At 71.0% G+C, this 56,167-nt stretch carries 55 protein-coding genes and 1 pseudogene (1 of these 56 cut by a window edge); 29 read left to right on the top strand and 27 right to left on the bottom strand.

The features are described from left to right. Positions 1-843: the 5' portion of an acyl-CoA dehydrogenase family protein gene (locus tag ABZ297_RS15725; RefSeq protein ID WP_355345525.1), read on the bottom strand. The gene continues 366 nt to the left of window position 1, outside the view; only the first 843 of its 1,209 coding nucleotides appear in the window; the start codon lies at positions 841-843; its stop codon lies beyond the left edge, outside the window. A gap of 123 nt (positions 844-966) precedes the next feature. Then, positions 967-1,947, bottom strand: coding sequence for an MFS transporter (locus ABZ297_RS15720; protein WP_355345522.1), 981 nt, complete (start codon positions 1,945-1,947; stop codon positions 967-969). Between the two features lie 425 nt (positions 1,948-2,372). Between ABZ297_RS15720 and ABZ297_RS15715 the strand changes: the two genes are divergently transcribed. After that, on the top strand, positions 2,373-2,954 hold the full coding sequence (locus ABZ297_RS15715; RefSeq protein WP_355345519.1) for a TetR family transcriptional regulator: 582 nt from the start codon (positions 2,373-2,375) through the stop codon (positions 2,952-2,954). A gap of 110 nt (positions 2,955-3,064) precedes the next feature. Here the strand turns inward: ABZ297_RS15715 and ABZ297_RS15710 are convergent, their stop codons facing one another. Further along, a complete protein-coding gene (locus tag ABZ297_RS15710) occupies positions 3,065-4,504 on the bottom strand; it encodes a helix-turn-helix domain-containing protein (protein ID WP_355345585.1) in 1,440 nt (479 codons plus the stop codon). Between the two features lie 401 nt (positions 4,505-4,905). Between ABZ297_RS15710 and aceA the strand changes: the two genes are divergently transcribed. Next, positions 4,906-6,198, top strand: coding sequence for an isocitrate lyase (aceA, locus tag ABZ297_RS15705; RefSeq protein WP_355345516.1), 1,293 nt, complete (start codon positions 4,906-4,908; stop codon positions 6,196-6,198). Positions 6,199-6,384: 186 nt separating this feature from the next. Here aceA and ABZ297_RS15700 read toward each other — a convergent pair whose 3' ends face one another. Both ABZ297_RS15700 and ABZ297_RS15695 read right to left on the bottom strand, forming a co-directional pair. Then, complete coding sequence (locus ABZ297_RS15700) at positions 6,385-7,218, bottom strand: siderophore-interacting protein (RefSeq protein WP_355345513.1); 834 nt, start codon at positions 7,216-7,218, stop codon at positions 6,385-6,387. Positions 7,219-7,330: 112 nt separating this feature from the next. Continuing rightward, a complete protein-coding gene (locus tag ABZ297_RS15695) occupies positions 7,331-8,314 on the bottom strand; it encodes an alpha/beta hydrolase (RefSeq protein WP_355345510.1) in 984 nt (327 codons plus the stop codon). A 453-nt stretch (positions 8,315-8,767) separates the two neighbouring features. On the opposite strand from ABZ297_RS15695, the gene ABZ297_RS15690 reads away from it, so the two are divergent. Genes ABZ297_RS15690 through ABZ297_RS15680 form a run of 3 tightly spaced genes read left to right on the top strand, consistent with a single transcriptional unit; the run spans position 8,768 to position 10,954 of the window. Continuing rightward, complete coding sequence (locus ABZ297_RS15690; RefSeq protein WP_355345507.1) at positions 8,768-9,427, top strand: ABC-2 family transporter protein; 660 nt, start codon at positions 8,768-8,770, stop codon at positions 9,425-9,427. Next, a complete protein-coding gene (locus ABZ297_RS15685; RefSeq protein WP_355345504.1) occupies positions 9,420-10,208 on the top strand; it encodes an ABC-2 family transporter protein in 789 nt (262 codons plus the stop codon). Before ABZ297_RS15690 ends, ABZ297_RS15685 begins: the two co-directional genes overlap by 8 nt. Before the next feature lie 2 nt (positions 10,209-10,210). Continuing rightward, positions 10,211-10,954, top strand: coding sequence for an ATP-binding cassette domain-containing protein (locus ABZ297_RS15680; RefSeq protein ID WP_355345501.1), 744 nt, complete (start codon positions 10,211-10,213; stop codon positions 10,952-10,954). A 61-nt stretch (positions 10,955-11,015) separates the two neighbouring features. On the opposite strand, the gene ABZ297_RS15675 is transcribed toward ABZ297_RS15680, so the two are convergent. Further along, complete coding sequence (locus tag ABZ297_RS15675) at positions 11,016-11,543, bottom strand: hypothetical protein (protein WP_355345498.1); 528 nt, start codon at positions 11,541-11,543, stop codon at positions 11,016-11,018. Positions 11,544-11,619: 76 nt separating this feature from the next. Between ABZ297_RS15675 and ABZ297_RS15670 the strand changes: the two genes are divergently transcribed. Both ABZ297_RS15670 and ABZ297_RS15665 read left to right on the top strand, forming a co-directional pair. Further along, positions 11,620-12,165: an MFS transporter gene (locus ABZ297_RS15670; RefSeq protein ID WP_355345495.1), complete on the top strand. Its 546-nt coding sequence runs from the start codon at positions 11,620-11,622 to the stop codon at positions 12,163-12,165. Between the two features lie 45 nt (positions 12,166-12,210). After that, positions 12,211-12,936 (top strand): YcnI family protein, encoded by a 726-nt coding sequence (locus ABZ297_RS15665; RefSeq protein WP_355345492.1) that lies wholly within the window; start codon positions 12,211-12,213, stop codon positions 12,934-12,936. Here the strand turns inward: ABZ297_RS15665 and ABZ297_RS15660 are convergent. Then, entirely contained in the window at positions 12,887-13,783 is an 897-nt protein-coding gene (locus ABZ297_RS15660; RefSeq protein WP_355345485.1) for a hypothetical protein, read from the bottom strand. The genes ABZ297_RS15665 and ABZ297_RS15660 overlap by 50 nt on opposite strands. Before the next feature lie 29 nt (positions 13,784-13,812). Here ABZ297_RS15660 and ABZ297_RS15655 point away from each other — a divergent pair, with 29 nt between their 5' ends. From ABZ297_RS15655 to ABZ297_RS15645, 3 genes are all read left to right on the top strand, one after another. Next, complete coding sequence (locus ABZ297_RS15655; protein WP_355345483.1) at positions 13,813-14,259, top strand: DUF1801 domain-containing protein; 447 nt, start codon at positions 13,813-13,815, stop codon at positions 14,257-14,259. A gap of 448 nt (positions 14,260-14,707) precedes the next feature. After that, positions 14,708-15,514 (top strand): LLM class flavin-dependent oxidoreductase, encoded by an 807-nt coding sequence (locus ABZ297_RS15650; protein WP_355345480.1) that lies wholly within the window; start codon positions 14,708-14,710, stop codon positions 15,512-15,514. A 216-nt stretch (positions 15,515-15,730) separates the two neighbouring features. Continuing rightward, positions 15,731-16,039, top strand: coding sequence for a hypothetical protein (locus tag ABZ297_RS15645; RefSeq protein WP_355345477.1), 309 nt, complete (start codon positions 15,731-15,733; stop codon positions 16,037-16,039). Here the strand turns inward: ABZ297_RS15645 and ABZ297_RS15640 are convergent. Genes ABZ297_RS15640 through ABZ297_RS15630 form a run of 3 tightly spaced genes read right to left on the bottom strand, consistent with a single transcriptional unit; the run spans position 15,976 to position 19,164 of the window. Then, a complete protein-coding gene (locus ABZ297_RS15640) occupies positions 15,976-16,989 on the bottom strand; it encodes an ABC transporter permease (protein ID WP_355345474.1) in 1,014 nt (337 codons plus the stop codon). The two genes, ABZ297_RS15645 and ABZ297_RS15640, sit on opposite strands and share 64 nt — an antisense overlap. Beyond that, a complete protein-coding gene (locus ABZ297_RS15635; protein WP_355345471.1) occupies positions 16,976-18,007 on the bottom strand; it encodes an ABC transporter ATP-binding protein in 1,032 nt (343 codons plus the stop codon). The genes ABZ297_RS15640 and ABZ297_RS15635 overlap by 14 nt, the downstream gene beginning before the upstream one ends. Continuing rightward, a complete protein-coding gene (locus tag ABZ297_RS15630) occupies positions 18,004-19,164 on the bottom strand; it encodes a DUF2092 domain-containing protein (protein WP_355345468.1) in 1,161 nt (386 codons plus the stop codon). Before ABZ297_RS15630 ends, ABZ297_RS15635 begins: the two co-directional genes overlap by 4 nt. A 411-nt stretch (positions 19,165-19,575) precedes the next feature. Between ABZ297_RS15630 and ABZ297_RS15625 the strand changes: the two genes are divergently transcribed. Continuing rightward, on the top strand, positions 19,576-20,124 hold the full coding sequence (locus ABZ297_RS15625; protein ID WP_355345465.1) for a hypothetical protein: 549 nt from the start codon (positions 19,576-19,578) through the stop codon (positions 20,122-20,124). Here the strand turns inward: ABZ297_RS15625 and ABZ297_RS15620 are convergent. Beyond that, positions 20,103-20,270 (bottom strand): hypothetical protein, encoded by a 168-nt coding sequence (locus tag ABZ297_RS15620; RefSeq protein ID WP_355345462.1) that lies wholly within the window; start codon positions 20,268-20,270, stop codon positions 20,103-20,105. The genes ABZ297_RS15625 and ABZ297_RS15620 overlap by 22 nt on opposite strands. Before the next feature lie 47 nt (positions 20,271-20,317). Here ABZ297_RS15620 and ABZ297_RS15615 point away from each other — a divergent pair, with 47 nt between their 5' ends. Next, entirely contained in the window at positions 20,318-20,674 is a 357-nt protein-coding gene (locus ABZ297_RS15615) for a transposase (RefSeq protein ID WP_355345459.1), read from the top strand. 265 nt (positions 20,675-20,939) lie between these two features. Here the strand turns inward: ABZ297_RS15615 and ABZ297_RS15610 are convergent, their stop codons facing one another. Both ABZ297_RS15610 and ABZ297_RS15605 read right to left on the bottom strand, forming a co-directional pair. Further along, complete coding sequence (locus tag ABZ297_RS15610; protein ID WP_355345456.1) at positions 20,940-21,200, bottom strand: hypothetical protein; 261 nt, start codon at positions 21,198-21,200, stop codon at positions 20,940-20,942. A gap of 113 nt (positions 21,201-21,313) precedes the next feature. After that, positions 21,314-21,709, bottom strand: a complete 396-nt coding sequence (locus ABZ297_RS15605; protein ID WP_355345454.1) for a hypothetical protein — start codon at positions 21,707-21,709, stop codon at positions 21,314-21,316. A 777-nt stretch (positions 21,710-22,486) separates the two neighbouring features. Here ABZ297_RS15605 and ABZ297_RS15600 point away from each other — a divergent pair. Together ABZ297_RS15600 and ABZ297_RS15595 are read left to right on the top strand one after the other, a co-directional pair. Further along, complete coding sequence (locus tag ABZ297_RS15600; RefSeq protein ID WP_355345451.1) at positions 22,487-23,161, top strand: response regulator transcription factor; 675 nt, start codon at positions 22,487-22,489, stop codon at positions 23,159-23,161. Next, positions 23,154-24,500 carry an ATP-binding protein gene (locus ABZ297_RS15595; protein WP_355345448.1) on the top strand — a complete coding sequence of 449 codons (1,347 nt, stop codon included), beginning with the start codon at positions 23,154-23,156 and terminating at the stop codon, positions 24,498-24,500. Before ABZ297_RS15600 ends, ABZ297_RS15595 begins: the two co-directional genes overlap by 8 nt. Positions 24,501-24,718: 218 nt before the next feature. On the opposite strand, the gene ABZ297_RS15590 is transcribed toward ABZ297_RS15595, so the two are convergent. Then, positions 24,719-25,588, bottom strand: coding sequence for a LysR family transcriptional regulator (locus tag ABZ297_RS15590; protein WP_355345445.1), 870 nt, complete (start codon positions 25,586-25,588; stop codon positions 24,719-24,721). Between the two features lie 201 nt (positions 25,589-25,789). On the opposite strand from ABZ297_RS15590, the gene ABZ297_RS15585 reads away from it, so the two are divergent. Both ABZ297_RS15585 and ABZ297_RS15580 read left to right on the top strand, forming a co-directional pair. After that, positions 25,790-27,139, top strand: a complete 1,350-nt coding sequence (locus tag ABZ297_RS15585; protein WP_355345442.1) for a neutral zinc metallopeptidase — start codon at positions 25,790-25,792, stop codon at positions 27,137-27,139. A gap of 137 nt (positions 27,140-27,276) precedes the next feature. Continuing rightward, complete coding sequence (locus ABZ297_RS15580; RefSeq protein ID WP_355345439.1) at positions 27,277-28,995, top strand: LCP family protein; 1,719 nt, start codon at positions 27,277-27,279, stop codon at positions 28,993-28,995. A gap of 24 nt (positions 28,996-29,019) precedes the next feature. Here the strand turns inward: ABZ297_RS15580 and ABZ297_RS15575 are convergent, their stop codons facing one another. Next, a complete protein-coding gene (locus tag ABZ297_RS15575) occupies positions 29,020-31,008 on the bottom strand; it encodes a family 10 glycosylhydrolase (RefSeq protein WP_355345436.1) in 1,989 nt (662 codons plus the stop codon). A 192-nt stretch (positions 31,009-31,200) separates the two neighbouring features. Between ABZ297_RS15575 and ABZ297_RS15570 the strand changes: the two genes are divergently transcribed. Continuing rightward, positions 31,201-32,703, top strand: a complete 1,503-nt coding sequence (locus tag ABZ297_RS15570; RefSeq protein ID WP_355345433.1) for an N-acetylmuramoyl-L-alanine amidase — start codon at positions 31,201-31,203, stop codon at positions 32,701-32,703. Positions 32,704-32,872: 169 nt separating this feature from the next. Here ABZ297_RS15570 and ABZ297_RS15565 read toward each other — a convergent pair whose 3' ends face one another. Further along, entirely contained in the window at positions 32,873-33,298 is a 426-nt protein-coding gene (locus ABZ297_RS15565) for an ATP-binding protein (protein ID WP_355345430.1), read from the bottom strand. Between the two features lie 148 nt (positions 33,299-33,446). Further along, positions 33,447-35,495, bottom strand: coding sequence for a spermidine synthase (locus ABZ297_RS15560; protein WP_355345427.1), 2,049 nt, complete (start codon positions 35,493-35,495; stop codon positions 33,447-33,449). A gap of 183 nt (positions 35,496-35,678) precedes the next feature. On the opposite strand from ABZ297_RS15560, the gene ABZ297_RS15555 reads away from it, so the two are divergent. Continuing rightward, on the top strand, positions 35,679-37,037 hold the full coding sequence (locus tag ABZ297_RS15555) for a S8 family serine peptidase (protein WP_355345424.1): 1,359 nt from the start codon (positions 35,679-35,681) through the stop codon (positions 37,035-37,037). A 38-nt stretch (positions 37,038-37,075) separates the two neighbouring features. Further along, positions 37,076-37,300: a hypothetical protein gene (locus ABZ297_RS15550; protein ID WP_355345421.1), complete on the top strand. Its 225-nt coding sequence runs from the start codon at positions 37,076-37,078 to the stop codon at positions 37,298-37,300. A gap of 152 nt (positions 37,301-37,452) precedes the next feature. Here ABZ297_RS15550 and ABZ297_RS15545 read toward each other — a convergent pair whose 3' ends face one another. The 5 genes and pseudogenes from ABZ297_RS15545 to ABZ297_RS15525 all read right to left on the bottom strand — a co-directional run bounded on the left by ABZ297_RS15545 (position 37,453) and on the right by ABZ297_RS15525 (position 41,855). Continuing rightward, positions 37,453-39,132, bottom strand: a complete 1,680-nt coding sequence (locus tag ABZ297_RS15545; protein ID WP_355345418.1) for an ABC-F family ATP-binding cassette domain-containing protein — start codon at positions 39,130-39,132, stop codon at positions 37,453-37,455. A gap of 168 nt (positions 39,133-39,300) precedes the next feature. Then, entirely contained in the window at positions 39,301-39,519 is a 219-nt protein-coding gene (locus tag ABZ297_RS15540) for an alpha/beta hydrolase (RefSeq protein WP_355345582.1), read from the bottom strand. 283 nt (positions 39,520-39,802) lie between these two features. Next, positions 39,803-40,207 (bottom strand): annotated as a pseudogene (locus ABZ297_RS15535) (alpha/beta fold hydrolase); the annotation flags it as partial. A gap of 185 nt (positions 40,208-40,392) precedes the next feature. Continuing rightward, positions 40,393-41,118, bottom strand: coding sequence for an ABC transporter permease (locus ABZ297_RS15530; RefSeq protein ID WP_355345415.1), 726 nt, complete (start codon positions 41,116-41,118; stop codon positions 40,393-40,395). Further along, positions 41,115-41,855 carry an ATP-binding cassette domain-containing protein gene (locus tag ABZ297_RS15525; protein WP_355345412.1) on the bottom strand — a complete coding sequence of 247 codons (741 nt, stop codon included), beginning with the start codon at positions 41,853-41,855 and terminating at the stop codon, positions 41,115-41,117. Before ABZ297_RS15525 ends, ABZ297_RS15530 begins: the two co-directional genes overlap by 4 nt. Positions 41,856-41,922: 67 nt before the next feature. Between ABZ297_RS15525 and ABZ297_RS15520 the strand changes: the two genes are divergently transcribed. Next, positions 41,923-42,642, top strand: coding sequence for a TetR/AcrR family transcriptional regulator (locus ABZ297_RS15520; RefSeq protein WP_355345409.1), 720 nt, complete (start codon positions 41,923-41,925; stop codon positions 42,640-42,642). On the opposite strand, the gene ABZ297_RS15515 is transcribed toward ABZ297_RS15520, so the two are convergent. Continuing rightward, a complete protein-coding gene (locus ABZ297_RS15515) occupies positions 42,556-42,876 on the bottom strand; it encodes a DUF4190 domain-containing protein (protein ID WP_355345407.1) in 321 nt (106 codons plus the stop codon). The two genes, ABZ297_RS15520 and ABZ297_RS15515, sit on opposite strands and share 87 nt — an antisense overlap. A gap of 87 nt (positions 42,877-42,963) precedes the next feature. On the opposite strand from ABZ297_RS15515, the gene ABZ297_RS15510 reads away from it, so the two are divergent. After that, a complete protein-coding gene (locus ABZ297_RS15510; protein WP_355345404.1) occupies positions 42,964-43,431 on the top strand; it encodes a nitroreductase family deazaflavin-dependent oxidoreductase in 468 nt (155 codons plus the stop codon). A 54-nt stretch (positions 43,432-43,485) separates the two neighbouring features. Continuing rightward, positions 43,486-44,268 carry an ion transporter gene (locus ABZ297_RS15505; RefSeq protein WP_355345401.1) on the top strand — a complete coding sequence of 261 codons (783 nt, stop codon included), beginning with the start codon at positions 43,486-43,488 and terminating at the stop codon, positions 44,266-44,268. Here ABZ297_RS15505 and ABZ297_RS15500 read toward each other — a convergent pair. Next, on the bottom strand, positions 44,258-44,755 hold the full coding sequence (locus ABZ297_RS15500) for a low temperature requirement protein A (protein WP_355345398.1): 498 nt from the start codon (positions 44,753-44,755) through the stop codon (positions 44,258-44,260). The two genes, ABZ297_RS15505 and ABZ297_RS15500, sit on opposite strands and share 11 nt — an antisense overlap. A 31-nt stretch (positions 44,756-44,786) precedes the next feature. Beyond that, positions 44,787-45,401, bottom strand: coding sequence for a 30S ribosomal protein S4 (gene rpsD / locus ABZ297_RS15495; protein ID WP_355345395.1), 615 nt, complete (start codon positions 45,399-45,401; stop codon positions 44,787-44,789). A 77-nt stretch (positions 45,402-45,478) separates the two neighbouring features. On the opposite strand from rpsD, the gene ABZ297_RS15490 reads away from it, so the two are divergent. Together ABZ297_RS15490 and ABZ297_RS15485 are read left to right on the top strand one after the other, a co-directional pair. After that, positions 45,479-46,180 (top strand): DUF2470 domain-containing protein, encoded by a 702-nt coding sequence (locus tag ABZ297_RS15490; protein WP_355345392.1) that lies wholly within the window; start codon positions 45,479-45,481, stop codon positions 46,178-46,180. Positions 46,181-46,341: 161 nt separating this feature from the next. Further along, positions 46,342-46,860 carry a hypothetical protein gene (locus tag ABZ297_RS15485; protein ID WP_355345389.1) on the top strand — a complete coding sequence of 173 codons (519 nt, stop codon included), beginning with the start codon at positions 46,342-46,344 and terminating at the stop codon, positions 46,858-46,860. Here ABZ297_RS15485 and ABZ297_RS15480 read toward each other — a convergent pair. Together ABZ297_RS15480 and ABZ297_RS15475 are read right to left on the bottom strand one after the other, a co-directional pair. Further along, entirely contained in the window at positions 46,853-48,424 is a 1,572-nt protein-coding gene (locus tag ABZ297_RS15480; RefSeq protein WP_355345386.1) for an OmpA family protein, read from the bottom strand. The genes ABZ297_RS15485 and ABZ297_RS15480 overlap by 8 nt on opposite strands. Positions 48,425-48,457: 33 nt before the next feature. Then, the gene (locus ABZ297_RS15475) at positions 48,458-49,642 is read right to left on the bottom strand and encodes an ROK family transcriptional regulator (protein ID WP_355345383.1); all 1,185 of its coding nucleotides are present in this window, start codon (positions 49,640-49,642) and stop codon (positions 48,458-48,460) included. A gap of 112 nt (positions 49,643-49,754) precedes the next feature. Between ABZ297_RS15475 and zwf the strand changes: the two genes are divergently transcribed. The 5 genes from zwf (at position 49,755) to ABZ297_RS15450 (ending at position 55,960) form a co-directional block, all read left to right on the top strand. Continuing rightward, positions 49,755-51,293 (top strand): glucose-6-phosphate dehydrogenase, encoded by a 1,539-nt coding sequence (zwf, locus tag ABZ297_RS15470; RefSeq protein ID WP_355345579.1) that lies wholly within the window; start codon positions 49,755-49,757, stop codon positions 51,291-51,293. A gap of 58 nt (positions 51,294-51,351) precedes the next feature. After that, entirely contained in the window at positions 51,352-53,298 is a 1,947-nt protein-coding gene (gene edd / locus ABZ297_RS15465) for a phosphogluconate dehydratase (protein ID WP_355345380.1), read from the top strand. A gap of 7 nt (positions 53,299-53,305) precedes the next feature. Then, positions 53,306-54,298 (top strand): glucokinase, encoded by a 993-nt coding sequence (gene glk, locus ABZ297_RS15460; RefSeq protein ID WP_355345377.1) that lies wholly within the window; start codon positions 53,306-53,308, stop codon positions 54,296-54,298. A gap of 153 nt (positions 54,299-54,451) precedes the next feature. Beyond that, positions 54,452-55,063 (top strand): bifunctional 4-hydroxy-2-oxoglutarate aldolase/2-dehydro-3-deoxy-phosphogluconate aldolase, encoded by a 612-nt coding sequence (eda, locus tag ABZ297_RS15455; protein WP_355345374.1) that lies wholly within the window; start codon positions 54,452-54,454, stop codon positions 55,061-55,063. 96 nt (positions 55,064-55,159) lie between these two features. Continuing rightward, a complete protein-coding gene (locus tag ABZ297_RS15450; RefSeq protein WP_355345371.1) occupies positions 55,160-55,960 on the top strand; it encodes an IclR family transcriptional regulator in 801 nt (266 codons plus the stop codon). Positions 55,961-56,167 lie beyond the last annotated feature (207 nt).

The following is a 56,167-nucleotide window of genomic DNA, read 5'->3' as shown; positions in this document are numbered from 1 at the left end:
GTCTCTGGCGTACTCGAACGCCGCTCTGGCGATGCCCACCGCCATCGCCGCCACCGAGGGACGGGTGGTCTCGAAGGTGCGCATGGCCGCCTGCCCGCCTGCTCGTTCGCCGTTGCGGACCTTGGCCAGGCGGGCGTCGAGCTTGTCCTCGCCTCCCAGCAGGCAGGAGCCGGGGACGCGGACGCCGTCCAGGACGACCTCGGCGGTGTGCGAGGCCCTGATGCCGTGCTTTCTGAACTTCTGGCCCATCGACAGGCCGGGGGTGTTCGGCGGGACGACGAAGGACGCCTGGCCGCGGGCGCCGAGAGCCGGGTCCACTGACGCCACCACCACGTGGACGTCGGCGATGCCGCCGTTCGTCGCCCAGGTCTTGACGCCGTCGAGGACCCAGTCGCCCCGGTCGTAGACGGCTCGGGTGCGGATGGAGCCGATATCGGAGCCCGCGTCCGGCTCCGAGGCGCAGAAGGCGCCCAGCTTGACGTCGTTCTCCGTGCCGAACATCTGCGGAAGCCACTCCCCCAGCTGTTCCTGGGTGCCGTTCGAGGCCAAGGCGGCGGCGGCCAGGCCGGTGCCGACGATCGACAGGCCGATGCCCGCGTCGCCCCAGAAGATCTCCTCGAACGCCACCGGGAGCGCCAGGCCGCTCTGCTCGAACCACTGGGTGGCGAAGAAGTCCAGCGAGTAGAGGCCGGCCTTGGCGGCTTCCTGGATGACAGGCCAGGGGGTTTGCTCGCGTTCGTCCCACTCGGCGCCCGCGGGGCGGATCACGTCCCGGGCGAAGGCGTGCACCCAGTCGCGCACTTCGACCACGTCGTCACTGAGCTCCGGGCAAAAGCCGCTCATACGCTCGCTCCCTGAAATGTCCGGTGGTGGGCGGCCGCGCACGTGACCCGGCCGCCCAGGCGTTACCGCCGGTAACACGCTACCGGCCCACCGTTGCCCGCAGGAAGGCCAAGCGGGACTACTTCAGCCGCGCGGACCCCAGCACAGCCAGCGCCCCCGCGGCCATCGCGACCGCGAGCCCGAACATGAGCGGGACAACCCGCCGAACGCGGCCGCCACCTGCGGCCCGACGCTGCCGCCGACGGCGAGGGCGAAGGAGAACAGCGCCAGCGCCGTGCCCCTGGCCTGGCCCGCCCTGGACGAGACCGACTCGTTCAGGCTGGGCAGGCCGCCCGTGATCGCCGCGACGTAGACGGCCAGCAGGAGCGCCAGGCCGAGCGCGGTGGCGTCCGCGAAACCGATGACGGCGAGGGCGAGCGCGCCGAGCGAGAGGAGGGAGACGACCCTGGTGGTCGCGGGGATCCGGCCAAGCCAGGGCATGAGCAGCGGGATGAGCACGATCGTGGCGGCGTACCGGAGCAGGAGCACCCGGTCGAACAGCAGTGCGGGCACGGACCGGTAGGCCGACAGGAGCGACCCCGTGGCCGCGCGCGGCAGGTCTGGCAGCATGACGGCGCGCAGTCCGAGTGCGGCCAGGGCGAAGCCCGCCGCCGACAGCAGGAACAGGCCCCGCCAGCCGATCGCGTCCACCAGCAGCTGGGACGCGACCTGGAGCAGCACCGCCGAGGCCAGGAACGCGCCGGTCACCGCGGCGATCGCGACGACCCGGCGGCGGGGCTCCAGCCGCTCCGCGAGGTAGGCCATGCCGGCGGGCGGGAACGTCGCCACGGCCAAGCCCTGCAGGGCCCGCAGCGCGAACGCCACCTCCGGACCGGGGCTCGCGGCCACCAGCGCCGTCGTGACGGCGGCCAGGGGGAGACCGAGCATGAGCAGACGTCTGCGTCCCAGGCGGTCCGACAACGGGCCGAAGACCAGGAAACCGATGCCGTAGCCGATGCCGAAGGCGGTCACGAGCCAGGTCAGGCCGCCCGCCGACGTGCCCCAGCCTGTCGCCATGTCGTGCAGCAGCGGGATCACCACGTAGAGCTGACCGCTGACGAGCACGGCGGTCAGGGTGAAAGCGGCCAGCGTCCGCCCGAAGGGGGCGACGGCGCTCCGAGCGGCCGAACGGCCTGGGAGCGCATCGGGTGGCGTCGCGTGGCGAACGGGTGTGTCGTCTCGCAGGCGCACGTTGTGGCGCAGACGGGCGTCGGCGCGGCCCGGAGATACGCGGCCGTTGCCGCACGGAGATGCGCCGGCGCGGCTCGAAGACGCGTCCCCCCGGTACACAGGCGCGTCGCTGTGACGTGGAGGTACGTCGTTTGGTGAAGGCATGGCGTCGCGGAGGGGGCTGCCGGGTCGGGCGCGGCGGCGGGCGGTCAAACGAGGAAAGGAGATAGCCATGGGCTGGACCGTAGCCAACCAACTAGTTGGACGTCAACTGTTTGGTTGGTTTGCAACCAACCGGTTGGTAGTGGCAGGATGGCGCCATGGCAAGCAAGGTCTCAACCGCCGCGACGCGGGCCGCCCTGCTGGAGGCCGCACGCGAGGAGTTCGCCGCGTACGGCGTCGCGGGCGCGCGCGTCGACCGGATCGCCGAGCGCGCGGGAGTCAACAAGGAGCGCATCTACGGCCATTTCGGGAGCAAGGAGAAGCTCTTCGACGCAGTCATCACCGAGGCGCTCGACGACCTCACGGCGCAGATCGCGCTGCCCGGCGCCGACCCGGTCGACTACGTGGCCAAGCTGACCGACTACTACCGGGCCCATCCCGAGCTGGTGCGGCTGTTGATGTGGGAGGCGCTGAACTACCGCGGCCAGGAGCTGCTGCCAGGCCAGGAGGCGCGGGTCGAGCGCTGCGCCCGCAAGAGCGCCTCTCTCGCCGAAGGGCGCGGCGAGGAGCCGTCGCCGGCCACGGCGCGCACGCTGTTCCTACTGACGGGGCTGGCGCTGTTCCAGTCGATGATGCCGCAGCTGGCCCGCATCATGCTGGGCGACGAGGCCGACTCCCCCGAGGGCAAGCGCCACCTACGCGACCAGGCCGCCGCCTTCGTCGCCGCCGCGCTGAAGTGACCCCGCCGCGTGCGCGCCGCCCATTCGGGGCGCACGTGTTCGCGTAGTGGGCAAATGGCCGCATAAGGCGCCGCGGCCGTTTCGGCTCGCCTTCGGCCGGTGCGGTCGGCTCAGGTCGTGGCCGCGTGCCGTTCCAGGAAGGTGTAGACGTCCGCCTCGTCCACCCCCGGGAACGACCCGGGCGGCAGGGCGGCCAGGACGTGGGAGTTGGCGCGCGCCGAGGGCCAGGCGTAGCCCTCCCAGCGTTCGGCGAGTTCGGCCGGTGGGCGGCGGCAGCAGTCGCCCGTCGGGCAGTTCGACCTGGTGCGGTTGGTCGTCTCGCGCCCCCGGAACCAGCGGGACTCCTTGAACGGGACCCCGAGCGTGATCGCGAAGTCGCGCTCGCGGGACGGGTCCACGTGCGCGACGCAGAAGTACGTCCCGGTGGGCGAGTCGGAGTACTGGTAGAAGACGGAGAACCGGTCCGGCGAGGAGAACACCTGGCGGCCGGACCACTGCAGGCACATCCGCTGCCCCTCGATGGCGCCCTGCTCGTCGGCGGGGAAGACGATGCCGTCGTTCTCGTACGCCTTGTAGATGATGCCGCCGGCGTCGTTGCGGACGAAGTGGCACACCAGCCCGAGGTGGTGGGTGGCCAGGTTGGTGAAGCGGTGCGCGGCCATCTCGTACGAGACCGCGAACACGTCCCGCAGGTCCTCCACCGACAGCGCCCGGTCGGCCTTGGCTTCCTGCAGGAAGAGCGCGGCGGTCCGCTCCGGCACCAGGACCGCGGCGGCGAAGTAGTTGGCCTCGGTGCGCTGGCGCAGGAAGTCGGCGAAGTCGCGGGGCTTGCCGTGCCCGAGGGCGAGGTGGCCGAGGGTCTGGAGCAGGATCGTGCGCGGGGTGTGCATCCCGAGCTGCTCGTGTTTGACGTAGATGCGGCGGTTGCGGAGGTCGGTGATGGAACGGACCGATCTGGGCAGGTCCTGGGCGGTGTGGACGGTGTAGCCGAAGTGGGTGACGAGGCTCTGGACGGTGCTCTGCGACAGGGCGCCGGTGCGGTAGCCAACGGCGGTCAGGGCCTCAGCGGCGGCCTTCTCGATCTCGGGGAAGTAGTTGCCCAGTTCGCGCTGCCTGCGCCGGAGCTCGGCGTTGGCGGCCCTGGCCTCCTCGGGCGTGGCCGTCCCTCTCGCCTGCCTCGCCCGCAGCTCCCCGTACAGTCCGAGCAGGTGCTCCAGGACGTCGTTCGGGACCCGCGCCGACACCTTCAGCCTCGGCAGCCCAAGGCCCGCGTAGATGGGGTCGCGCTGGGCCTCCTCCAGGGCGATCTCCAGTTGGGCGCGGCGGTTGGGCGGCTGGCGGCGCAGCAACTCCTCCACCGGGACGCTCAGCGCCGTCGCCAGCGACTTCAGCAGCGACAGCTTCGGCTCTCGCTTGCCGTTCTCCAGCAGTGACAGCTGGCTGGGCGCCCGGCTGACCCGCGTCCCCAGGTCGGAGAGGGTGAGTCCGCGTTGTTTGCGCAGGTGGCGCAGCCGCTGCCCAAAGGCGATGAGATCGAGCTCCTGCGTCAAAGACAGCGGTTCTTCGCCCAGCAAGGAGGCCATGCGGGAATCTTAGACAGAAATTCCGCCCATTTTCTACCCCCGTGTAGTGCGTCCGGCGACGAAGGCCTGCCCCACCGGGCACCCCGTCCGCAAGCGGTGTTGCGGGATGCGGCGGCAGCCCGGTCATCGTCTCGCGATGGGCGGCCTCGCCGGGGCGCCATGTGACCGGTGGGAGCCCCGCGACGTGAGTGCTCTCGGCATTGGTCTAGTCCAACAGGAAAAGTTGCGATTTCTTCTCTGTCGAATACTGACAAGTATTTAGCTGACAGGAAATTTCATCGTTCTTCTGAAGAGGTGAGCCTTTGGTGTGACCGCTTGAGGGCAGAGACTCAGCACAAGCACCCAGGGGACGACAAAGGAGCAGAGCGATGAACGATCGCCTCAAGGGAGCTGCCGAGCAGCTGCGCGACGAATGGGAGAACGACCCTCGCTGGGAGGGCATCGAGCGCACCTACAGCGCAGAAGACGTGATCAGGCTGCGGGGCAGTGTCCAGGAGGAGCACACGCTGGCACGGCTGGGCGCCGAGCGGCTGTGGAGCCTGCTGCACAGCGAGGACTACGTCCACGCCCTGGGTGCGCTGACCGGCAACCAGGCGGTGCAGCAGGTGAAGGCGGGCCTCCAGGCGATCTACCTGTCGGGCTGGCAGGTGGCCGCCGACGCCAACCTGGGCGGGCAGACCTACCCGGACCAGAGCCTCTACCCGGCGAACTCGGTGCCGGCGGTCGTGCGCCGTATCAACAACGCGCTGCTGCGCGCCGACCAGATCACCTGGTCGGAGGGCGTCACCGACGGCCCGCACTGGCTCGCGCCGATCGTGGCCGACGCCGAGGCCGGGTTCGGCGGCGTGCTGAACGCCTTCGAGCTGATGAAGGGCATGATCGCCGCGGGCGCGGCGGGCGTGCACTGGGAGGACCAGCTCGCGTCCGAGAAGAAGTGCGGCCACCTGGGCGGCAAGGTGCTGATCCCGACCGGCCAGCACATCAAGACCCTCAACGCCGCCCGGCTCGCCGCCGACGTGGCGGGAGTGCCGTCCCTGATCATCGCGCGGACCGACGCCCAGGCCGCGACGCTCCTGACCAGCGACGTGGACCCCCGCGACCAGCGCTTCACCACCGGCGAGCGCACGCCCGAGGGGTTCTACCGGGTCCGCAACGGGGTCGAGGCGTGCATCGCGCGCGGCCTTGCCTACGCACCGCACTCCGAGCTGCTCTGGATGGAGACCGGCACGCCCGACCTGGACGTCGCCCGCGAGTTCGCCGAGGCCATCAAGGCCGAGTACCCCGACCAGATGCTCGCCTACAACTGCTCCCCGTCGTTCAACTGGAAGAAGCACCTGGACGACTCCACCATCGCCAAGTTCCAGCGAGAGCTGGGGCACATGGGGTACAAGTTCCAGTTCATCACGCTGGCCGGGTTCCACTCGCTGAACTACTCGATGTTCGACCTCGCCCAGGGGTACGCGGCGGACGGCATGACCGCCTACGTCGAGCTGCAGGAGGCCGAGTTCGCCGCCGAGTCGCGCGGCTACACCGCGACGCGGCACCAGCGCGAGGTCGGCACCGGCTACTTCGACCTGATCAGCACCGCCGTGTCGCCGGACTCGTCCACGACCGCCCTGAAGGGGTCCACGGAAGAGGAGCAGTTCGCCACAGCCCACTGATCAGCACGAACGCGCCGGCGACCTCCAGGGCATGGGACGGCTCCCCGGCGGACGAGGGCCGCGCCAGGCTTCCCCCCGGCCTGGCGCGGCCCCTTCACGTTGTCGGCCTTACGAGGATGCGGGCGGGGAGGGCGGCTGCCCGGGCTTGACCCGACGCTCTGAAGTGGCGTCACGGGCCTGGCGGGGTCAGCTCAGGGCGGCGGACTCCTCGGCCTCGACCTGGCGGTTCCAGTCTTTCTTGACCGCTCGCCAGGCCTCGTCGTCGGCGCCGAGCCGCCAGTAGCCGGAGATCGACAGCCGCTCCAGCGGGATTCCGCGCTCCACCCGCAGGTACCTCCGCAACTGCTTCACGAAACCCGCCTCGCCGTGGACGAACGCCTGCACGTCGCCCTCGGGGAAGTCCAGGCCGCGCACCGCCGCCACGAGCGCCTCTCCGACGGGGCCGCCCGCGCGGTGCAGCCAGGTGACGCGGGTGTCGCCGGAGGTGGGCAGCTTCTGCTCCTCCTCCGGCCCCTCCACCTCGATGAACACGTGCGCCGGCGCACCCTCGGGCAGCGCCTCCACGGAGGCGGCGATGGCCGGCAGGGCGCTCTCGTCGCCGACCAGCAGGTGCCAGCCCGCCGACGGCGCCGGAACGTACCCGCCACCGGGCCCGATCATGAACAGCTCGTCGCCGGGGACGGCGCCGGCGGCCCAGGGGCCCGCCAGCCCCTCGTCGCCGTGGTAGACGAAGTCGAGGGTCAGCTCCCGCGTGTCGGAGTCCCAGAACCGTACGGTGTACGTGCGCAGCCGCGGCCAGAGCTCTTTCGGCATGGTCTCGCGGACGTTCCGCACGCTGAACGGCGCCGGGTATTCGACGCCCTCGGGGGGGAACACCAGCTTGACGTAGTGATCGGACATCCCCGAGGTGGCGAAGTCGTCCAGCCCGTCACCGCCGAGCACGACGCGGATCATGTGCGGCGTGATCCACTCGGTGCGCAGGACGACGCCTCGGTGGTGGTCCCTCGGCTTCTCCGACATCCGGCGGCTCCTCGTGCGATTACTTAGGTGTGCCTAACCTACACCCATCGGCGTGTCGGCGTAGCGGGCCTCCCGCCTCCGTCTGGCGGGCAGGCACGTGCGGGGGCGCGGATCACGCCGCGGCCGTGTCCTCCAGGTCGCCCGATCCCGCCGCCGCGACCGCGCTCAGGAAGCGGGCCATGTGGCGGAAGGACAGGCGGGCCTCCGGCAGGACGTCCGCGAGGATGGGGAACACGTGCGGCATGCGCGGCCACTCCTCGTAGGTCACCGGCACCCCCGCCTGCCTGGCCTTGAGCGCCACGCGGTAGCCCTCGTCCCTGAGGACCTCGGTCGAGCCGGTGACGATCATCAGGGGCGGCAGGCCGGTGAAGTCTCCCAGGACGGGCGAGACGAGGGGGTCGTGGGGATCGAGGCCGGAGGTCCAGCGGCGGGCCAGCCAGCGGATCCTGCCCGCCGACAGTATGGGGTCCTGCCAGCTGTTGGCCCGGCGCGGGATGTCGGTGAGGTCGGCCCACGGCGAGAGGCAGATGGCCGCGACGGGCAGGGGCAGTTCGCGGTCGCGCAGGGCCAGGAGGGTCGCCAGGGTCAGGTGGCCGCCGGCCGAGTCGCCGGCGAAGATGACGTCCGCGGGCCGGTAGCCGCGGCCGAGCAGGCAGTCGTAGGCGTCCAGGGCGTCGGCGAGGGAGTCGGCGAGCTTGTGGACGGGGCCCTGGCGGTAGTCGAGGGCGAGCACGGGCCGGCCGGCCACGACCGACAGGCGCCAGGTGATCGAGCGGTGGGTCCTGGGCGAGCAGGAGAAGTAGCCGCCGCCGTGGAAGTAGAGCAGCACCTTGCGCTCGTCGGGGCTCTTCCCGGCCCGCACCCACTCGCCGCCGCACGCGGTGAACTCCGCGGGCACGATGTCGACGTGCTCAGGCTGGTGCGCCGGGACGAGCCTGGTCAGCTCGCCGATTCTGGAGCACGCGTCGAGTGCGAGGGAGTGGCGCATGAGCAAGGTGGAAGCAGGCTTCAGGGTGCCGCGCATCAGGCCGGTCAGCGCGCGGGCCTGCCAGCTCATGGGGTAGTTCGGAGCAACATCCATATCGATCTGCTGCATCACGGGCCCTCCGAAGGATCTCCTCCCCACGCGGAACACCGCTCTACCAGGTAGTAAGTATCTCATCGCTTACATGGATATTTCGCCCATGTATCACGCTGTGAAATATGCCCGGATATTCAGGGACATCGCTGCCACGCAAACTCGGCGTCAAGGCGGGACATCGACGCGACCCGGTCGGTGCTGCGCTTCGTTTATCGCGTTGCGGACCGCTGAGGGCCGACCGGATAATTTCCAGGCTCGGCCGCCGCACGGCCGCGCGTCTGCTCCTGTCCGCACACCGACACGGCTGGTCACCGTGCCGTCACCCTCCGGAGGTGCAAAACCATACCGCTCTACGCCCGGCTCGTCCGGTACGGATTCCGCAAACACGCCACCTACGTCTGGGCCGCTCTCGCCGGCGCCTTCACCAACAGCGTCTTCGGCATCCTGCGCGCCTACATCCTCATCGCGTTGTGGCAGGCCAGGCCCAATCTGGCGGGCTACGACATGGCCGACGCCGTCACCTTCTGCTTCATCACCCAGGCCTTCATCGGCCCGATGCAGCTCTTCGGCGGCGGTCTGAGCATCCCCGAACGCATCCGCAGCGGCGACATCGCCCTCGACCTCGTCCGTCCCGCCCCGCTGCAGCTCTGGTCGCTCGCCGAGGACCTGGGCCGGGCGGCCTACCTGTTCCTGGTCCGCGGCATCCCGCCGACGCTGGTGGGCGCGGCGGTGTTCGGCATCGTCACCCCCGGCGACGCGCGCCAGTGGCTCGCCTTCCTCGCCAGCTTTCTGCTCGCGGTCGTGACCAGCTTCGGCTGGCGCTACCTCGTGGCGCTGTCGGTCTGCTGGCTGATCGACGAGCGGGGCGTGGCCGTCTTCTCCATGGTGCTCACCACCCTGTTCAGCGGGATGATGCTGCCGCTCGCCCTGTTCCCCGGCCGGCTCGGCGAACTCGCCAGAGCGCTGCCGTGGGCCGCGATGGTCCAGGCCCCGTCCGACGTCTACCTCGGCAAGGCCCAGGTCCTCGACTCGCTGGCCCTGCAGGCGTTCTGGGCCGCGACCCTGTTCGCGCTCGGCACGCTCGGCACCCGGGCGATCCGCCACAAGGTGGTGATCCAGGGTGGTTAGGACGTACCTCCTGCTCGCCTGGACGTGGACCCGCGCCGCCACCGCCTACCGCGCGTCCTTCACCCTGATGACCGTCCTGGGCCTGGTCATGGCGGGCACGGACGTCGCCGTCATCCTCATCGTCTTCGCCAACACCACCGAACTGGCGGGCTTCTCCCGCGACGAGGTCCTCTTCCTGTACGGGACGGCGAACCTGGCGTTCTGCACCTGCGACCTGCTCCTCGGCAACCTCGACCGGATCAGCCAGCACATCAAGGCGGGCACGCTCGACACGATGCTGATCCGCCCGGTCAGCCTGTGGGTTCAGATGGCGACCGACCGCTTCGTCCCGACCCGGGTCGGCCGCAGCCTCCAGGCGGCGGCCGTCCTGACCTACTCGCTCGCGGTGCTCGACCTGGACTGGCGGCGGCTGTGGATGGTCCCGGTCATGGTCGTGACGGGGTTCGTCATCTTCGCCTCGCTGTGGACCATGGCCGGGGCGATGCAGTTCGGTCTGACCGACGCGCCCGAGGTGAGCAACGCCTTCACCTACGGCGGCGGACAGCTCACGCAGTACCCGCTCAGCATCTACGGCCGCGACCTGGTGCGCGGCGTGACGTACGCGCTGCCGCTCGCCTTCATCAACTGGCAGCCCGGCCTGTACGTGCTGGGCCGCGAGGATCCGCTCGGCACGCCCGCGTTCATGCGGTTCCTCGGGCCCGTCGCGGCTCTGGCCCTCGCCCTGCTGGCCGGCGCGGTCTGGCGCCAGGGCATCCGGCACTACCGATCCACGGGGAGTTAGGGATGATCGAGCTTGACCGGGCCGGACGCTCGTTCAAGGTGAAGAGAACCGTCGTGCACGCCGTCCATGACCTGTCGTTCACCGTGGCGCCGGGAGAGTTCGTCGGCTACCTCGGCCCGAACGGCGCCGGCAAGTCCACCACCATCAAGATGCTCTGCGGCATCCTCACCCCCACTTCAGGCAGGGTGCGGGTGGCCGGGCTCGACCCGTCGCGCAAGCGCACCACGCTGGCGCGGCGCATCGGCGTGGTGTTCGGGCAGCGCACGACGCTCTGGTGGGACCTGCCGCTGCGGGACAGCTTCGAGCTGATCCGGCTCCTTTACAAAGTAGATCACGCGCTGTTCCGGTCCCGGCTGGACGAGCTGGTCGAGACGCTGGACCTGGCGTCCTTCCTGAAGACGCCGGTGCGCCAGCTCAGCCTGGGCCAGCGGATGCGCGGCGACCTGGCCGCCGCGCTGCTGCACGCACCCGAGGTGCTGGTCCTGGACGAGCCCACGATCGGCCTGGACGTCGTCAGCAAGGCCGGCATCAGGACGTTCCTGCAGCGGCTCAACGCCGAGCAGGGCACGACCGTGCTGCTGACCACGCACGACCTCGGCGACATCGAGCGGCTCTGCCGCCGGGTCATGCTGATCGACCACGGCCGGCTGGCCTTCGACGGCACCCTCGACGACCTGATGGCCACCGCTCCCGAGCAGTCCACCATCGAGGACGTGGTCACGCGCCTCTACACCGGCAGTCCCTAGCCGGACGCCGTCCGCCGGGAGGAGTCGGACGCGTGCCTGCGCACGCCGCCCTCGAGGACGATCAGAAGTAGCTGCCCTCCGGCGTCTGCTCGTAGCCCTCGTCCTCGTCGTCATGCCGTCGTGCCCAGCGCGACGGCATGAGCACCGGGATGAACAGGACGACCCCGAGCAGCGCGTACACGCCGGTGGTCAGCAGCGTCTTGGCGCCCGCTCCGGCGTCCCTGAGGAGCTGGTTCACCGACGGCTCGGCCGGGATGAGGGAGATCGCGCGGGTCACGTCGAGCGCGTAGACGACCGTCCAGGCCAGTAGCACCATCGCCGGCACGAACGTGGCGAGCGGTGAGATCTGCCCCGCCACGACCAGGCCGACGACCAGGCCGATCGCGGCCATGGAGCCGAGCGCGATCCACATCGTCTGGCCGCCCGCGAGGTTGCCCTCGGCGCTCGACACGGCCTGCTGCACCGCCCAGCCCCCGGCTCCCACCAGTGCCGCTGTCACTACAAGCCCGACGAGTAGTCCAGCAAAGTGCCGCAACGCTCTCACCTCAATATCGATCGCGGTCGGCACGACCATAGCGACAAATGTCATATATCGACCAGGTATTGCCCAGCTTGATACTCGAGGTCTCGCCGGAGCCTGCCCCATGAGACCATGTGGCACACCCATGCGCGCCCGACTTCCTCTCAGGCTCACGCGCACGGCCGCCTTCGCCGCCGTGTGCGTGACCCTCGCCGCGCTCGCGCACCTGCTGGGCGGCGGCGCCGCCCCGGGGCCGTGGGCCGCCGGGCTGGGGTTGGGGGCGGCGTCGCTGCTGGGCCTGGCACTGTGCGGCAGGGAGCGCTCGACGGCGACCGTCAACACTGTGCTCGCCGTCGCGCAACTTGGGCTGCACGAGCTGTTCGCCACCGACGGCGCCACCTACGTCGGCGCGTACGTCACGGCGCACGCCCACGGCCAGGGCCTCGGCGTCCAGGGCGGGATGCTGCTCGCGCACCTGACCGCCACTCTGATCACCGGGCTGTGGCTGTCGCGCGGCGAGGCGGCGCTCTGGGCGCTGCTGCGCCGCCTCGGCGTCCGTCTGACGCCGCTGCGCCCCGCCCTCGTTCCCGCGGTGCCGCCCGTCACTCCGGTCGTCCTGGTCAGGGACGTTCCGGTCGATCCGCTCTTCCGGCACTCCGTCGCCAGGCGTGGTCCTCCACTTCCCGCCTGAACAGCTGACACCTTTCATCCCCAGTCATCCAAGTGGAGATTCACCATGTCCTTCGTTCGCCGTGCCGCGACCGTGCTCGCGGCCACCACCGCCGTCACCGTCTGCCTCGCCGTCCCGGCGCTGGCCCACGTCACGATCACCCCTGGCTCGGCCGAGCAGGGCGGCTTCACCAAGGTCGCCTTCCGGGTGCCGAACGAGCGTGACGACGCCGCGACCACCAAGGTCGAGGTCGCCTTCCCCGTCGACCATCCGCTGGCGTTCGTGTCGGTCAAGCCGGTGCCCGGCTGGACCGTCAAGGTCACCGAGGGCAAGTTGCCCAAGCCGGTCAAGACGGAGTACGGCGACCTCACCGAGGCCGTCACCAAGGTCGTCTGGTCGGGCGGGAAGATCAACCCGGGCGAGTTCCAGGAGTTCGAGGTCTCGATGGGCAAGCTGCCCAGCGACACCGACGCGCTGACGTTCCCGACCAAGCAGACCTACTCGGGCGGCGAGGTGGTCGACTGGGCCGACCCCGCCAAGGCCGACGGCTCGGAGCCGGAGCACCCGGCTCCCGTCCTGAAGCTCGCCCCGGCCACCGGTGAGGGCGGCCACCACGACGCGTCGGCGTCTGCGACGGCCAGCCCGATGGTGAGTCAGGTGGCGGCCAAGCCCGTCGCCGCCGCGTCGTCCTCCTCCGACGGCACCGCCCGCCTGCTCGGCGGCGCGGGCCTGGTGGTGGGCGTCATCGGCGTCGTGATCGGCGTCCTCGGCCTGCGCCGCCGCTCCGCCTGACCCCGCAGGGGGACACACTCGCCCCAGCCCGTACGGCGAGGGCCGAAGTCAGGCGATCATGAGTCCTCAGCCAGGTCCCTGGCCGGTCTGAGCTGAGAGCCTGTTTTCTGTGAGGGCCTGGTGGTGGCCGGTATGCCTGGGTGCGGTCGCGGCGGCTGGCACGGCCGGGCGCGGGCCGCTCGGGACCGCGCTCGGCGGCGGCCTGGCGCTCGCGCTCGCCTCGCTCGGCGTGTTCGGCGCGGGCGGTCTGCTCGACCTCGCGTCGGTCGGGTGGCAGGTCGGCGCGGCGTACCAGCTCCTGTTGGACGGCGGTGAGCTCGTGCTGGGCGCAGGCCTGGCCTTGGCGGGCGGTGTGGGCGCGCTGTTGGGCGGTGGTGACGTCGCGGCCGCGGACACCGCGTTGGGCGGCGTCGAAGTCCCGTTCCAGGTCGGCGTGACGGCGGCGGATCAGCGGCCAGACGGCCTCGGGCGGGGGCTGCTCGGCGGCTTGGCGGGCGGCCTCCTCCAACGCCCGCCCGCTCTCGCGGACCGGGGCCAGGCGCTCGCGCAGCTGGGCCTGGCGCTCGCGCAGGGCGGGCAGCTCGGCGTCGAGTTCGCGGCGGCGGGCCCGGTAGTCGTTGCGACGGATGCGGACGTGGTCACCCACGGCCAGGGCCAGGGCGCGGCCGCCGCGCAGCCGGTAGCGCACTTCAGGGCTGGTCAGCTCGCCGGCGGCGCACCGCATCGCGCGGGCGGCGGCGTTGAGCCGGTCGACGTCGGCGTTGGTGCCGGTCAGCACCGCCAGCCCGGCCAGCTCGGCGTGCACGTCGCCCCGGTAGGCGTGGCGGGCGGCGGCCCAGTCAGCCATTTGTCGCACCGGCGTGGGAGCATGACGTCATGGCGACCTCAAAACAGCCGGTGACGGTCCCGACTGACGCCAGCGTGGACGATTTCCTGGCCGCAGTCTCTGACGAACGCCGACGGGCCGACGCGGAGCGCCTCTGCGCGATTCTGTGCGAGGTGACCGGTGAGCCTGCGGTGATGTGGGGCCCCAGCATCGTCGGCTTCGGCAGCTACCGCTACACCTACGCGAGTGGGCGCACGGGTGACTGGCCTTTGGCGGGCTTCTCGCCACGCAAGCAGCATCTCGTGGTCTACCTGGTGGGTGGGTTCGAGGAGCGGCACGCATCAGTGCTCGCCCGGCTCGGTCCGCACGGGACCGGAAGGGGATGCCTCTACCTGAAACGGCTCAACGACGTCGACGAGAGCGCGCTGCGCGAGCTCATCAACCGCACGGTGCGGGTACACAAGGGCGTCGACCGGGCCACCAACCGCAGCCAATAGCGGTAGCTCATGACTCCGGACTGAGCCGTACACCTCGCATCTCAGGTAACTGAGCAGCCTCGGGCACCGCACGCCGGCTCACCGACAAGAAGACCTGGACAACTTCACTCGACGCCGTCCGAAGGAAGTTGCCGTGCAACAGGTCAATGTGGCCCCCTTCTGGCAACTTTCATCCGGAAGGGACATTAAGTACGGAAGAGATGCCTTGGTGTGAAGGCCTGCTGAGCGGTTGATCGATAGGTGCCTTGGGGGCGCGAACTGGAGGCGTGAGGCCGGTCCAGGAGTGCGAGCGAGCGCTCTGTGTGGGGCCGCGGGCCCGGTGGGCGGCGGCCGGAGGTGCCGTCGTCATCCTCATCGTGGTCCGGGTCGTCGGCGATGACCACCCTCTTCACCGGACCGTCGGTACCGCAGCGATCTAACTGTCGGTGCCGGGTGCTTGGGTGGGGGCATGCGTTACGGCATCGACGTCGCGATCCTCGGTGACCTCGCGGAGCCGGCACACCTGGTCACCCTCGCCCGGGAGGCCGAGGCCGCCGGGTGGGACGCCGTGCTGGTGTGGGACCACTTGGCCTTCACCTGGGGCATGCCATCGGCCGACCCGTGGGTGACGCTGGCCGCGGCGGCGCAGGCGACCTCGCACATCAGGCTGGGCACGGCGGTGACGGCCGTGGCCCGGCACCGCCCGGAAAGGCTGGCCCAGACGGTGGCGACGCTCGACAGGCTGAGCGGCGGCCGCGCGATCCTGGGCGCCGGGCTGGGCGGCGTGAGGCAGGAGTTCACCGCCTTCGGCTCAACGCGTCCCGGCGGGGTCGTGCTCGACGAGGCACTCGACGTGATGGTCTCGCTCTGGTCCGGCGAGGAGGTGCACCACCGGGACGCTCATTACACCGTCGACGGGGTGCGGCTCGCGCCGCTGCCCCTCCAGCGGCCCCGGGTGCCTGTGTGGGTCGGCGGCACGGCTCCGGGTGCCCTTCGGCGTGCCGCCCGCTGGGACGGCTGGATCGTCACCGGCGACGACCGGGAGGGCCGCATGACGCTTTCACCCGACTCCCTGGCCGCCCAGGTCAGCGAGCTCCGCCGGCACCGGGCAACCGCGGGCGACCTCGACGTGGCGGTCATCGGGGTGAGCGAGCCAGGCTCGCCGGTCCGGGCCTACGCTGACGCGGGCGCCACGTGGTGGCTGGAGCACCTCCACAGCTACCGGGGATCGATGGAACGACTGGTGCGGCGCGTCAAGGCGGGCCCGCCCGTGTGAAGCACCTGCGGTGCGCGCGTGGCTCAGGACAGCTCGATGCACAGGCTCACAGCGTCCCGGCGCGGCACAGGCCCATACGCGGGAAAAGCCATCCACCCCACGACCGGGGGCAATGATCTCGCCGCGCGCAAGAGCCATGGCAACTGTGCGTGCTCGGGGTCTCCCGCTGGGCGCTCGGCCACGTGCACTGGCGGCAGAGCGCCCGTCCTGGCCGCCGTGGTGATCTTCGTCGTGGGCCTGTTCGGCGCCGGCATCGTGCCCGCGCAGCAGCTGCGCCTGATGGCCGCCGCGCCGGAAGCCGGCACGCTGCTGCTCAGCCTCGACAGCACGGCGCTCTACCTCGGCATGTCCGCCGGTGGCGCGCTCGGCGGCGTGGTGCTCGCCACGCTGGGCGCGACGGCCCTGGCCGCGGTCGCCGCCGCGGTGTACCTGCCGGGGCTGGTCGCCGCCTTCCTCACCGGTCAGGACGTGATGTCCTTGCCGGAGAAGCGCGCCCAGGCGATGGAGCAGAACAACCCGATGTAGGCGCCGAACACCAGCAGGCCCTGGCCGAGGTCGGCGAAGGAGATGGGGCTGCGCAGCACCGCGTCGAACCTCGTGAACCAGGTGGGCAGCAGGTACGGGGCCAGCCCGTCGAGCTCGGGGATGGCGCGCAGCACCTGGGCGACGATGACGAGCACCATGGTGGCCGCGATGGCTCCGATGGACACCTCGGTCAGCGTCGACAGGGCCAGCCCGATGGCCGCCAGCGCCGCCATGCCCGCGCCCACGTACCCGGCGGCGATGAGGATGCGCAGCAGGCCCTCGCCCATCGAGATGGTGCCGCCCGACAGCAGCGCGACCGGCCCGGCCGGGAACAGGACCAGCCCGGTGATCAGCCCGGACAGCGCCACGACCGCGGTGACCGCGAAGGAGAACACGACCGCGTTGAGGTACTTGACCGCGAGCAGCCTGGTGCGGCCCGCGGGCGCGGCGAGCAGGTAGCGAAGGGTCCCTGTGCCCGCCTCACCGGCGATCGAGTCGCCGGCGACCACGCTCACCGCGATCGGCAGCAGCAGCACGACCAGGAAGGAGAACGAGGCGAACGTCAACATGAGGCTGTTGCCGGCGACGGCCCCGATGAAGCCGCCCACGCCGTCGCCGTCACCGGCGACGATGCGCAGCGCGACGCCGACCACGATCGGGACGCTCGCCACCACGGCCAGCATCACCTGGTTGCGCGGGCGCCGGAAGGTCAGCCCCAGCTCGGAGCCGAGCAGCCGCCAGAACGCCATCGGGCTGCGCGTGAGCGGGCCGGGCGCGGGCTCCGCCGACGAGCGCCGCTCGGGTCCGGTGATCTCACCGGCTCCGGCGGCCATCTCGGTCTTCGCCGTCCCGGCGGTCTCCGTCGTCTCCACGGTCTGGGCGGGTTCGGCGCTCTCGGACGCCGCCACGGACTCCGGGCTCCGGCGGGCCCGCGTCTCAGCCGTCGACATCGAATCCCTCTCCTGTCAGTCCCACGAACACGTCCTCCAGGCTCGGACGCACCACGGCCAGGCCGCGCACGGCGACGCCTTCCTCCACCAGCGCGGCGTTGACCCGCTCGGGGGCGTGGCCGCCCAGCTCGGCGGTCACCTCCGCCCTGCCCTGGACACCGCCCTGGACGCCGCCCTGGACACCGCCCTGGACACCGCCCTGGACATCGGCCAGGCCGAGCGCGGTGAGCACCCGGGCGGCGGCGGCCACGTCGGGCGTCTCGATCCTGATGCGGGTGGCCTTGCCGCCGTTGAGCGAGGCGATCGTGCCCTGCGCGACGAGCTTGCCGGTGCGCATGATCGCGGCGTGCGTGCACATCTGCTCCACCTCGGCCAGCAGGTGCGAGGAGACGAAGACGGTGGTGCCGCCCGCGGCGATCTCCTTGACCAGTGCGCGCACCTCGCGGGTGCCCTGCGGATCGAGCCCGTTGGTGGGCTCGTCCAGGATGAGCAGCTCGCGCGGGCCGAGCAGGGCGGCGGCGATCGCGAGCCGCTGGCGCATGCCGAGCGAGTAGTTACGGAAGCGCTTGCCGGCGGCGGCGGCGAGCCCCACCCGCTCCAGCGCCTCCCCCGCCCGCTTCCTGGCGGTGCCGCCCCGCGCGGTGGGGTCGGCGGCGTCCATGCGCAGCAGGTTCGCCTCGCCCGACAGGTACGGGTAGAAGGCCGGCCCCTCGACCAGGGCCCCCACCCGGGGCAGCGCGTCCATCAGGGGCAGGCCGAGCAGCGAGTGCTCCCCCGCCGTGGGGGCGGCCAGTCCGAGCAGCATGCGGATCGTGGTGGTCTTGCCCGAGCCGTTGGGCCCGAGAAAGCCGAACACCGAGCCGCGCGGCACGGCCAGGTCCAGCGCGTCGACGGCGACCTGGCCGCCGCGGAAGCGCTTGGTCAGGCCGCAGGTGACGATCGCGGAACCGTTCGCGGGGTCAGCGGAGGGCGGGGCCGCCCGGAAGGGCGCCCCCGCTTCGTGCGTGACAACGGTCACTTGATGCCCGCCGCCTTGGTGATCTCCTCCGGGGTGACCGCGCCGACCAGCAGGCGGCCGTCGTCGGTCAGCAGGGCGGTGACGAGCTTGGTCTGGATCAGCTTGCCGGAGCCCCACGTGCCGCTCACCGGAGTGGCGGACTTCAGGACGGTGTCGATCATCGCGCTCGGGTCGCCGCCTTCGCCGAACTGCGGGCCGTTCTCGGCCTTCTGCTCGGGCTGGGACGGCTTGGCCGTCAGGTCGGCCAGCGACGCCTTGAACACGGCCACGCTGGTCCAGCCCTCGCCGACGACCTTCATGTCGGCGGCGGCCTTCCTGGCCTCGTCGGCGTGCTCCTCGGCCCTGACCATCTCGCCGCCGATGGTCCTCTCCTCCACCTTCGCCCCAGCGGGCGGGGTGAAGGCGAAGTTCTCGGCCGCGGGCGGCGTGAACGTCACCTGGGTGAAGCCGACCTGGAAGGCCGGTTCCGCCGAGCCCTTGGCGTACACCTGGACCTGCAGCGGGACGTAGGTCTCGCCGTCGAGCGCGATCCGGATCTCCTGCACCAGCGAGGCCTCGTCCTTCGGACGGAGCACGAGCTGGTAGGCGGCCCGGCCGGCCACCTGGGCGGTGTTGGTCACGCTGATGGCCGTGTCGTCGCCGGCGCCTTCGAGCAGCTTCTCCGCCACCTGCTGCGGGGTCAGGTCGGTGGGACCCGGCGTGGGCATCTTGGGCTGCTGCTCCGCGCCGGCCTTGACCTTCAGCTTGGTCGCGGTGTTGCTGCTGCTGTCCCAGTACCAGACCTGGTCGCCGTTGACGATCAGGTCGGTCTCGCTGAGCTGGGTCGGCATGGCCACCCGCAGCTTGTCGTTGGCGCCGTACCAGACCTTCACCTCGTGCGAGCCGGACAGCAGGCTGAGCGGCGAGGCGCCGGCCGCCTGCGGAATTGCCGGCAGGCCGAGCGACGCGGTCTGCTGCACGGTGCCCGACATCTGGGGCGGGCCTTCACTCTTCTTGACGGACGCCACCGCGTCGGCGAGCAGCTGCTCGGCCGTACGCTCGGGCAGCACCGGGTCGCCGCTGACGGCGGCGATCACGGGACCGGCCCCGATCGCACCTCCGATCACGGCCGCCACCGCGATCGGGACTCCCCACCTCACGAACGTGCCTCTGCGCATCTCACTCCTTAACGGTATGTCGATGACCAGAGCCTGCGTGATGCATCCTTAGGCAAGCCTGAGACTGCCTGAGACGGCTCTCAGACACGGCGCATTTCCGCTGGTAGCCGCGTGGTCGCCCGTGAGCTCGCCCTGCGCTCCGCGAACGAACGGCATGCGCATGAAGGCGAGCATACCCAGTGAATCGAACGTCCGTTCGAGTCTCCCTCGTCTCAGCCTGGATCGCACTCCAGTGGCTCGTCACCGAACGTTGGTCGGGTAATCGATCTCGGGCGGTGGCCCGTCGGCCCGCTCCCGGGGTTTAGCCCTTCTGGGGAGGCGCAGCCATAAGCGTGAGCTGGACAGACTCTTAGATCTCAGAGAGGGGCTGGCAACCTGCCAGTTGGCTTCCGGGGCCTAGGATGACGCGCGATGAATGAGCCTGTTGCGGAGAGTCGGCAGTTGCTGGAGGTCCTGCGGGCTGACCCGGAGTCTTGGTCCGGTCTGGGCTTCGCCCCCACCGAGGATGACGACACCCGGGACGCCAACGCCGAACGTCGTGCGGCGGTGTTGGCTGCGATTCTGTTCGATCCACGGGCCGCTGATCGGGCTTTGCTGAAGTTCCTGTTGCAGCAGGATATTCGGGAGGCTGAAGAGTTCTGGGGTGTGTCCGACGGGCTGAGACTTGGCATGTTGTTGCTGGCCGAGCATCGCTGCGTGGATGATGCCTGGCTGCAGTGGAGCGCGAAGATCGCTAACTTCGACACGGAGATGGGTCTGGATCTGTGGGCTGTTCTGGCTGGCGGTGTGGTCGCGGTGCGGTCGATGGTGGCGGCAAGTGATCACCCGGAGCGCGACGAACTCCTAGAGCGTCTGACCGAAGAGCCGTATGTCGATGCCACGGATGAGGATGTCGAGCGTTGGTTGCTGGAGCAGCGCACTCAGTATTTCCACGCCCCTCACGTAACCTTGGCCGGGTAACTGGTCCAGCTTCTGATGGGTGAGCTGGCGGCGAAGTACGTCTTGGGCTGGGCTCGGGCGTTGCGCCAGCGCACGTAGGCACCGATCGCCGCGTTCTGCTCGTCGTGGCTGCGGTGGTCGGTGCCGTTGAGGGCGTAGTAGCGCAAGGCGGTGAACTCGGACTCGATCCAGGCCGGCCCGCTCGCCGGCGCGCTTGCGCGCCACCTACCACCGCTACCACGGCGTGATGCACATGATCGCCGCACTCGACCTGGCCACCGGCGAGCTCTACTACCGCATCCGCAAGCGCTGGCGGGAGTACCTGTCCTTCCTCAAGACGCTCTGCGCCCGCTGGCCCGGCGAGAAGCTGTATGTGATCACGGACAAGTACTCGCCGCACAAACACCCCCAGGTCCGCTCCTGGGCCGCCGACAACGACGTCGAGCTGGTGTTCCTGCCCACCTACGGCTCCTGGCTGAAGCCAGCGCCTGCCCTTGCGTGGCATCAGGTTCAACGGGCCGAACTCATCGACGCAGATCACCCGCCCGTCGGCGGGCCGGTGATCGTATAACTCCAGCACGCGCTGCATCTTGGCGATGAAGTGCGGGTCGGTGGAGGCCTTCCACGTCGTGGTGGTCTGCCAGCTCACCCCGTCCTTGCGCAGGATTCGCCGCAGCTGCTCACGGCTGATCGCCGCCACGACACCCCGCGCGATGAGGTGCTCGGCCAGGGTGCGCAGGCTCCAGGTCGACATCCCTTCGATGCCCCACTCGGTGGGGACCGTCGTGGTTCACCGCCCGAGATCAATTACCCGTCCAACGATCGGTGACTGGCCACTAGATGGACTTCACCCAGGAACGAGCCACCTTGAGCGGCATCGCGAGTTCGTCATGGACCATCAGGATCGCCTGCTCTTCGTACCCGCGCACCTTCAACTGGCGGACGCGTCCGACGAGTTCGGTGGCACTCACGGCGTCCGTGTACTTCAAGACGCGGCGCTGCCGGAAGGACTGGACCAGCTTCACGATGAAGAGGATCCACATAGCGACAAAGACCACCAGGAAGGCGGCAACGAATAAGGCGGAAATGTCGAGCATGACGTGATCTTAGAGGAGCACCAGGCGGGCGGAAGCCCAAGCGAAGGCGCGGTCAGAAAGAGTATTCCTGCATGCCGCCCGGAGGTCTGCGAGCAGGCGCGGAACGCCTGCTGTCAGCGGTCGAACCAGCGCCCTGCCGTGGGGGTGAGCAGTCCGACGACAATCACCAGCGGCAACAGGGTGCTGAGACCGATCACCGTCATCCAGCCGAATTCGCCGTCAACGGCAGACGTGATGACGTGGCCGGCGAGCGCAATGGTCTCGAAGGCGATGGCACTCCAACGCACCCACTTTCGGCGGGTCGACCAGCGAAATACCAACCAGCCAAGAAATGCCACAATCGCGAGGGGTAAGAGCAGCAGCGCGAACAGCTCCGGATCGGGGGCTGACACAGCGCCCCCAATCATGATGGCGGCGGGGAAGAGGCTCAAGGCCAACTGCAGGATCATGATGAACCTGGCGCCCCACACGGTAGGCGGCATCCGGTCAGCCTGCTTGACCTCAGTCATGTGATCATTCTGTACCAGCGAAGCTTCACGGCATAGTGGACCTTCAGTTCCCGATAACCGACCAGCTTCGACCCGCTCCCCTGCTCGTCAGCCCTGCCGGCGGCACGGATATGGGGCACCGGCCGGACTCAGGCCGCGAACGACCCGACAGGACTCGAACCTGCAATGCCAGATAACCGGCCAGATTCGACCCGTACCACCGGCAGGGCTGACGAACGATCAGGTCTGGAACCGGCACGGATGTGGGGACGCCCACCGGCCGTTTGGCGCTCTGCCATCTGAGCTACACAGACCGAAGCCTGTGGCGGGACTCGAACCCGCGACCGCCCCATTAGGAGTGGGTAACCGACGGAGCTTCGACCCGCGCCAGCACCAGACCTGACCAGCTCAACGAGCCGAGAAAGGGCGCGGATGTGTGAATGGGCACCGGCATGATCTGGTTCAAAGAGATAACCGACGCTCTTCGACCCGCGTCCTTCAGGGCCGTGGAACTGGACCCAACGGTACCGATCAGCGTGACGCGTCACAGCCCATTTTTGGGCGGCCCGCGAAAAAAGCGATGCGATCCGCCCGAGCCGACTCGACTGCGGCTTGCACGGCTTCCTCGGGGATGTCGGGCATCGGAGCCTCCGTTGACGGGCGCGCGAAGGTCGCCGGCGGGGAACAGGCTCGTCCTTGTACACAGGTGGTCCTCCGCTCATGCATCCTTAGGCGAGCCTGAGACGGCTCTCAGCCTTCTCAGCGTCGTCTCAGCCCGGAGCCAGGAGGATTAACGACATGAGGGTTCTTGTCGTCGAGGATGAGCGGCGGATGGCGGCCGCGTTGCAGCGGGGGCTGCAGGCCGAGGGCTTCGCCGTCGACCTCGCCCACGACGGCGAGGATGGTCTGCACCAGGCCAGGCACGGCGACTACGACGTCGTGGTGCTCGACATCATGCTGCCGCGGCTGTCGGGCTACAACGTATGCAAGCAGCTGCGCGCCGAGGAGAACTGGGTGCCGATCCTCATGCTCTCGGCCAAGGACGGCGAGTACGACATGGCCGACGGGCTGGACCTCGGCGCCGACGACTACCTGACCAAGCCCTTCTCGTACGTGGTGCTGGTCGCCAGGTTGCGGGCGCTGCTGCGGCGCGACGCCGGGCGGCGGCCGGCCATCCTGGTGGCGGGCGACCTGTCGCTCGACCCGGCGCGGCGCAAGGTGCAGCGCGGCGAGACCTCGGTCGAGCTGACGCCGCGCGAGTTCGCGCTGCTGGAGTACCTGATGCGCAGGCGCGACGAGGTGGTGTCGAAGAGCGAGATCCTTGAGCACGTCTGGGACACCTACGACACCGACCCGAACGTGGTGGAGGTGTACGTGGGCTACCTGCGGCGCAAGGTCGACTCCCCGTTCGGCAGGAACGCGCTGCAGACCGTGCGCGGCGCGGGCTACCGGCTGGCGGGCGACGGTGGCTGACTCGCCGCTGGTCTGGTGGCGGCGGCAGGGGCTGCGCTTCCGGCTGACCGTGGTGGCCTCCGGGGTGCTGGCGCTCGCCCTGGCGGTGTCGGCGTCCGTCCTGCTGAGCGTGCTCGACCGGACGCTGATCGACCAGGTCGACTCCTCCACGCTGGCGCAGGCCCAGACCATCAGGGTGCAGGCCGACGCGGGCACCCTGCCCAGCCCGATCATCACCCACGACGGCACGATCGTGCAGGTCATGGACGCAGGCGGCCGCATCACCCACGTCACCTACGGCGCCGACAGGCTGGTCCCGCTGCTCGGCGCGCAGGCCAGGGCCGAGGTGCTGCGCGACGGCGGGGCCACGTTCGTGGACGGCCGGCCGCACGCGATCCCCGGCCCGCTGCGCGTGGTCGTGCTGAGCGCGGACCGCGGCCAGACCGTCCTCGCCGCCCGTCCGGCCGGTGAGATCCAGACCAGCCTCACCATGGCGGGCAGGGTGCTGTTCGTCGGCACGCCCGCGCTGATCGTGCTGCTGGCCGTGGCGAGCTGGCTGATCATCGGCAGGACGCTGCGCCCGATCGGCGCGCTGCGCAGGGGTGCGGCCGAGATCACGCACACGGCCAGGTCGCGCAGGCTGCCGGTGCCCGAGTCGCGCGACGAGGTGTACTCGCTGGCCACCACGCTCAACGACATGCTGTCGCGGCTGGAGGGCGCCGAGCAGCGGCAGCGGGCGCTGGTGTCCGACGCCGCGCACGAGCTGCGAAGCCCGCTCGCCAGCATCCGGCTGCAGCTGGAGGTCGCGCTCGGCCATCCCGAGGGGCAGGACTGGCGCGAGACCGCGGAGGGCGTCCTGGAGGACACCATGCGGCTGTCCAGGCTGGCCGAGGACCTGCTGGCACTGGCCAGGCTGGACGAGCGCGGCGGCGTGCCCGCGCGCAGCGAGCCCGTCGACCTGGACGAGGTGGTGCGGCAGACGGTGGACCGCTACGGCGAGGTGCGCCTGACAGCCTGCGATCCGGTGGTGGTGCGCGGCGACGCGCTGGACCTGAGCCGGGTGCTGACGAACCTGGTCGACAACGCGGTCAGGCACACCACGTCCAAGGTGGAGGTGGCGCTGACGGCCGACGGGCAGCTGACGGTGACCGACGACGGTCCGGGCATTCCCGAGCAGGATCGGGAACGGGTGTTCAACCGGTTCACCCGGCTCGACTCCGGGCGCAGCCGGGACGAGGGCGGCGCGGGGCTCGGGCTGGCGATCGTGCGGGAGACCGTGCGTGCGCACGGGGGGAGCGTGCACCTGGAGGACGCCTCCCCCGGCCTGCGGGCCGTGGTGCGGCTGCCTGTGGCGCGGTAGCGATCCGGCCAAACCCCTTGGGGAAGACAGGGGCTTGATACAGCGCCGGCGGTTGGCACCCCTTGGGGACGAAAGGGGGCCGGTACTGCACTTGCGGGACGAAGACCCTTGGGGACGAAAGGGTCTCCGGTTGCTTGGACGGGCTGGGCTGTCGCGGACCCCGTTCCGGCCGGGCGCGGCGGCGGCCGGGGCGTCGTGTCAGCGCCCGTCTAGCGAGGTCAGGCCGCCGCGCCCTTCTCCGCTGTGGCCAGGAAGTCCTGGGCGATCAGCGGCAGGCGGCGGCGGGCGTGCACGACGGCGATGACGCGGCGGACGGCAGGTTCCAGCGATCGGACCACCAGGCCCGCCCTGGCGGCCTGCTCGGCCATGCCGCGGTACCACAGCAGCGAGGCCTGGCCCGCGCGCACCGCGTTCAGCCAGCCGTTGCGCTCGTCGGTTTCGAGCACCACGACCGGGTTGACGGCGTACTTGCCGAACATCGCGTCGAACTCCCTGCGGCGGACGCTGCCGCGGGCGGGGAGCGCGAGGCGCATGCCGTCAAGCCTGCCCATGGGCACGGGGTTGGGCAGCTCGAGGCCGGGCGGGGAGATCAGCACGATCTCCTGCCGTTCGAGCGGGTGGGTGATCAGGTCGGTGGGCACGGGCAGGTCCGTGAGGCCGAGGTCGGCCCGCTGGTCCCTGATGGCGCTGACCACGGCCTCGCGGCCGTCGCAGCGGACGATGTGCACGCGCACCCCCGGATGCTCGGCCGCGTAGGCGGGGAGCAGGCGGCCGGCGAGGCCGGCTTCGAGGCTGGGCGTGGAGGCGATGCGCAGTTCGGCCTCCGTGATGCCGGCGTGGTTGGCGAGGCCCTCGATCTCGTGGACCGCGTCCAGAGCCTCCCTCGCCAGTTTCACCACCCGGCGGCCTTGCGCGGTGACCACCACGCCACGACCCGAGCGCGCGAAGAGCGTCATGCCGAGCTCTCGCTCAAGATCCCGGATCGCACGTGAAAGCGCAGGTTGTGCGATGTAGAGCGACCTGGCCGCGTCGGTCATGGTGCGGTGCTCCGCAGTCGCGACCACATAGCGGAGCTGCTGGAGATTCATGGCAAAGAAGCTAGGACACCATCTGCCGCGCGGTCCGCGACATAGCGGAGATCACCTCGAATGATTTCGGACTGTAACCGTGCACGGCCACATCCGTGACGGGTGATAAATCAGTATGCTTCTGCCCCAAATTCGGCAAAGGTCCGAACTGTGACGCTCCACGTCACTCATGACGGACCACCGGGTCAAGGGGGAGACAGGGTGACAGGCAACGGGCACTATCCACCGCCGCCTCAGGAGCCCCGCCCGCCCCAACGGCCCCCGTCCCGTCCGTGGCCGCCGCCGGGGTACGGCCAGCCCCAGCCGCAGGGCGGAGGCGGGTACGGGCAGCCGCAGCCCGGATACGGGCAGCCGTACCCTCCAGGGCCCGCACAGCCGCCGTACGCCCCCCAGCACGGCCACCCCTACCCCCAGCAGCCTCCGCCCCCGCCGCCGGGCGCGCAGTGGCCGCCACAGCAGCCCGCGCCGTCCCCTCCCCCGCCGATGCCGCCGGCGCCCCCGATGCCGCCACAGGGCCCCTACGGGCAGTGGCCGCAGCCGAGGAAGAAGTCGGGGATGGGGGTGGTCGGCGTCGTCGGGGCCGTGTTCGCCTCCGTGGCGGCCCTGTTCGTGCTGATCGTCATCGGCGCGGCGGTGTTCAAGGGCTCGTCCAGGCACACGCCGGTGGCGATCCCGTCGTACTCGCCGGACAGGTACCGCACGCCGTTCCCCGAGGAGACGACGAGCCCCACGGACGACTCCTCGGACGAGCCCACGAGCCCTCCGTCGAGCGAGCCCACTCCGACGCACTCGACCGAACCCAGGACGACGGTCACGCTCAACACCAGCCTGAAGAACAACACGCTCTACCGCGCGGGCACACTGCCGAGGATCAGCTGCCCGGCGGGCAACGCGAACGTCTTCAGCCACAGCCAGCTCAAGGCGCTGATCCTGAAGACCGGCAGGTGCATGGACCGGGCGTGGGGGCCGATCATGCAGAGGCAGGGCATCCCGTTCAGGCCGCCGAGCTACGCGATCGCGGCCACGCGCGGCAGGGGCGCCTGCGGCGACTACCCGGCGCCGGGCAACATGGTCCCGTACTACTGCCCGCGCAACAACACGATCTACGCCTCCACCTCGGCGATGGCCAGGGGCAACGGCAACGCCCGCGGCTACGGGCAGATCATCCAGTGGAACGGCGGGATCATCAGCATGATGGCCCACGAGTACGGGCACCACGTGCAGAACATCTCGGGCCTGATGAACTCGTGGTGGGACCAGACGTCCAGCTCGTCGAGCAGGAGTGGCAAGCTCGCGCTGAGTAGAAGGCTGGAACTCCAGGCGACCTGTTTCGGCGGCATGTGGATGCGGTCGGTGGCGGCGTCCTACCCGGTGAGCGCGGCCGAGCGCAGGCAGCTGTTCTCGTTCTACGGGCAGGTGGGCGACTATCCAGGCTGGCCGCGCGACCACGGGACACCGGTGAACAACAACCGCTGGTTCCGGCAGGGCTGGGAGCGTAATCAGGCATTTCAGTGCAACACGTGGATGGCGCCGTCCTCGACGACGTCCTGAGGTGTGCACGTGGCGTTCATCTCAGGTTGGGCACTTGTCTGTGATGTCCTTATATGGGGACTAGAATCCAGGCAATCTTATGCCCAACGGGGGGCAAAGCCATGGGTTTTGCCTGGTAGGCGTGTGAAGGAGCCGGTGTGAGCAAGCGCGATGGGGAAGACGCCATGCCCGGAGGCAGAAAACCACGCGCCCCTCGCCGGTCTCGTCCCGCCTCGGACACGGTCCCCCCTGAGAACGCCGCCGCCCAGAACACGCCCACGGTGGACGTCCGCGCCCAGAACACGCCCACGGTGGACGTCCGCGCCCAGGACACCCGGCCGAAGAACCCGCGGCCGAAGAGCGCCCGCACCAAGGAGGCCCGGCCCGCCAAGGGAGGGCGGCCCCGCGGCTCGGCGCCCCGTTTCGCCAAGCCGCTGACGCTGGGCTCCGTCGTCGGCTGGACCGCCCTGTCGGTGATCGTGCCCGGCGCGGCGCACCTGCGTGCCGGGCACCGGCGCACCGGGCTGGCGCTGGTCGGCGTGTACGCGGTGCTGCTGCTGGCGGCCCTGGCGTACGGCCTGACCCGCACCGAGAACAACCTCACCGCGTTCGCCGGTGAGGGCGCGCAGGTGACGGTGATCGTCGTCGCCTCGATCGGGGCGCTGGCCTGGTTCACGCTGCTGGTGACGTCCTACGTGGCGCTCACCCCGAAACGGCTCAACCAGCAGGGGCAGATCATCTCCGGCATCGTGGTCGGCGTGCTCTGCGTGTCGGCGATGGCGCCCTTCGCGCTGACCGCCAACACCGTGCTCACCGTCAAGGAGACGATCGACGGCATCTTCCCCTCGGCGCCCGACCCCGACGTGCCCGTCATCGCCAGCGACTCCCCCGACCCGTGGGGCGGCAAGAAGCGGGTGAACTTCCTGCTGATCGGCGGCGACGCGGCGGGCGACCGCACCGGCGTCAGGACCGACAGCATGAACGTGGCCAGCGTCAACACCGAGACCGGCGACACGGTCCTGTTCAGCCTGCCGCGCAACCTGCAGCACGTGCGCTTCCCCCCGACGTCGCCGCTGCACAAGCAGTTCCCCAACGGCTTCATGGCCGAGCTGCCCAACGGCGGCCTGCTCAACGAGGTCTGGCAGTACGCCAACGAGAACCCGCAGGTCATGGGCGGCCACAACAAGGGGCCTCGGGCGCTGATGGACGCCATCGGCTACACGCTCAACCTCAAGATCGACTACTACGCGATGATGAACATGTACGGCTTCGCCGACCTCGTGGACGCGATCGGCGGCCTGAAGATCCGCGTCGAGCGTGACGTCAAGTGGGGCGGCCACTTCGGCACCGCGGGCACGATCAAGGCGGGCTACAAGCGGCTCTCGGGCGAGGAGGCCCTGTGGTACGGCCGCTCCCGCGTGGAGAGCGATGACTTCTCCCGGATGGCCCGCCAGCGCTGCGTCATCGGCGCCTTCGCCCAGCAGGCCACCCCCGACAAGATCCTGCTGAACTTCACCAAGATCGCCGGCGCGGCCAAGCGCCTGGCGCAGACGAACATCCCCAAGCCGCTGGTGGAGCCGCTGGTGGAGCTCGCGGTCAAGGTCAAGAACGGCAGGATCAGCAGCTTGCAGTTCGTCCCGCCGGAGTTCTACTCCGGCCGCCCCGACTGGCTGAAGATCCGGCGGGCGACGGCCAAGGCGATCGCCGACTCGGGCAAGGCCACCCGCCGCGCCGAAGCGGCCGACGTCACGGCCTCCCCCGGCTCGCCCTCGACGTCCCCCTCCACCTCGCCGTCGCGGGTCCACGCCGCCAAGCCGACGCAGACCCCGACGAGGAACAGCCAGGCCAAGTCCCTGTCGGAGCTGTGCGGCCTCTGACAGGGGACCCGGCTCCGATGAGCGTCAGAGCTGGGTGATCCGGACCGCGTCGGCGATGACGTAGCCGGTCGTGGAGGTCCAGCGGCTCACCCCGACGACGTTGTAGGTGCCGGCGGCGAGGGTGAACGTGCCGAGGGAGCGCCACTGGCCGCCGCCGGTGCGCTGGTCGACGGTGACCGTCCGGTTGCCGCCGCCGGCCACCACGATGTACGGCGTTGCGCTGTTGTAGCCGGGGTCGGCCGGGTACCAGACCTCCACCTGGTAGCTGCCCGAGGTGGGGATCGACGCCCGGAACCAGGCCGGGTCGCTGGCGGAGACCGGGGAGGCGAAGCGGTAGTCGGCTCCGTGGCGCTGCGCCGAGTAGGCCGAGGTGCCCCAGGACGAGCCGGCCGTGAAGGCGGGATCGGCGTTGTCGACGACGACGCTGAAGGCCCCGGTGCCGGCGACGGTCGCGCCGGGGCTCGGCGCGCCCTCCTGGTGGGTGCGGGTGAGCGCGGTCACGTAGTAGGTGTAGGCGCCGCTGCCCGCCGTGCTGTCGGTGAAGGTCGCCTTCCTGGTCGTCCCGACCAGGTTGCGGGCGTCGGCGAAGAAGCAGGGGTCGGCGGACGGCGGGGAGCCGTCGACCCGGTAGACCGCGTACGACGTCGCGCCGTTGCCCTGCCAGGCCAGCGCCACGCCGCCGGAGCCCTTGGTGGCCGAGGTGATCGAGGGCGCGGCCGGCGCGGTGGCCGTGTCACGGGCGGGCAGCAGCGCGGGTTTCGTGTAGTGGGCGGAGGCGAGGGCGGAGAAACTGCCGATGCGGTCGGCCTTGACGTCCTTGGCGCTGAAGAAGATGTCCCCGACCACTTCGGGGTACTTCCTGTTGGCCATGAGGTGGTCGCTCAGCTCGGCGGGGTCCTGCCAGGCCGCGTCCTGGCCTGACGCGCCCGCCCGGTAGGCGGCCTGGCCGACGGCGAGCTGCACGCCCGTGCCGCGCACGACCTCCGCCCACCAGGCGGTGAGCACCTCGTAGTCGGCGGCGCTGTAGCCGATGTGCCAGTAGATCTGCGGCGCCAGGTAGTCCACCCAGCCCTGCTTCACCCAGAGCCTGCTGTCGGCGTAGATGGCGTCGTAGGCCTGCAGGCCGGAGGTGCGCGAGCCGAGCGGGTCGGTGGCGGCGTTGCGCCAGATGCCGAACGGGCTGATGCCGAACGCGACCCACGGCTTGGCGCCGTGGATGCGCTGGTCCATCTCGCGGACGAGCTGGTTGACGTTGTCGCGCCGCCAGTCGTCCACGGTGGCGAAGCCGCCGCCGTAGCGGGAGTAGGCGGCGGAGTCCGGGATGCTCACGCCGCTCACCGGATACGGGTAGAAGTAGTCGTCGAGGTGCACGCCGTCGAGGTCGTAGCGGGTGACCGCGTCCATGATCGCGTCCTCGATGAAGGCGCGGACCTCGGGGATGCCCGGGTTGTAGTAGAGCTTGCCGCCGTAGGCGAAGCGCCAGTCGGGGTGCTGGCGCGCCGGGTGGCTCGCCACCAGCTTGGTGGGGTCGTCGTGGTTGGCGATCCGGTACGGGTTGAACCACGCGTGCAGTTCGAGGTTGCGGGCGTGCGCCTCGGCGACCATGAAGGCGAGCGGGTCGTAGCCGGGGTCGGCGCCCTGCGTCCCGGTCAGCCACTGCGACCACGGCTCGTACGGCGACGGCCAGAACGCGTCGGCCGTGGGCCTGACCTGGACGACGACGGCGTTCATCCGCCTCTGCACGGCCAGGTCCAGCCAGGAGCGGAACTCCGCCTGCTGGGCGGCGACGCTCAGCCCGGTCCTGCTCGGCCAGTCGATGTTGGCGACGCTGGAGATCCACATGGCGCGGAGCTGCCGCTTGGGCGTCGCGGGGTCGGTCGCGCAGGCTGCCGACACAGAAGCGGAGGTCGAGACGGGGGCTAAGGCTGACACGTCGGCTGTGGCGGCTGGGGCCACGGCGCCTGGGAGCGCGAGTGTGAGCGCCACCAGGATGATCCGCAGGAGCGTGGTCACGAAAGGAAGTTTCAGCGCGGATCGATCACAGCGCAATAGTTTTCAGCGCATCCAGGGGGCCCAAATCTGGGCAGGCTTCGCGCTCGATCGCGCGGGCGAAAAGTTTCCTTTAATGCCGAAGTAATGTCAATTATCGACATCTGTCATGGACTCTTTTACTGTGCAGCCGATGCCCCCCACTGAGGAGCTCCCATGACGCACGTCCGCTCCCGATTAATCGCCCTCGCCGCATCCGCCGTCACCGCCCTCGTGGTCCTCGCCGGTCAGCCCGCCCTGGCCGCCGGACCCGCGCTGCCCTCGGCGTTCGCCCACGCGGCGTCCGCCCAGGACGTCCCCCGCGACCTGCTCGTCGCGCTCGCCTACGCCGAGACCCACCTCGACGGGCACGCCGGCAAGCCGAGCGCCAGCGGCGGGTACGGCGTGATGCACCTGGTCAGCAACCCCACCAACCACACCCTGGAGAAGGCCGCCGAGCTGACGAAACTGCCGGTCGAGAAGCTGCGCGCCGACGACGAGGCCAACATCCTGGGCGGTGCGGCCGTCCTGCGCGCCTACGCCGACGAGCTCGGGCTCGACGAGAGCGCCAGGAAGGACGAGGGCCGCTGGTACGAGGCCGTGGCCAAGTACGGCAACGCCGCCTCCCCCGAACTGGCCCGCCTGTACGCCGACTCCGTCTTCGAGCTGCTCGGGCTCGGCGTCCAGGCCAGGGGCGTGCGCGTGGCGCCGCACGAGGTCAAGGCCGAGCGCGGCCAGTACGAGACCAAGGCCGACGTCCGGACGCTGGCCGCCAGCGCCGACTACCCGGACGCCACCTGGGCGGCCGCCAGTTCCAGCAACTACACCGCCTCCAGCCGGCCGTCGAGCTACGCGATCGACCGCGTGGTCATCCACGTGACGCAGGGCTCGTACGCGGGCACCATCTCGTGGTTCCAGAACCCCAGCGCGCAGGTGTCCGCGCACTACGTGGTGAAGTCGTCCAACGGGGCCATCACCCAGATGGTCCGTGACAAGGACATCGCCTGGCACGCCGGGAACTGGACCTACAACACCAGGTCGATCGGGATCGAGCACGAGGGCTACATCAGCGACGCCTCGTGGTTCACCGACGCGATGTACCGCTCGTCGGCGGCGCTGACGCGCTACATCTGCGACAAGTACGGCATCCCGAAGGACCGCGCGCACATCATCGGCCACGTCGAGGTCCCTGGAGCCGACCACACCGACCCGGGCCAGTACTGGAACTGGACCACGTACATGAACTACGTGACCGGCGGCGGCAACCCGTCGTGGTCGACCACGGTCGACAACGCCACGTCCGGGCAGTTCACGGCCAGTGCGAACTGGGGCACCTCCGCCTACTCCAGCCAGCGTTACGGCGCGGACTACCGCTTCGCCGACCCGGTCGCCGCCAGCGACCCCGCCTGGTACCAGGCGACCATCCCCAGCGCCGGGACGTACCGGGTCGAGGTGTGGTATCCGGCCGATCCCGGGTACAACAGCTCGGCGCCGTACATCGTGGCGACGTCCAGCGGCAACCAGACCGTCTACGTCGACCAGCGGTCGGGCGGCGGCTCCTGGCGCAGCCTCGGGACGTTCTCCCTCAACGCCGGCACCTTCAACGCCGTCGGCGTCAGCCGGTGGACCTCCGGCACGGGCTACGTCATCGCCGACGCGGTCCGCATCAGCAAGGTCTGACCCCTTCCGCAGCAGGGTCCGGCCTTCCGCGCTCGCGCCCGCCCAGGGCGCGAGCGTCCGGCTTTCCGTCCGGCTTTCCGTTCGGCGCGGTGACCCGCACCACTCCTGGCACGCCCGCACCCCACCCGCGAGACGTACCGGAGGATCACCACGCCGTCCGGTCAGCCCTTCAGCGGGGAAGGGCGAACCAGGTCGCCTTGCCCGTCAGGTCGGGCCGGGTGACGTAGCGCTGCGGGTGGCAGCCGTGGAAGCCGTCCGACAGGGCGGCGACGATGCGCAGGCCGCGCCCGCGTTCCGCGTCGTCGTCGGCCGTCCTGGGGACGGGCAGCAGGGCGCCGCTGTCGACGACGACGCACACGATGTCGTCGTCGTCGGACTGGAGCAGCAGTTCGTAGGGCGCCTCCCCGTACAGGAAGGCGTTGGTCACCAGTTCGCTGACCATGAGCACGGCGTCGTCGACGAGGTCGGGACGTAACCCCAGCTCGTTCAGAGCCGTACGGATGATCTTCCTGGCGTGGCCGATGGCCTGCGGGTCGCCGTCGAGCGCCCACGCCTGCTGCCTGCGGCTTCGTGGTACCGATCGGAGCACGGTCATGGCTTCTCCTTCCCCGGGCGAAAGGGGGTTGGTGGAAGAAGAGGAAGCGGTGCGTCCAAACATGTACGGAGAGAAGGGCCCGCACGGTTGAACGTCGCGCCCGATTGGTCAGGGGATCATCCCCATCACGACAGGGCGACGACGCCCGTCAGCCGGTCACGCCGGGCACGCCGCCCTTCCTGGGCAGCAGGGCGAGGGCGCCCAGGTACAGGAGGGCCGCGACGATGAGCAGGCCCTTGTAGCCGATCACCAGCGCGAGGTACTCCAGGCAACCGCCCACCATCGCGCCCAGGAGGTTGGCGCCGAAGGAGGTGGTCGCGTCGGCCGTGTCGGAGAAGCGCTTGGCGAACACCACGTTCGCCGCGAAGATCGGCAGGAAGGCGACCGTGACCGCCGCCACGGCGCGCAACGGCAGCGGCAGCGACAGCAGCCACGAGTTGGGCACCAGCCACGCCAGGAGCAGGCCAGCCAGCAGGACGCCGTACATGACCGGCAGCGGCGGGGTGCGGAAGCGGCGGGTCACCTCGACGGCGGCCAGCACGGCCACCAGGACCCCGGCGAAGACGATCGCGTTGACCACCCAGGTGGTGCCGAACAGCAGCGCGAAGCCCGTCACGCTCTTCGTCTCCAGCAGCATGAACGCCACGCCGAGCAGGAACAGGTCGGCGTAGGGGCGCATGCGGCGGTACGGGCCCGCCACGGCGCGGACGGCGATCAGGCTGACGGCGAGGATCAGGCCGAGGGTGATGAGGTAGATCGGCGGGATCGCCCCGTCCTTGAGGTAGAGGAAGGGGCGGTCGTCGCCGGTGGGAGGCGGGGTGGAGGCGGAGGCGCCCGGCCACTCCGCGGCGCAGCGCTGCGCCGCCGGGGTCGCGCCCGCGGTGATCACGGCCTGCTGGCCGGCGGTGCTGACCACGTCCACGCACGGCTTGTGGCCGAAGGCGCTCTGCATGGTGGAGGCGAGCCGGTCCACCAGCCAGCTCTCGCGGTAGTAGTTGTACATCGAGAACGTGCCGGCGGGCTTGAGGTGGGCGCGGGCCGCCCGCATCGCCTCCTCGGTGAACAGGTAGCTCTCCAGGCGCAGCGAGCTGGCGCCCGAGACGAGCGTGAGCGAGTCGGGCAGGGCGAACAGGATCAGGTCGTACGTGTGGTCGCTGCGTTCCAGGAAGGCGCGGCCGTCGGTGACGTGGGTGGTCACGCGCGGGTCGGCGTAGGGCTTGTCGGGGTGCAGCGAGCCGCCGAGTTCGCGCAGCTTGGGGTCGATCTCGACGGCGTCGACGTGCTCGGCGCCCTTGGACAGGGCGATCGCCACGTCGGTGCCGCTGCCCGCGCCCACGATCAGCACGTCCTTGGGCGGCGTGGTGGCCCGCTCGTAGGGCAGGCCGTACTGGCGCTCCCACTGCAGCCGCGCGGCGGCGGGGACGGCCTGCTGATGCGGGATGCCGTTCACCGAGATGTCGGTCACCGGCACCCCGAGCTGCTGGAACTGCTTGTACGTCACCTTGTAGTACGGCGACCAGAGCGCGCCGGGGGTCAGCGACTCGGCCAGCAGCAGCGTGACGACCGCCACGGAGGGGACGGTCACCAGCCCCAGGTAGACGACCTTCGGCCGGGGCACGAGCAGCACGCCGTACGCGACGGCCGCGATGACCCCCCAGAAGACGGGCGGCGCGCTCAGGAAGGACAGCGCGGTGAAGACGGCGATGCCGGTGAGGCTGCCGATCAGGTCGTACCGGTACGCCTCCAGCCGCGGCAGCTCGGGAAAGCACCGCCCGACGAGCTCGGCGGGGCCCATGAGCACCAGCGCCGCCGCGCAGAAGATCACTGGCAGGATCAGCCAGGCGGGCGGCCCACTGGTCTGGAGGCTGGTCCAGTACAGAACGCCCTCGGTGTTCCTGTCGACGGTCACCGGAAACGTCAGAACGACGATCACCAGCATGAACAGGACGATGGGCGAGTAATAGGGCTGCCGCCGGGCACGGCCCACCCGCAGGAATCCCAGCCCGATTCCCAGAAAGGAGCCCAGGAGCACGAAATTGGTGAAATAGCTGAGATGCACGATGTTCGACCCGGTCCACCGGATCAGCGCCAGCTCGAGGAAGAGCATGAAAGCGCTGGCGAGGATGAGTCTCGGCCGCACCGCCAGCCAGTGGCCGTCGGTGCCGCCGTCAACCGGCTTTCGCGCCTGGAGCGTCATGACGCCTCACCGTAGTGAACGGAGCGAGGACAAGGAAGCCTGACGGCCGAGAAGAATTGTCACCCGCTTCGCGCTTTTTACGGTATTCCAGCAGGTCAAAACCCCAGAGATACGCTGGACGCGCCGCACCGGATGGAGCAATGTTTGGGACGTTCGATTCTCTCCGTCATTCGGTGGTGCCTCATGCGGGTCCTGATCCAGCTCCGCCCCTCTCCCGATCTGGTCGCGGCCGTGGCCGACCCCGGCCGCACCGCCACCGTGGCGGACGTCGCCGACGGTCTGCCCGGAGTCGAGCTCGACCCCGCCTTCGTCCCGGTGGCCGTCCCGCGGCCCGTGCCGGCGGCCGGCGGCGACCCGCTCTCGCTCAACCAGGCGCTCGACTTCTCGCTGGCCGCCGAGGACGCCTCGGTGCTGGTGCGCGGCACGATCTCCGACGACGAGCTGTCCACCAGGGTGGCGTTGCTGCCCTCGCTCCGTCCCGACGTCGTGGGCGTGTTCGCCGACCCGGTGGTGCGCCCCTCGCTCACCTGCGGCGGCGATCCCCCGGTCGGCGACTGGCACGACGTGGAGCGGCTGCTCGACGTGGCGGCGCTGCACGCCGACGGGCTCGACGGCGCCGGCGTGGCGCTGGCCGTGCTCGACACCGGGATCAACGCCGCGCACGTCGCCAGGCAGCTCGGCAGAAGCGTCACGCTCGACGCCGAGCTGAGCTGGAACCCGCCGGGCGTCGAGGGGCGGCCGGGCGAGTTCGCCGTGGACCACGGCACGATGTGCGCGTTCGACACGCTGATCGGCGCGCCGCAGGCGTCGCTCATCGACATCCCGGTGCTGCGCTCCACCCGTCCCGGCGGGACGGTCCTCGACGGGCTGCTGTCGGACGCGGTCGCCGCGTTCGCGCACCTGCGCACGGTGCTGGAGGCGCAACCCGCCGAGTCGAGGGCGCTCGTGGTGAGCAATTCGTGGGGCTCGTTCTCCCCCGAGTGGGACTTTCCCCCCGGGCATCCGGGCAACTACTCCGACAACGCGGCGCACCCGTTCAACCTGATCGTCGCCGGCCTCGAGAAGGCGGGCGCCGACCTGCTGTTCGCGGCGGGCAACTGCGGGCGCGACTGCCCTGACGGCCGGTGCGCCTACCCCGACCGGCCCATCGTGGGCGCCAACTCCCACCCCCGCGTGCTGTCGATCGGCGGCGTGGACGTCAACGGCGAGCGCGTGGGCTACTCCTCCCAGGGCCCGGGACGGCTGACCGCCCGCAAGCCGGACATCTGCGCCTACACGCACTTCTCGGGTTCGAAGGCGTTCGGCGACAAGGAGCCCGACTCCGGGACGTCGGCGGCGACGCCGGTGGCGGCCGGGTTCGTCGCCGCGCTGCGCACCCGGTGGCCGTCCTCGAGGCTGTCGCCCTCCCAGCTCAGGACGCTGCTGCGGCGCACCGCGCAGGACCGTGGCGGCGTGGGCTTCGACTACGACTACGGCTACGGCGTCGTCGATCCGGCCGGGATCCTCGCCGCGCTCCAGCGCAGGGTGAGCGTCGCGGCCTGACGCGGACCCGGCGTTCGGCGGGGGCGTACGGTGGGAGCATGGCGCTCATCACCGTACGCCTGCCGCACGGCGCGACGCTCGCCGACGCCGTCGAGCGGCTCGGCCTGGAGGAGCAGGACGTCGACACCGCCTACGGGCTGGTGGCGATCGACCCCGACGAGGGCCTGTACGCGCTGCGCGTCACCGGTGAGTCGGCCGGGCGCGCCGGTCAGCCGTACGCCGATCCGAAGATCGAGCCGTTCGGCCCGCCTAGTACCGCCTAGTACTCCAGCCGCACTTATCGGAGAATCCCAGGGCCGGGAGAGTCCGCGGGCCGAAGCCGTCGGGGCCGGGCCCACCGGGGGCGGGCGCGCCCGGCTCACCACCGCGACGGGGCGCTGTCGTCAAGGGAGCGACGCCGGGCGACCGTGACCCGTCATGCTGGCAGGCCCGCGTCCAGTTCCAGGCGGGAGCCGGTGAACGCGGCCCGCAGGCGCCGATCGTGGGTCACGACCACCAGCGCGCCCCGGTAGCGGGCCAGCGCCTCTTCCAGTTGCTCCACGAGCATCGGCGACAGGTGGTTGGTCGGCTCGTCGAGCAGCAGCAGGTCCACGGGCTCGCTCACCAGCCGCGCCAGCTCGATCCGGCGCCGCTGCCCGTAGGAGAGCTCCCCCAGGCGCAACCCCAGGTCGGACGGCTGGAACAGCCCCAAGGCGAGCAACGCGTCCGCGTGCTCGTCCAGGGTCCCTGGACGCCCGTGCGCGTAGGCCCCCAGCACGGTCCGGCCCGCCGACCCGGCCGCCCCGTCCCGCCAGAGGCTCGCGGCCTGGCCGGCCCCTTGCCCGTCGCCGCGGTCCACCTCGTCCTGCCGGAAGAACCCGACCCGGCCGGCCTGTCGTACCTGGCCGGTGTCCGGCGGCAGCTCCCCTGCGAGCAGGCGCATCAGCGTGGTCTTGCCCGCTCCGTTCGGGCCGGTGACCAGCAACCGCTCACCGGCGCGGATGGCCAGGGAGTCGATGCGGAGCCGGCCCGCGACCACCACCCCGTCGAGCGCGGCCACCTCGGCGGTGCCGGCTTGCGTGGTGGAGAGGGCTGCGGTGAAGCGCAGCGGCTCGGGCGGCGGCGGCGCCGGGTGGTCGGTGAGCCACCGCAGCCGCTGCTGGGACTGCCGGATCCGCCCGGCGGCCCCGTGCGCGCGCGAACGCGCTCGCCAGGCACCGGTACCCATGCCCGCTTTGGCCACCTTGCGCGGTATTGCGGTCAGGCGGCCCGCGTTGGCCGCCACCAGCGTGGCGTGCCGGTCCACCTCGGTCTTCCACTCCTGGTGGGCCCGCGCCAGTGCGGCGTGTTCGGCGGCCTTGGCCGCGAGGTACCCGGCGTACCCGTCGCCGTAGCGGCGCACCTGCCCGTCGGCCACCTCCAGGATGGCGGTGGTCACCCGTTCCAGGAACACCCGGTCATGCGTGATCGCCACGACGGTGCCGCGGTGGGCGCGCAGGCGGCGCTCCAGCCAGGCCACGGCCTGGTCGTCCAGGTCGTTGGTCGGCTCGTCGAGCAGCAGCAGCTCGGGAGCCGAGGCCAGCGTGGCGGCCAGGGCGAGCCTGGAGCGTTCGCCACCCGACAGCGTGCCCAGCGGGCGGCCGCGCTCCAGCCCGGGCAGCCCGAGTCCGTGCAGCGCCACGTCCACGCGGGCGTCGGCCTCGTAGCCGCCCCGCGCCTCGAACTCCGCCACCAGCCCTGTGTAGGCGTCCAGCCCCGCGCGATCCGGTGTGCCCGTCTCGCCGAGCGACTGTTCGGCCGCCCGTATCCGGGCCTCAAGCCCCCGCAGGTCGGCCAGCGCCAGGTCGACGGCGTCGGACACCGTGGCGTGCGGCGGCAGCTCAAGCGACTGCGGCAGGTATCCGATACCTCCGGGCGCGACGACCACGAGCTCGCCGTTCTCCGGCCGCTCGGCGTCCGCCATGAGCCTGAGCAACGTGGACTTGCCCGATCCGTTGTCGCCGATCACGCCGATCCGCTCGCCGGGTTTGACGGTGAGCGACACCCGGTCCAGGACGACTCGGGTGCCGAAACGCTTGGTGATCTCGGTGAGTGTCAGTTGGGCAGCAGTACGCAAAGGCCCACCTCCTCTTGTTCGGCGTGAACTACGAAAGCCTGCTCCATGGCCCGCGCGACGCAGCCCGGGCCGGTCGAGCGGGACAGGTGCCTCCTGGTGTCGGCTGGAGGCGAAGCCGGCTCGGTGAACGCCCAGGCCCCACCCGGCGGCCCGGACAGTTCTCCGGTGTCAGGGCCGGCGACCGGTGTGGGTGGTGATCGTCGCCGCGAGGGACGGCACGATCGCGCGGGGCAGTGCGTGGCCGAGACCGGGCACCGTGACGAGGGTGGCGCTGGGGATGGCGCGCGCCAGCCGGGCGGCGTGCGGCGGCGGGGTGATGGGGTCCTCCGGCGCGTCGATCACCAGGGTGGGCACCGAGACGTTCGCGAGTTCGGCCCCGCGCTCCATGCCCGACTGGTCGGCCAGGGCATGGGCGGCCGGGGCTGCGCCAGGTACCGCTGTGGGCGGCGACCCGGCGTTCAAGATCGGCGAACTCCTCGTCGTCGAAGGGCAGGACGTCGCCGTTGAGCACCCTCCAGTGCTCGACGCGCCACCGCAGCTCCGCCTCCGGGCCGCGCTCCTGCCCGAGCTCCGCCCACAGAGCGAGCGGCCGGGGGTCGGGCCCGGGCAGGTCGTCGTCGGCGATGCGGGGGTCGGGGGCCGCTCCGCCGATCAGCGCGGAGCCGAGGATCGTGGCGCTCATCAGCCGGTCCGCGTGGTCGAGGAGGAGCAGCTGGACCAGGGTGCCGCCCAGCGACATGCCGACCACGTGAGCGCGTTCGATCCGCAGCGCGTCGAGGACCGCGATCGCGTCGTCGGCCAGCGCCCGGATCGGGTAGGGCCGCTCGTGGAAGGCATGGGTGGAGCGTCCGGTGTCACGGTGGTCGTAGCGGATGACGAAGTGGTCACGGGACAGCAGCTCGACCAGCTCGTCGGGCCAGCCCAGCCCGCTCGCGTTGGCCCCCATCACCAGCAGCAGGGCGGGTCGCCCCGGATCGCCGGCCGTCTCCACCCAGAGCCGATAGCCGTCCGCGACCTCGACGAAGGTCTCGGTGTGGCGAGGTCCACCGGTCTGCAGGTCTGTCACTCGGGCCATGACTCACTCCTCACGGGTTGGGTTCGGAGTGACAATAGCACGAAACGAAACGGACCGTCTCGTCTCGTCTCATGCCCGATGCTTTTGCTCCCTCAGCAACACCTCCGACCTGGCCTTCTACCTCTGCCGCCCGGCAAGCTCACCCGAGAATCTTCAGTCAGGATGACCCGCTTAACACCAGCGTCCTAGGCGTTCTCCCGGCTGAACACCCGCGTCCCGATCGTCAGGCTGACCGCGGCGAAGACCACGGTCACCGCTGCTCCTACCGCGACCGTGCCGGTGAGGTAGCGCCCGGCGAACAGCTCGCGCAGCGCCTCCAGGACGTACCTGAACGGGCTGATGCGGGAGAGGGCGTCCAGCCAGGGCGGGGCCATCGACATCGGCAGGAACGAGCCAGACAGCAGCACCAGCGGGATCACCACGGTGGACATCACGGGCGCGAACAGGTTCTCGTTCAGCGTGAGCGCGATGGCGTACGACAGCGCCGCCAGGCTCGCCCCGAGCACGATCACCAGCACGAACCCCGCCAGCACGCCCGCGAGCGGCGCCCGCAGCCCGAACGCGTAGCCGACGGCCAGGAGCAGCACGGTCTGGATGACCAGCGTGACCACGTTGTTCAGTACCCGTCCGAGCAGCAGCGCCAGGCGGCTGGCCGGGGTGACCCGCAGCCGTTCCAGGACGCCGAAGCGCCGCTCCATGACGATGCCGAACCCGGCCAGGCCGGTGCTCATCAGCCCGAGCTGGATGATCAGGCCGGGCACCAGCGTCTCCCAGGTGCCGATCGTGGCGAAGATCGGCCCGAACAGCACGAGGAAGAGCAGCGGCTGGACGGCACCGAAGACGATGCCGACCTTCTGCCGCAGCGTGATGTCCAGGTTTTGGCGGAACAGCAGCCAGGTGTCACGGGTCACGCCGCCGCCTCCTCGCGCAGGGACCGGCCGGTGATGTCCAGGAAGACGTCGTCGAGCGTGCGCCCGCCGGACTTGAGCTCGGCGGGGGCGCCCTCGGCGACGATGCGGCCGTGGTCGATGATCAGGAGGCGGTCGCACAGGGCGTCGGCCTCGTCGAGATAGTGGGTGGTCAGGAAGACCGTCACGCCGCGGACGGAGCGCAGGGCGCGGATGTGCTCCCACAGGTTCGCGCGGCTCTGCGGGTCGAGGCCGGTGGTGGGCTCGTCCAGGAAGAGCAGCGCGGGGCGGTGCACCATGCCGAACGCGACGTCGAAGCGCCGGCGCTGCCCGCCTGACAGCGCTCCTCCCGGACGCTCCTCCAGGCCCTCCAGTTCGAGCTGGGCGAGGACTTCGCGGACGCGCGTCCGGGCGTCCTCGCGGCGCATGCCGTACAGCCTGGCGTGCAGCTCCAGCTCGACCGCGACCGGGTTCATCAGGTTGATGCCGCCGCCCTGCGACACGTAGCCGATACGCCTGCGCACCCCGCGCGGGTCGGCGAGCAGGTCGTGGCCGGCCACGGTGGCGGTGCCCGAGGTGGGGCGGAGCAGCGTGGTCAGCATCCGCATCGTGGTGGTCTTGCCCGCGCCGTTCGGGCCGAGGAATCCGACGATCTCGCCGGCTTCCACCGAGAGGTCCACGCCTCTGACGGCCTCGACGCCGCCTTTGAAGGTCTTGCTCAGACCTGTGGTCTTAATCATTTTCATCGCCTCCAAATTTAGAGTAGATGAAAGTTTGCTGTCACTGCAATATTGGTACCATGAGGACGTGGAAGAGGGACTGCGGGAGCGGAAGAAGCGCGAGACCAGACAGCGCATCGCCGACATCGCGATGGGGCTGTTCATGACGCGCGGGTTCGACAACGTCACGGTGGCGGAGGTGGCGCGGGCCGCCGACGTGTCCGTGAACACCGTCTTCAACTACTTCGGCACGAAAGAGGACCTGTTCGTCGACCGGCAGGATCTGGCGGTCGACCTGCCGAAGCAGGTGCTGCAGGGGCGAGAGCCCGGCGAGAGCGCGGTGCGGGCGTTCCGGCGCGACTTCCTCGACGCGCTCGACGACCGCCACTGGCGCTACGGCTTCAACGAGGGCAGCGACCTGTTCGCGAAGATGGTGGCCGAGAGCCCCACGTTGATCGCGCGGATGCGCGAGATGCACGTCGAACGCGAGCAGGCGCTGGCCGAGGCGCTGGCCGAGGAGGCCGACGCCGACCCCGACGACCTCGCCCCGCACGTGGTCGCCACGTTCATCCTGAACACGACCCGGGTGATGACCGCCTACGCGGTGCGCAGGAAGCTCGCCGGAGAGTCGTGGGACGAGATCGCGCCCGACATCAGGGCCCAGGCCGAACGGGCCTTCGACCTGCTGGAGTCGGGCATCGGCGGCTACTGCGCGCGGCCGCTAGCTGTTGACGATGCCGTTCAGGATGCTGGCCCCTCCGGCGAAGAGGAAGAACAGCGCGTAGAGGCCGCACCCGAAGATCATTAGGCAGGTGCTGACGATGCCGCAGATGCGTCCGGCCTGGATCATGCCGCGGTTCTCGTAGACGTACCCGCTGCCGTCGATCTCACGGAGCGCCTTGTTGCCCATGGACCACGCGAAGGGCCCGAGGATCGCGCAGACGACCAGGCTCAGGATGCCGAGCACCAGGATCGTGGTGCCGTTGGGGTGCGTCTGGGGCGGCGGGCCGTAGTAGGACGGGCCGTAGTTCGGATACGACATGGCTTGCGCTGACCCCCGTCATCGATATTTAGGCAGGTTTTATACCACAGGCTCGGCAAAGATCACAGGTGACCTTACAATCCGGACATGCTGAAGGCCTTCTTCCAGTGGCTGGCGGCGACCGACTGGTTCATGCGCGCAGGGCCCAGGATCGTGCCCAGGCTGGACCGCGCCCTGCACCGGCTGACCGGCGGACGGCTGATCGGCGCCAGCGGGCTCGTCCCCGCGCTCGTCCTCACCACCACGGGCGCGCGCTCGGGCCTGCCGCGCACCACCCCGCTCGCCTGCCTGCCGGAGCCCGGCGGCAGCCTGCTGGTCGTCGGCAGCAACTTCGGCCTGCCCGGCCACCCCGCCTGGACCGGCAACCTCCTCAAGACCCCGGCCGCGACGGTCAGCTTCCGGGGCCGCGAGTTCCCCGTCGTCGCCACCCTCCTGACGGGCGAGCGGCGCGCGGCGGCCTGGCCCGGCCTGATCGAGCTGTGGCCGGTCTACGACCGCTACACCGAGAAGTCCGGACGGGAGCTGCGGGTCTTCCGCCTCACTCCGACCACCTGATCGTTTACGCCAAAATGGCAGGGCATACCATCCGTTCCCAAGGAGCCCATCCCCGTGCGTGAACGCACCCGCGCCTTCATCGGACACCGGCGTTTCCAGCAGTTCATCATCGCCCTCATCCTGGTCAACGCGGCCACGCTCGGCCTGGAGACCATCCCGGCCGTCGTCCGGCCCTTCGGCCACCTGCTCACCCTGGTCGACCACGCGGCGCTCTACGTCTTCGTGGCGGAGCTGCTGGCGAAGATCTACGTCGAGCGCACCCGGTTCGTCCGCGACCCCTGGAACCTCTTCGACACCGTGATCGTCGCGATCGCGCTGGCCCCGATGGCGGGCGGCCTGTCCGTGCTGCGCTCGCTGCGGATCCTGCGCGCGCTGCGCCTGCTGTCGGTCGTGCCCAGCTTGCGCCGGGTCGTGTCGGCCCTGCTGCGCGCCATGCCCGGGATGAGCTCGATCGTGCTGCTGCTCTCCCTGGTGCTGTACGTGGCCGCCGTGATGGCCACCAAGATGTACGGCGAAGCCACACCCGACCGGTTCGGCAGCCTGCCGACCTCGCTGTTCACGCTCTACCAGACCATGACAGGCGACGACTGGGGCAACATCGCCCGGGAGGTGATGACCCAGCACCCATCGGCCTGGATCTTCTTCACCATCTTCATCCTGGTGTGCACGTTCGTCGTGCTGAACCTGTTCATGGCGGTCGTGGTGAGCGCGATGGACGAGGAGTCGGCCGAGGAGCGGGCCGCGATGGAGGACACGTCCATGCAGCTCATCCTGAAGGAGCTGGGCGAGCTCCGCCGCGAGGTGGCCGAGCTCCGCAAGCAGGAGGTCATGGACTAGCGGGCGCGTCTCCCGGATCAGGCCGTGGCGGGCACCAGTCCGGCCACGGCGCCGATCGCCGGCGGCACGACGACCTACGGCAGCGCCCGGCCACCGTCGCCGTGATGCCCGCCGCCATCGCGAAGTGCGCGGGGAGGGCGACGCGCGGCCTGAGCCCCCGCTCGTGGACCTCGGGGACGGCGCTCAGCCCGTACCGCAGGGTGAGCCACCACAGCGAGACGATCAGCCCGAGCGGCCAGTCCCAGTCGCGGCCCGAGGACGCCAGCACGACCTGCATGACGGCCTCGCCGAGCACGATGATGACGAACAGCCCCAGCCGCTCGCCCAGGTGGGCCGGGTCGAGCACGGCGGCCTTGGGAGTGCCGATCTCGTGCGCCGGCCGCCCCAGGAGCCCCCTGCGCAGATCGCGGGCGCGCATCCGGTCGGCCTGCGCCTGCAGCTGGGCGATCAGGTGTTCGGGGCGGCGGCTCTGGATGACGGGAGCCAACTCGCGTGGCGCTCACCCGCTTCAGTCATGGCTAACGAGAATAGAACTCCACGACGAGCTGCTCGTCCACAGGGATGGTGATCTGGTCGCGTTCGGGCATGGCGGTCAGGGTGAAGCGCAGATCGGCGTGGTCGACGGCGAGATAGGGCGCGATCCGCTCGTCGGCGTGCACGCCCTCGGCGGCGGCGACGAACGGCTGCATCCGGCGCGAGCGCTCGCGCACCGAGACGACCTGGCCCGGCTTGACCAGGTAGCTGGGGATGTCCACCTTGCGGCCGTCCACGGCGATGTGGCCGTGGCTGACGTACTGCCTGGCCGCGTAGATCGACGGCGCCAGTCCGGAGCGCAGCACGAGCGAGGCCAGGCGGGTCTCCAGCAGCGTGACCAGCTCGGCGCCCGAGGCGCCGGGTTTGCGGACGGCCAGGTCCCAGTAGCGGCGCAGCTGCCGCTCCGACACGTCGTAGTACCAGCGCAGCTTCTGCTTCTCCAGCAGGCGCAGCCCGTAGTCGCCGGTGGTGCGGCGGTTGGTCTTGCGGCCGTGCTCGCCCGGCGGGTAGGGGCGCTGCTCGAAGTAGCGGACGGCTTTCCTGGTCAGCGGCACGCCCGCGCGACGCGACAGTCGCACCTTGGGACCGGTGTAGCGCACGTTCACCTCGTTGTGATTAGGTAATCCTTACTTAGGTAAGGCTAACCTATTCCTCGCGGCGTTCTCAAGGAGGCCTCATGCTGCCCATCCCCGAGCGGGTGCGGACCCTCGCAGCGGTCGCGAGCGTCGCGCGGCTGTCGGTCGACGGCGCTCCCTGCCCCGCGCGCGGCGGTGTGGACGAGCGCGGCCGTCCCGTGCTGCTGGTGCGGCCCGGCGAGGCGCTGCACGGGCTGCGCGAGGACGCCGTCGTCAGCGTCGACCTGACGGTCATGCGGCTGCTGGGGCAGGTGGAGCATCCGCGCGGGCTGGTCGAGGTGCAGGGCTGGGCGCAGGCCGTCCCGGCCGGGGAGGCGCGGGCGGCGGCGGTGGCGGTCGCCGCGAGCAGCGCCGACGAGGGGTTGTTCGACGCGCTGGAGCGGTACGGCCGGCGGGACGCGCCCCGGCTGCTGCGGCTGGACGTCGGGCAGGTGATCTACCTGACGGGGCAGGAGTCGGGGGTGCTGGACGCCGACGACTACCTGGACGCGTCGCCCGACCCGCTGACCGAGACGGCGGAGCGGGCACTGGCGCACGTGAACGAGGCGCACCGGATCCAGCTCGCTGCCGGGGTGGCCCGGCAGCTCGGGGAGCCGGCGGCGGAGGTGTGGCTGTGGGAGCTGGACCGGTGCGGCGCGACCGTACGCGTGGACGGCACCCTGGTGCGCTTCCCCTGGCCGGCCCCGGCCCGTTCGGCGCTCTGCCTGGAGACGGCCCTGCGCGGCCTCCTGTGCGCCTGCTGACCCCATGACCGCTCTCGGAGCCTCCGACCGGCGCGCGGCCCGTACGCGAAGCTGCGCCCGACCGGCCCGACCGGTCCGACCGCCGAGCAGGGCGTGCCTGTCGCCGTGCGCGTGGGGCGTTCGCGGACTGGGCGCTCTTGATCACTACTATCATCTGGCGTGTGACTGAGACGGTGCGCAGGCGCGTTCTGATGATCGCCGGTGTGCTGGCCGGCACCGTCATGCTGGCGCTGGCCGCCGCCCTGATGGGCGGCGTGTCCACCGGGAGGTCCCTGTCTCCGCTGCCGCTGCCCTCCAGCGAGACGGTCGCCGATCGTCACGCCAGGCCGGCGGCGATCGCGTCCGTTCCCGCCCGGTCGCGCATCCCGGCCGGCCGCGAGGCCCACACCCAGGCCCCCTCCCCCGCCCGGCACGCCGAGCCGGTGACCGGCCGCCCGTCCCGCACCGCGTCGCCGACTCCGGAACGCACACCCGGCCCGTCGGCCATCCCTGGCGCGACCCCGGACACGACTCCACGCGTCGCCCCCGAGCCCGGCACGCCGCCGGGTCGCGCGACCCCGCGGCTGCGCGCCCCCGACACCCCGATCCAGGTCCTGTCGCCCACAAACCCGGCCTACCCCCGCCCCCACAAGACCAGGCACCGCGCCCGGACCTCAGCGGGGGCGGCGATCGTCAGGTGATCGGGGCCTGGAGCTGCGGGAAGTCGCTGATCTTCACCGTCAGGGCGGTGGGCGCCGACGGGAGTTCGAAGAGCGTGTAGAACTCCCGCGACTGGCCGGGGGCGAACTTCTCCGTGCCGAGGCGGACACCCGCCACCCCTGTGCAGGCGCAGTAGGCGTCCGTGCCGTCGCCGGTCGCCACCTGGACGCGGCCCGGCAGATACTGGCGGCGGGCCACCGGGTCCGTGAGCCGGACGTTGCTCGCGGCGATGTACTTGTACGACATCCACTCCGTCGAGTTGCTCAGCCGGTGGTGCCAGGTCTCCTTGCCGCCCTTGTTGGTGATGCGGTAGGTGAGGACCCCCAGCCCGTCAGGGAGCCTGCGCAGCCCGGTGACCTCGAGCGAGAACGGCTGGCCCGCCACTTCGGCCGTCGCCGTCGTCGCGGCGGGGGCGGGCGTGGCGGGGGAGGCGAGGACGTCGGTGTTGGCGGTGGGCCGCCCGGCTCCCTGCTGGGGCTTCGCGAACGTCACCGTCACCCGCCGGTTGCGGCGGCGGCCCTCCTCGTCGTCGTTGCCGTACAGCGGGCGGCGCGAGCCGTACCCCTGGGCGGTGAAGCGGACGCCGCTCCTGGTGACCAGCGGGGCGAGCGCCCGGCGCACCGCCTCCGCGCGGCGGCGCGACAGCGGGTCGTTGATGGCGTCGGTGCCGGACGAGTCGGCGTGCCCGGCGATGGCGACCGTGGGGCCGGTGGAGCTGTTGATGAGGGTGGCCGCGCGGGCCAGGATCGTCTCGGCCTTCGCCGTCAGCTTCGCCTCGTTGAGCGCGAACAGCACGTCGGACGAGAGGTTGACCTCGAGGTTCCTGCCGTCGTCCGTGGTCTCCTCGGACTTGTCGAGCGATTCGGACGGCGTGCTGACCACGTGCGCGACCGTGCTGACCCCCGACAGGTCGGGCATCGGCGTGGGCGGCGGCTCGTCGCTGATGGGCACGTTCACCATGGGCGGGGTGGCGGGGGTGACGACCGTGGTCACGTCCGGGTCACCGGAGGGGGCGGGCACCACGGCGTGCACCTCGATCGACTGGCCGGGGTCGATGAAGTACCGGAGCCCGTCCCCTTCCTGGTCGGTGCAGACGCACTCACCGTCCGCCGTCTTGTACGGCATCAGCCACCGCCGGGCCGCCGTGTCGAGCACGCCGATGCCGGACGTCCACCGGAACGAGCCGTCCTTGCCGTACTCGTCCTGCAGGGAGGCGGACCAGGGCGTCTTCTCCTGGCCGAGGTTGGTCAGCCGGAGCCGCACGAGCAGGTGCTTGCCCTCGACCCGGTTCAGCCCGACGAGGTCGACCTTCAGGGTGGGGGTGTCGGTGTTCAGCACGCTGGCCAGCACGGGGCCGCTGTCGGCGCTCGGCGACGGAGACGCGGAACCGCCTGGCGAGGCGGCGGCGGACGGCGAGACGGTGGCCGACGGCGCGACTGAGGGCGTGGCTGACGGCTCGGGTCCCGCCACTCGGGGTGTGTCCACCAGCCCGCAGCCGGTGAGCGTGACGGCGAGACAGGCCAGTGCCAGGAGTGATGTCCGCATTCGGGTCATTCTGTCAGCCCGGAATACCAAAGATCACCTTATTGAGCGGTTTGTCATGCTCTCGTCGACAGTGTCCGGTGACAAAACGTGGTCCAGGACCATCACCGCGCAGCCGCTGATGCCCGCCCCCGCGCCCAGCCTGCTCGGCTCGATCCGGAGCCGCCTGGTGGCCAGCGCGGTGGAGCGGCGGTAGACGACCTCTCGGATGCTCGACACCAGCGGCCCGAACGCCTCCGCCACGTCGCCTCCCAGCACCACCACCGAAGGGTTGAGGATGTTCACCGCCCCGGCCAGCACCTCGCCGATCCGGCGCCCGGCCTCCCGCACCGTGGCCATCGTCTGCGCGTCGCCCGCGCGCACCAGCGCGGTCACGTCCGGGATGCTCTTGACGTCCTTGCCGAGCGCGCGCAGGTCGCGCAGCAGCGCGGTGCCGCTGGCCACGGAGTCGACGCAGTCGATGTTGCCGCAGCGGCACAGGATGCCGCCTCCGTCGCGGACCGGGATATGGCCGATCTCCCCCGCCGCGCCGAGCGCCCCGCGCAGGATCTCGCCGCCCGCGATGACACCTGCGCCGATGCGGGTCGAGATCTTGACGAACATCAGGTCGCCCAGGTCGGGGTAGGCGCCGCGATGCTCGCCGATGGCCAGCACGTTCACGTCGTTGTCGACGAGCACCGGGACGGGGAAGCGCTCATGGAGGATCGGCGGGATCACCACGCCGGTCCAGGAGGCCATCACCCTGGCGCTCTCGGTGCGCCCCTCGGCGAACTCCACGGTCGCGGGCATGCCCATGCCCACGCCTTTGACCTGGTCGCGCGGCCGGTCGCCGAGCAGCTCGTCCCAGGTGTCCATGAGCAGCGGCAGCACCACGTCCGGGCCCTGCTCGACGTCGATGGCGAAGTCGCGTCCGTCCAGCTCGCGGCCCGCGAGGTCGCAGAGCGCCACCCTGGTGCGGCTGGCGCCGAGCGCGGCCACCAGCACGACCCCTCCGGCGGCGTTGAACTCCAGCCGCACGGGGGGCCGTCCGCCGGTCGACGGCGCGTCGGCGCGCTCCACGACCAGGCCGCGCTCCAGCAGCTCGCCGACGCGGAGCTGCACCGCGGGGCGGGACAGACCGGTGACCCGGCCGAGGTCCGCCCGCGTCACGGCCTCACCCGTGCGGATGAGGCGGAGCACCTCGCCACTGCTGGCGAGGGTCGCGGCGGTACGTCGAGGCATCGGACAAGTGAACCACACGGGGTTAGGTAATGAAAAGTCGTGACTTTTTTATCTTAAATACCAAAACTCCGGTTGTGCGCGACCTAAACTCTGGCTAGTGTCCGTTCTGTCCATGCTTGGTAGATCATCGGAGCTCCCCGCCGTGTCCCCCTCCTCGACGTCCCCCTTCTCGACCCCTCCCGCCGCGTACACCGCCGACCTCGTGGTCTTCGGCGGCACCGGCGACCTGTCCATGCGCAAACTGATCCCGGCGCTGTACCACAGCGACAGGGACGGCCGCCTGTCTCCCGAGACGCGGATCATCGCCATGTCCAGGGGCGGGCTGACCGACGCCGACTTCCGCGGCAAGGTGGACGCCGAGGTACGCGACCAGGTCCCGGTGGAGGACCCGGCCATGTGGCAGCGCTTCCTGGGCCGCCTGCACCACGTGTCCGTGGACGTCGGCGAGACCGGCACGGACCACGCCGGTTGGAGCGCGCTGACCAAGCTGCTGGCCGGGCACGAGCAGCGCGACCGGGTGTTCTACCTGGCGAGCCCGCCGATGACGTTCGGCCCGTTCTGCCGGCAGCTCGACGAGGCCGGCCTGGTGACGCCGATGTCGCGGGTGGTGCTGGAGAAGCCGCTCGGCCGCGACCTGCCGAGCGCGCAGCGGATCAACGACGAGGTCGGCGCCATCTTCGACGAGCGCCAGATCTTCCGCATCGACCACTACCTGGGCAAGGAGACGGTGCAGAACCTGCTCGTGCTCCGCTTCGCCAACGCCTTCCTGGAGCCGATCTGGAACTCCCTCTGGATCGACCACGTCCAGATCACCGCCGCCGAGACGGTGGGCACGCCCGGCAGGCGCGGCTACTACGACCAGGCGGGCGCCCTGCGTGACATGGTGCAGAACCACCTGCTCCAGCTCCTGACGCTGACCGCGATGGAGCCGCCGGCCCGCAGCGACCAGGAGGCGATCCGCGACGAGAAGGTGAAGGTGCTGCAGGCGCTGCGCCCGATCGTGGGCACCGAGGCCGACCGGTTCACGGTGCGCGGCCAGTACACACGCGGCCAGGGGGAGGCCGACGGCATGCCCGGCTACCTCGACGAGCCCGCGTCCACGCCGCCCACGGACGCCTCGCGCCGGGTGGAGACGTTCACCGCGATCCGCGCCGAGATCAAGAACTGGCGCTGGGCGGGGGTGCCGTTCTACCTGCGCACCGGCAAGCGCCTGCCGAACCGCAGGTCGGAGATCGTGGTGCAGTTCAAGGACGTGCCGCACTCCATCTTCCCCGGCGGCGCGCCGAACCGGCTCGTCCTGCGCCTGCAGCCGGAGGAGGGCATCGAGCTGCACATCATGGCCAAGGAGCCCGGCGCGGGCGACGTGACGCTCAAGCCGGTCCCGCTGTCGCTCAGCTTCGGCAAGACGTTCACCGCGCGGGTTCCGGAGGCGTACGAGCGGCTGCTCACGGACGTCCTGGCGGGCAACCCGACCCTGTTCATGCGCCGCGACGAGGTGGAGGCCGCCTGGCGCTGGATCGACCCGATCCTGTCGGCCTGGGAGTCGTCCGCCGATCTGCCGGAGCCCTACCCCGCGGGGACGACCGGGCCCGCGGGCGCCCACGAACTGCTCGGCCGCAGCGGTCGTGCCTGGCACGAGGAGGAAGCGTGAGCGAGCGCGCCTTCGGACACAGCGACCTCGGGTTCATGGGCCCGAAGAAGGAGGGACCATGAACCCCGTCGTCCAGGAGATCACCGACAGGATCATCGAGCGCAGCCGCGCCAGCCGCGCCGTCTACCTGGAGCGGATCCGGCGCGAGGGCGAGGCCGCCCGCGCGAAGGGCCCGGCCCGCGCGCACCTGGGCTGCGCGAACCTGGCGCACGGTTTCGCCGCCGCCTCCGCCGAGGACAAGCCCGCCCTGCGGGGGACGGCCAAGCCGGGCGTGGCGATCGTGACCAGCTACAACGACATGCTCTCCGCCCACCAGCCGTACGAGACGTACCCCGCCGAGCTGAAGGCGGCCGTGCGCCGGGCGGGCGGCGTGGCGCAGGTGGCGGGCGGGGTCCCGGCGATGTGCGACGGGATCACGCAGGGGCGCCCCGGCATGGAGCTGTCGCTCTACAGCCGCGACGTGATCGCCATGGCGACCGCGATCGCGCTGTCGCATGACATGTTCGACGCGACGCTGCTGCTGGGCGTGTGCGACAAGATCGTGCCGGGGCTGCTGATCGGGGCGCTGCACTTCGGGCACCTGCCCGCGATCTTCGTCCCGGCGGGGCCGATGACGTCCGGGCTGCCGAACAAGGTGAAGGCGCGCACCCGCCAGCTCTTCGCCGAGGGCAAGGTCGGCAAGGACGAGCTGCTCGACGCCGAGGCGAAGTCCTACCACTCCCCCGGCACCTGCACCTTCTACGGCACCGCCAACTCCAACCAGGCGCTGATGGAGGTCATGGGCCTGCACCTGCCGGGCTCGACGTTCGTCAACCCGCACACCGAGCTGCGGCACGCGCTCACCGAGGCGGCCGGGCGCAGGGCCGTGGAGATCACCGCGCACGGCGGGGAGTACACGCCGGTCGGCGAGCTGGTGGACGAGAAGGCGATCGTGAACGCCTGCGTGGCGCTGCTGGCCACCGGCGGGTCCACCAACCACACGCTGCACCTGGTGGCCATGGCCGCCGCCGCCGGGATCGTGCTGACCTGGGACGACCTGGCCTGCCTGTCGAAGGCGGTGCCGTCGCTCACCCGGATCTACCCCAACGGCCAGGCGGACGTGAACCACTTCCGTGACGCGGGCGGCATGCAGGTGCTCATCGGCGACCTGCTCGACGAGGGCCTCCTGCACGCCGACGTGCTGACCGTGGCCGGGCGCGGGCTCGACCGCTACCGGTCCGCCCCCTCGCTCCAGGACGGCACGCTGGCCTGGGCCGAGGTGTCCGGCGGCAGCGCCGACCCGGACGTGCTGCGCCCGGTGAAGGAGCCGTTCGCGGCTGACGGCGGCATCCACATGGTCAGCGGCAACCTCGGCACGGCCGTGAGCAAGGTGTCGGCCGTCAAGCCCGAGCACCTGGTGATCGAGGCCCCGGCCAGGGTCTTCGACGACCAGCTCGACCTGCTGCGCGCGTTCGAGGCGGGCGACCTGGACGGACAGGACTTCGTGGCGGTCATCCGCTACCAGGGGCCGAGCGCGAACGGCATGCCCGAGCTGCACAAGCTCACGCCGCCGCTGGCCGTGCTGCTCGACCGGGGACAGCGGGTGGCGATCGTCACCGACGGGCGGATGTCGGGCGCGTCCGGCAAGGTGCCCGCGGCCATCCACCTGTCGCCGGAGGCGGCCGACGGCGGGCCCATCGCGCTGGTGCGCGAGGGCGACGTGATCAGGCTCGACTCCGCGGCGGGGAGCCTGGAGCTGCTGGTCCCGGCCGAGGAGCTGGCCCGCCGCTCGCCCGAGGGCCGTCCGCTGAGCGACGCCCAGTGGGTCGGCACGGGACGCGAGCTGTTCGCGACGTTCCGCCGGATGGCGGGGCACGCCGAGCAGGGCGCGGGCATCTTCGGCGTGAGCGGCGCCGAGTCGCCCGACCACGGCCCCGGCCTCGGGTTCGCCGCCGAGGCGGGCGCGTCGCACCTGGAGTCCGGCGCCCCGCGCCCGCGGCCTCGGCCCGCGGGAGTCCCTGGATGAGCGCTCCGTGCGCGGGAGCAGCGTGGTGAGCGCGTTCGCGTTTCCGTGGCTCGTCGCCGACATCGGCGGCACCAACGCCCGGTTCGGGCTGGTCACCTCGCCGGGGGCGCGGCCGTCGCACGTCGCGGTCCTGGCGGGGGCCGACCACCCGTCCCTCCCCGAAGCCGTAGCCGCCTACCTCGCGGAGCTCGCGGAGCACGCGGACGGAGTGCGGCCGGGGGCGGCCTGCCTGGCCGTGGCGGGGCCCGTCGAGGGCGAGCGTTACCGGCTGACCAACTCGGCCTGGGCGGGGTCGGTCCGGGAGCTGGACGTGCCGTTCGCGGCCCTGCTCAACGACTTCGAGGCGCTGGCCGTGTCGCTGCCGCACCTGGGTGGCGTCGACCTGCTGTCGCTCGGCGGCCCCGACCCCTCGTACGGGGTCAAGGCGGTGCTCGGGCCCGGCACGGGGCTCGGGGTGGGCGGGCTGGTGCCGTCCGGCGAGGGCTGGACGCCGATCCCGGGTGAGGGCGGGCACGTCACGGTGCCCGTCCAGGACGAGCGGGAGCTCGAGCTGGTCCGGGCGCTGCGGGCGCAGGGCCTCGGGCACGTGGTCGCCGAGCACGTGCTGTCGGGGCCCGGCCTGGCCCGGCTGCACCAGGCGCTGGCCGCGGTCAACGGCGTCAGCGCGCCTGTGCTGAGCTCGTCCGACATCGTGGCCCACGTCGACGACTCGCTGTGCGCGGAGACGGTCGAGGTGTTCTGCGGGATGCTCGGCAGCTTCGCCGGGAACGTCGCGCTCACTCTCGGCGCGCGCGGGGGCGTCTACCTGGGAGGCGGGGTGCTGCCCCGTATCGTGGACCGCGTGCGAGCGAGCGACTTCCGCGCCAGATTCACGGCCAATCCAGATATGTCCGGATACCTGGCGGCCATCGCGACCACGCTGATCGTCGCGCCGCAACCGGCGCTGACCGGCGCGGCCGCCTGGCTGGCGCAGCTCGCCGCCAGGGAACTGGTCGGGTGACACCGGCCGCACCGCTGCCGGACGCCGCGAGTGGTGTCCGGCGGACCACCGGACCGCTGGTGAGCACCGCGAACCGCGGCCCACGTACCGCCCACGTACCAGCGCACCGCTGCGGCGACATCGCCCGCAGCGGTCGATGAGGAGAGACCTTCCATGAGCCTGCTCGATCTCGCCCCCGTGATCCCCGTCGTGGTGATCGACGACGTGGAGACCGCCGTGCCGCTGGCGCGGGCGCTCGTCTCCGGCGGCCTGCCGGCCATCGAGGTGACGCTGCGGACCGCCGTCGCGACCGAGGCCATCCGCCGGATCGCGGACCAGGTGCCGGACGCCGTCATCGGCGCCGGAACCGTCCGGAACTCCCGCGACATCGCGGCATCGGTGGAGGCCGGGGCGAAGTTCCTGGTCTCGCCCGGCACGACCCAGGCCCTGATCGAGGCGCTGGACGCGAGCGGCGTCCCGTACCTGCCGGGCGCGGCGACCGCGTCCGAGGTGATGGCGCTGGCCGAGCGCGGCGTCAAGGAGCTGAAGTTCTTCCCCGCCGAGGCCGCGGGCGGCGTGCCGTACCTGAAGTCGCTGGCGGGGCCGCTGCCCGACGTCCGGTTCTGCCCGACCGGCGGCATCAAGCCCGCCACCGCGCCCGACTACCTGGCGCTGCCGAACGTCGGCTGCGTCGGCGGCACCTGGCTCACCCCGGCCGACGCGCTGGCCACCGGCGACTGGGCGCGCATCGAGAAGCTGGCCTCGGAGGCGGCCGCCCTGCGCTGACCGGGGTACCGGACGGCCCGCCTGGGTAGGTCAACGGCACCGAAACCGCAGCTCCGGGAAGCCCCTGCCGCTCCTCGGCAAGCGAAGGGGACCGTCATGCCGGGGTCAACAGCGCAGCAGGACCAGCCGTACGCGTCGCGCAGCGCCCAGCCGGGCAGCCTCGAACGGGGGCTCGACATCCTGTTCACGCTGAGCAGGGCCACCCGCCCGCTCAGCCTGGCGCAGCTGTCGAGGCGCACGGGGCTGCCGAAGTCCACGGCGCACCGGATCCTGGGCGTGCTCTGCTCGCGGACGCTGGCCAGGCGGGAGGGCACCGGCTACCTGCCGGGCGCGCTGCTGGCCGACCTGGCGGGCGCGGGCAGGGGCCGGATCCCCGGATCACGCAGGGCCGTCCTGCCGTACCTGCTGTACCTGTACGAGACCACCCGCCAGACGGTGAACCTGGTGGTGCCGTCGGGGCTGGAGGCGCAGTACGTCGAGCGGCTGTACGGGCACAACCGGATCGACTCGCTGTCCGACGGCGTCGACCGGGCGCCGCTGCACTGCACGGCGACGGGCAAGGCGCTGCTCGCCTACGACCCGTCGCTGCGGCGGTCGCTGGTGGAGCAGGGCGCGCCCGAGCGGATGACCCGCCGCACGATCACCAGCCTGGCGGCGCTGGACCGCGAACTGGCCCAGGTCCGCAGGTACGGCGTGGCGTACGCGCAGGAGGAGTACACCGAGGGCGTGTCCTGCGTGGCGGCGCCCGTCTTCGGGCCCGGCGGCCGGATCTGCATGGCGGTGGGGGTGGCGGGCCCGGCGTCCGTGGTGCCGCTGGCGCGGCTCGGCATCTCGGTGCGCGGCGCGGCCCAGGCCATCTCGGCGTCCCTCTGCCGCGGGGACGAGACGTTCCGATGACCGGAACGCCCGCCATCGGTTGACCGAAAGCGTTCCACTCGGCGAAACGCCGACTCCCCGGCCCCGGCCTCAGGGGCTCCCATCATGGGCATGACCACAACACCAGCCCGGACCGGCGCCCTCGACCGGCGGCACCGCGGCACCCCGGGCGAACGCGCCAGGGCGCGCCGGGCAAGATCCAGCCGCTCCTCGCGGAGAAATGGGACG

This window comes from Nonomuraea sp. NPDC005983, assembly GCF_040614375.1.
Classification (GTDB): domain Bacteria; phylum Actinomycetota; class Actinomycetes; order Streptosporangiales; family Streptosporangiaceae; genus Nonomuraea.
This window is presented reverse-complemented; position numbering and strand designations above follow the sequence as displayed.

Coding starts and splice junctions, on each gene's coding strand:
- ABZ297_RS15550 (WP_355345421.1), top strand. CDS start 37,076: ATGGCGCTCATCACCGTACGCCTGCCGCACGGCGCGACGCTCGCCGAC.
- eda (WP_355345374.1), top strand. CDS start 54,452: ATGAGCCTGCTCGATCTCGCCCCCGTGATCCCCGTCGTGGTGATCGAC.
- zwf (WP_355345579.1), top strand. CDS start 49,755: ATGCTTGGTAGATCATCGGAGCTCCCCGCCGTGTCCCCCTCCTCGACG.
- ABZ297_RS15695 (WP_355345510.1), bottom strand. CDS start 8,314: ATGCAGCAGATCGATATGGATGTTGCTCCGAACTACCCCATGAGCTGG.
- ABZ297_RS15480 (WP_355345386.1), bottom strand. CDS start 48,424: ATGCGGACATCACTCCTGGCACTGGCCTGTCTCGCCGTCACGCTCACC.
- ABZ297_RS15515 (WP_355345407.1), bottom strand. CDS start 42,876: ATGTCGTATCCGAACTACGGCCCGTCCTACTACGGCCCGCCGCCCCAG.
- ABZ297_RS15610 (WP_355345456.1), bottom strand. CDS start 21,200: ATGCTCGACATTTCCGCCTTATTCGTTGCCGCCTTCCTGGTGGTCTTT.
- ABZ297_RS15600 (WP_355345451.1), top strand. CDS start 22,487: ATGAGGGTTCTTGTCGTCGAGGATGAGCGGCGGATGGCGGCCGCGTTG.
- edd (WP_355345380.1), top strand. CDS start 51,352: ATGAACCCCGTCGTCCAGGAGATCACCGACAGGATCATCGAGCGCAGC.
- ABZ297_RS15660 (WP_355345485.1), bottom strand. CDS start 13,783: ATGGCTGACTGGGCCGCCGCCCGCCACGCCTACCGGGGCGACGTGCAC.
- ABZ297_RS15525 (WP_355345412.1), bottom strand. CDS start 41,855: ATGATTAAGACCACAGGTCTGAGCAAGACCTTCAAAGGCGGCGTCGAG.
- ABZ297_RS15555 (WP_355345424.1), top strand. CDS start 35,679: ATGCGGGTCCTGATCCAGCTCCGCCCCTCTCCCGATCTGGTCGCGGCC.
- ABZ297_RS15680 (WP_355345501.1), top strand. CDS start 10,211: ATGATCGAGCTTGACCGGGCCGGACGCTCGTTCAAGGTGAAGAGAACC.
- ABZ297_RS15675 (WP_355345498.1), bottom strand. CDS start 11,543: ATGACATTTGTCGCTATGGTCGTGCCGACCGCGATCGATATTGAGGTG.
- ABZ297_RS15700 (WP_355345513.1), bottom strand. CDS start 7,218: ATGTCGGAGAAGCCGAGGGACCACCACCGAGGCGTCGTCCTGCGCACC.
- ABZ297_RS15650 (WP_355345480.1), top strand. CDS start 14,708: ATGCGTTACGGCATCGACGTCGCGATCCTCGGTGACCTCGCGGAGCCG.
- ABZ297_RS15490 (WP_355345392.1), top strand. CDS start 45,479: ATGCTGCCCATCCCCGAGCGGGTGCGGACCCTCGCAGCGGTCGCGAGC.
- ABZ297_RS15665 (WP_355345492.1), top strand. CDS start 12,211: ATGTCCTTCGTTCGCCGTGCCGCGACCGTGCTCGCGGCCACCACCGCC.
- aceA (WP_355345516.1), top strand. CDS start 4,906: ATGAACGATCGCCTCAAGGGAGCTGCCGAGCAGCTGCGCGACGAATGG.
- ABZ297_RS15540 (WP_355345582.1), bottom strand. CDS start 39,519: ATGGAGCGCGGGGCCGAACTCGCGAACGTCTCGGTGCCCACCCTGGTG.
- ABZ297_RS15655 (WP_355345483.1), top strand. CDS start 13,813: ATGGCGACCTCAAAACAGCCGGTGACGGTCCCGACTGACGCCAGCGTG.
- ABZ297_RS15670 (WP_355345495.1), top strand. CDS start 11,620: ATGCGCGCCCGACTTCCTCTCAGGCTCACGCGCACGGCCGCCTTCGCC.
- ABZ297_RS15605 (WP_355345454.1), bottom strand. CDS start 21,709: ATGACTGAGGTCAAGCAGGCTGACCGGATGCCGCCTACCGTGTGGGGC.
- ABZ297_RS15475 (WP_355345383.1), bottom strand. CDS start 49,642: ATGCCTCGACGTACCGCCGCGACCCTCGCCAGCAGTGGCGAGGTGCTC.
- ABZ297_RS15450 (WP_355345371.1), top strand. CDS start 55,160: ATGCCGGGGTCAACAGCGCAGCAGGACCAGCCGTACGCGTCGCGCAGC.
- ABZ297_RS15630 (WP_355345468.1), bottom strand. CDS start 19,164: ATGCGCAGAGGCACGTTCGTGAGGTGGGGAGTCCCGATCGCGGTGGCG.
- ABZ297_RS15715 (WP_355345519.1), top strand. CDS start 2,373: ATGGCAAGCAAGGTCTCAACCGCCGCGACGCGGGCCGCCCTGCTGGAG.
- ABZ297_RS15640 (WP_355345474.1), bottom strand. CDS start 16,989: ATGTCGACGGCTGAGACGCGGGCCCGCCGGAGCCCGGAGTCCGTGGCG.
- ABZ297_RS15565 (WP_355345430.1), bottom strand. CDS start 33,298: ATGACCGTGCTCCGATCGGTACCACGAAGCCGCAGGCAGCAGGCGTGG.
- ABZ297_RS15510 (WP_355345404.1), top strand. CDS start 42,964: ATGCTGAAGGCCTTCTTCCAGTGGCTGGCGGCGACCGACTGGTTCATG.
- ABZ297_RS15560 (WP_355345427.1), bottom strand. CDS start 35,495: ATGACGCTCCAGGCGCGAAAGCCGGTTGACGGCGGCACCGACGGCCAC.
- ABZ297_RS15590 (WP_355345445.1), bottom strand. CDS start 25,588: ATGAATCTCCAGCAGCTCCGCTATGTGGTCGCGACTGCGGAGCACCGC.
- ABZ297_RS15625 (WP_355345465.1), top strand. CDS start 19,576: ATGAATGAGCCTGTTGCGGAGAGTCGGCAGTTGCTGGAGGTCCTGCGG.
- ABZ297_RS15570 (WP_355345433.1), top strand. CDS start 31,201: ATGACGCACGTCCGCTCCCGATTAATCGCCCTCGCCGCATCCGCCGTC.